We start from the raw sequence: 57,671 nt of genomic DNA, 5'->3' as shown, positions 1-57,671 counted from the left end.
GCCACGGTTCATTAAGAAGATGGCTTCTGGTTTGTCGTCACGCTGTTTTAATAGGGTGAAGAACGTTTCTAGAACCCCTTCACCAAGTTCTTGATCTCCTTTGCCGAGTTGGTCGGAACTTACCAGGATTACTTTGTTTTTCATTGTTTATTCTCCTTCAGGCGGGACGCGGGACCTGTCCCCATGTCCCGTTATATTTTGACTTCGTTATTGTCCCAGTATTGAGATCGCAGTTCAACTTTCAGGATTTTGCCGGAAGGGTTTCGCGGCAGCTCTTTTACAAAGTCGACTGATTTCGGCTTTTTGTAGCTGGCGATTTTTCCTTCACAGTAGTCAATGATATCTTGCTCGGTTAAAGTAGTTCCTTCCCGCGGAACGACGATGGCTTTAACAGATTCTCCCCAAGTAGGATCCGGGACTCCGATGACAGCTACATCCAGGATGCCTGGGTGGGAGTAGAGTGCTTCTTCAATTTCCCTTGGATAGATGTTCACGCCGCCGCTGATCAGCATATCCTTCTTGCGGTCAACGATGTAATAGTAGCCTTCGTCATCCTGCAAGGCCATATCCCCGACGGTAAAGTAGCCATCCTTGAAAGAAGCTTCGTTGGCTTCCGGGTTTTTATAGTATTCATCCAGCAAGTATGGAGCTTTGATATATAACTCCCCGATTTCACCTGTGTTCACAGGATTTTTTTCATCATCTAAAATCAGGCACTCAACCAGAGGGAAAGGCTGCCCAACGCAGCGTTCCTTTCTACGGATATCCTTTGGCTTGATATTAAGGGTGATTGCACTTTCGGTTGACCCGTAAAACTCGTGCAAATCAGCGTCTTTGAAAAATTCAAGGACATCAAGCTTTGTCTGAGTCGGCAGGGCAGACCCGGCGGAAATCAGGACCCTCATGGAACTGACGTCATATTTCTCCTTCGTATCCTCGTTCAGATTTACAAGGAAGTTGAACATCGTCGGCGCCATGAACGTGTTGGTCACCTGGTACTTTTCCACGTCCGCAAGGAATTGTTCCGGGTCGAAGGATTCCTGGATGACCAAGGTTCCGCCGGCGATCAGCTGCATCATCAGGAAGATCCACGGTGCAGCATGGTAGATCGGTCCCGGCACGATGTGAATATCCGATTCATCAATTTTATATTCATAGGCTGCAGCCATCCCTGTCAGCATACGGGAGCGGTGGGAGATGACGACACCTTTTGGCTTGCCAGTCGTGCCTGAAGTGTAGCCGAGGTAGAGTGTATCTTTTTCATCAATCCTCATCGCCGGCTCCGATTTTGCACCTCTCGCCATAAAAGACTCGTACTCTATCATGCTGTCAGATGTGGTCTCGCCTACAACGATCACATCTTCTAGATGGTCCAATTCAGGCAAGAGTTTTTCAATTTCATCCGCATATTCATCTGTCGTGATGAATCCTTGGCTCTCTGAATTAGTCACAATATATTCGATTTCTGAACCTACCAGACGGTAATTGATAGGGACGATGACAACGCCGATTTTAGAAAGGCCGGCAATGATTTCTATGTAAGCGGAATGATTCTTCATCATCACGGATACTTTATCACCTTTCTTATACCCCTTAGATAAGAAAGCGTTTGCAATTTGATTCGCGCGAGAATTCAGTTCACTGTACGACCATTCCCGCCCCTTAAAAATAACAGCAGGCTTATCCCTGAATTTCTCAGCATTCTGTTTCATAATCGATCCAAAAGTCAGCACACCAACACATCCTCTTCTACAAGTAATACCATAATTATACAAAATATTCAGACTTCAGACAAGGGATGGAGGGGGGCTGGTTGTTGCGTACTTTACCCCTTTAAAGCGGTGGGGGACTGTCCCCCACCGCTTTAAAGGGGTAAAGTTTAACAGTTCCTCTGGCCTGATAAAAAATATCTAGTTTACAGATAATGTCTATGTTTTAATAAGAATATCGACAAAATTTATAACTAGAGTAGGAGAATGAAAGTGAGAAAGTCGTTTAGTGTTTTTATGTTACTGATTCTATTAGTAAGTACAATTTTTTCGAATTCGGTTATGGCGGAAGCGGATGTTTCCAAGCCTGTGTTTGAAAGTATAAGTGTAGATACAAGTGAAGTCACTTTAGGGGATACCATAAAAGTGAGTGTGAGTGCTCATGATGATTATGGAATAAAAGATGTTAATGTCTATTACACTGCCCCTGTCACCAAGAAGTCTGTACGTGTCCCAATGAGTTATAACGATAATGCTGGTCTTTATGAGGGGACTCTTACGGTAGACTCGAGTCATGAGTCAGGAATTTACAAAATTGAATATGTTCAAGTAATCGATACATCCAATAATGATACAGCCCTTTTTCAACATAACAGTGCTGAAAAGTTGAAGAGCGGTGAATTTACTGTAACAGGAACAAATCCGGATGTTACGCCTCCTGTTTTTAAAAGTATTAATGTAACTCCTAAAGAAGGAACAGTCGGAGAAATCATTAATGTCAACGTAAAGGCTGAAGACGATCACGGGATAAAAAGTGTAAGTGTTTACTACACCACACCAACTACAGAAAAGTCAGTGCCGGTTTCCGTTTCTTATAACCCAGAAACAGATGCTTATGAGGGGAAGTTTCAAATCGACACCTCGGACGAATCTGGTGTATATAAACTAAATTATATTCATATCGTGGATACTTCCGATAACGCGACATCTCTTTTTCAACACAATAGTGCAGATGAATTGATGGCAGGGGAGTTTACAGTAAGTGGGACAAATCCTGATGTGACCAGTCCTGTCTTTGAAAGTATCAGTGTGGATGGACAAAGAGGTACCATAGGCGATACCATACAGGTAAGTGTCAAGGCCACTGATGATCAAGGGATAAAAGAAGTTTATGTGTATTACTCAGCACCCATTACGAAAAAATCCATTTATGTGCCAATGAAGTTTAATGAAGAAAATGGTACTTATGAAGGCGACATTTATATAAACGAAAATAGTGAACTGGGTTTCTATGAGATTAACTATGTTCACATCATCGATACATCGAATAATGCAAGAACTCTTTTTTTGAATAAGGAAGCAGAAAAATTGGCTCCTGCGGGATTCAAAGTCTTTAGAGAAACTAATGCTCCAATGTTTCACTCTGTAGCCGTCGACAGCTTAGAAGCCGAATCAGGGCAGTATGTCTTTATTAACGTAGAGGCAACTGATGATACGAACTTAAACGGGGGTAAGCTGATTTATACCTCCCCTATTACGGGAACCAAAGAAGAAGTACCGTTTATTTACTACAAGGAAAAGAATCTTCTTCAAGGGGAATTCTACATAACTGACCAAACGGAAGAAGGGCAGTGGATTCTGGATTCTATCGAAATAACTGACACCAACCAAAACAAGCTGCTAGTCAAGGCTAGCGAAACCAATTTAAGCAGCGGAGAGTTTACAGTACTGCCGCATGTAGAGACGCTTGATGCCCGAATCGTGACTTCAAACGAAACCTGGTCCTATAAAACGATCAATTCAGATGTCTACATAGCACCGGGGGCAGTACTGACGATAAACAGTAATGTAACCATTAATGGAAACATCTATGTCCTTGGAGGGCTGCGGAGTTATGGCGGCCTGAAGGTAACGGGAGAGCTGCGTGCCAGCTACATGACATTCGGCTATTACTACCCTTCCGATGGTCAGGCGATTTTATCAGGATCTAATTCCATTTCAAGTATCAATATCTCCTATCCGCTATTTAAGGACGTGCCAGTGGTTCTATACGATACGCCTATAATCAGCGATGCAGGAAAAGTTTCTATCACTGGCGCAACCCTGCCGTTTGTCAGTGCCAAAATAAATGGGCAATCAATCAATCTTAATGCAAACGGTACATTCAGGCTGAAAGATTTTACTCTGGGTGCCTATCAAAATCTTCAACTGGAGTTAGTTGATACACAGGGGTTCAAACACACTAAAACGTTCAATGTTTATGATTTGTACTTAAAAGAAATTGCAAAGGATACAACGTTGATCGAGGGTAAAACACTTGCGAACAAACGAGTGGTATTATCGGTGGATGGACAACAGATTGCGGAGACCAATGCTGATGAAGCAGGTAATTTCAATTTTACTGTTGAAAAGCAAAGTGAAAATTCAATACTTGTTTTTGACGTGCTGGATGCCGAGAATCAGGTTATCACCAGCAAGGAAGTGATGATCCCTGACGTCACGGCTCCAACTAAGCCGGTTGTTAATGAGGTGAGTGATAAGACCATAGAAGTAACGGGGACAGCAGAGCCGAATTCTGATGTTTATATAATAAACGGTTCTACTGAAATTGCGAATGGACATGTGAGTGCCACTGGAGAATTTGCCATTACAATTACAAAGCAAAAAGCAGGAACTGGCCTTGAAGTGTATGCTGTCGATAAGGCAGGTAATCAAGGGGAATCTGTGATGGTAAACGTAACAGATAAAACCGCACCAGCGAAGCCTGTTGTGAACAGTGTCAGCGACAAATCGACGGAAGTAACCGGGACGGCAGAACCAAATTCAACGGTTTATGTTAAAAAGGGAACTGCTGAACTTGGACATGCTGTTGCAGCCGAATCTAGAGAATTTACCGTTTCAATTTCGAAACAAACCTCCGGCTCTGAATTGAGTGTATACGCAGTTGATGAAGCAGGCAACCAAGGCAGTGCCGAGCTGGTAAAAGTAGAAGACAAAACAGGCCCGCAGCAACCTCAGGTGAACGAAGTCAGCGACCAGTCCACGGAGGTAACAGGCAAGACGGAAGCAGGCGCTACTGTCTTTGTTAAAGTGAATGAAACAGAGATAGGACAAGTAATTGCTGATGAAAATGGTGATTTCCTTGTTGCGATTACAAAGCAAAAAGCAGGAACAGACCTTGAAGTGTATGCCGTCGATAAGGCAGGTAACCAAGGGGAATCTGTGAAAATCCAGGTAATAGATAAAACAGGTCCAGAGAAACCTGTCGTGAACAGTGTGAGTGACAAATCCACGGAAGTAACTGGAACGGCAGAGCCGAATTCAACGGTTTATGTTAAAAAGGGAACAGTTGAACTTGGACATGCTGTCGCAACAGAAACTGGTGATTTTGCAGTTTCAATTTCGAAACAAACAGCCGGCACAGAATTGAGTGTGTATGCGGTTGATCAAGCTGGAAACCAAGGCAGTGCCGAGCTGGTAAAAGTAGAAGACAAAACTGGCCCTCAGCAACCTCTGGTGAACGAAGTCAGCGACCAGTCCACAGAGGTTACAGGCAAGACGGAAGCCGGAGCGACTGTATTTGTTAAAGCGAATGGAACCAAGCTGGGGCAAGCAATTGCTGATGAAAATGGTGATTTCCTGGTTTCGATTACAAAACAGAAAGCAGGAACTGAACTTACTGTTTATGCTGTCGATCAAGCGGAAAACCAAGGTGAACCTTCGCTTATCAAGGTGACAGATACAACGGCACCAGCGAAGCCTGTCGTAAACAGTTTTAGCAATAAGTCTGATAAAGTAACGGGTACGACTGAAGCAAATGCAACTGTTTATGTAAAAGCAGGATCAGCGGAGATTGCTAAAGGCAAAGCGGATAGCGCGGGAACATTTGAAATCTTAGTGGAGAAACAGCCTGCTGCCACAGAATTGACGATTTTTGCAGAAGATGAAGCAGGAAACCGAAGTGACAGCGTTGTTGTGGTAGTAGCTGATGAAATTGCTCCAAGCCAGCCTGAGGTTTTACCGGTTACTGACCAGGACCAAAAGGTACGGGGAACAGCTGAAGCAGGAGCATTGATTAAAGTCATGGTTAACAATAACGAAATTGGCACATCAAATGCTGATGATACAGGGGATTTTACTGTAGAGATTCCTAAGCAAAAAGCGGGTACCGAAATAGAAATAACAGCCGCTGACTTAGCGGGTAATACTAGTGAAGCAGCCAAACTGACAGTAAAAGATGTGAAGCCTGAACTTCAGCAGCTCATCGGACTAACCAGATACTCAACAGCCGTCGAAGTTTCTATGCAAGGCTGGGAAAAATCGGACACTGTCTTGTTAGTAAATGGAGGAGCAATAGCTGACGGACTAACCGCAACTCCTTTGGCATCTGCTTATGATGCCCCGATTTTATTAACGAAAAAAGACGAAATACCAGCTGAAACGCTGGAAGAGATTCAACGCCTCGGTGCAAGTAAGGTTGTGCTGATTGGTGGAACAACCGTCATCTTTGACAAGGTAGAAGAAAGCTTACGGACGAAGGGATACAGCGTATCGAGACTGGGCGGCTTGACCCGCTATGAAACATCTCTCATGATTGCGCAAGAACTCGACAAAGTGGTGGATGTTTCAGAAGCCTACCTCGCGTATGGTAAAGGAGAGCCGGACGCATTATCGATTGCAGCACAATCCGGGATCCAGAAGCAGCCGATCATTTTAGTAGAGAAAAAAGAAGTACCGAAATCTACGTATGATTGGTTGAAAGCTGAAAAGTTATCAACATCGTATTTTATTGGTGGGACCACTGTGCTTGAACAGGGGATCATCAGTGAAATGAACCGGATTACGGCAAGTGATGTTGGAGGAAACCGCATAAGCGGGATCAACCGTCATGAAACCAATGCGAAGGTTATCGAGAAGTTTTACACAAGCCAACAATACCCTACAATCATGATCGCCAAGTCAGAGACGGAAAAGCTCGTCGACGCTTTATCCGCAGGCCCTCTGGCTTCCAAATGGGGAGTGCCGGTTCTTCTCGCATCCCAAAAAGGACTGGATGACGCACAGGTGTCAATCCTGCAGACCAAAGAGGCTAAGCGGGTCCACCAAATTGGCGGCGGGATCAACAGTACGGTAATTGATCAAGTGTTAAACTATGTTAACGACTAAGGACACGGGGAAGCTTCTGTTGTCCAGCAAGCAAAAAGCACTAGCCAAAGCGGCTGGTGCTTTTTGCTTAGAAGGGAAATCGGGGGTACTTTAACGCATTAAAGCAATGGGGGACAGTCCCCCATCGCTTTAAAGTGTTAAAGTTTATCTATCTCTCATACTTATTCCACATATGATAGTTGTACCATAATTGAAGCAGATTCCCGACCAAGGCTATTATTGTGATGATTAAGGAAATGGTGAAATTCAAGTCTAATACATATCTTAATAGAATAAATACGACAGGGACTGGGTGGGTCATCCAGATGGTGCGAATCATTTTCCTTCGATAGCTGAGATTAAAATAACTCAGTTCAAAGCCTTTATCTACCTTTTTTGTATGGCCTGAAATGGTTTTAAACATGGCAGCCTCCTTGTTTACAGGGGTGTTGTATATTTCTTCCTTTTGGTATAACTAAATACCCATTTCTTATCACTTCAAACAAGAGCAGGCTGGACAAAGGACTCCCTGACCCACACTCCTATGATAAAATAGAGGGAAGAGAATGATAGAGAGGATTTTTGAAATGCCGAAACATCAAATCAACCCACGCTTTATCCATGCCCTCACCGGGGAGGGGCTGGACTCTATCCCTGTGTCCCCGATAAATTCAGCGGTCAAAGGGAACTATATAAAGACGATTCGAGATAACCGCAAATCCATCGGCGACTCTTCTGGTAATGAATTCATGCTGACCTGTAAGGCATGCGGGAGAAAGGGGAAGTACGATGTTGGTCTGGTCGTGGTGAATCCTGATTTTCAGAAGGAAGATGAGGTCTCAAGCTATCTTCAGTTGACTGGCTATTTTCGCTGCAAGCACTGCAATGCTGCCGGGGAATGGAAGGATTCCAATGATATCAAGATGCTGGCTTTAACGGCGATGATGGGGCCGGAAATGATGAGTGACCGGTGCCATGTCGGTCAGAATAGTTTATTTGATGGAACTTCGCATCAATATGCGACGGATGCAGAGGAGCATCTTTTAACGAAGATTCTTGCGCGGTCTGAAGATGCTTATTTGTGGAACAGGTTGGGAAATTTATACCGAACGGGAGGACGGCCGGAGTTAGCGATGGCTGCTTATGAAAAGTCTGTGGCTATCCATCAAGGCCAGATTGAGTCGCACTATTCAATCGCTCACCTTCTGGAACAGGCCGGAGATATCGAAAATGCAGCCTTTCATTATCACCAGCTCATGCTTTCAGCAGCTTCCTATCATGATGTGAGTGCAGACACGTTACGTACCCTCATAGCCCTTTCGCTGCGGGAAATGGTGATTATTAATCAGCTGACGAGTGGAAAGGTCCCCATTTTTCCATCCCGGGAACAGACAGAAGAAAGCGGGATGAGTTCCGATTCTGAAAAGATGATGAAGGAATTTAACCATGATGTCGACCTTGATAACCTGCCGTCCTTCTACCCATTAGCAGAGATGTTTATGGGAGAAAGGATAAAAGAAATTCCGCTGTGGGACCGCCAAACGAAGCCGGTTAAAGTCCAGAAAAAGAAGAAACCCCGTAAGAAGAAGCGGAAGAAGAAATAGTTCGATAAAGGAGACAAGCTTCAGCTTTAGTAATTCAATCTGAGATACAAAATGTTAAAATCCAATGTCTTTTTGCATGCGAATTTGAAATTATTCTTATGCTGTTTTTAATTGCTGATACGGCTTATCTTTTGCTTCGTATCTAAAATCGCATTTAGATTTTAAAAGTGAGGACCAAGAAAGCACCGGCACCATGAGCTTATACCATAAGGGAAGAAATTTCCCTTATGTAAGGAATGTCGGGGAAAATAGGTCAAATAGGGGGAAAATCTTCCGCTATTTACTTAAAAAACATGAAAAATGGGTTGCTGCGGATGCTTAACGGAAGATCCTTCCCTTATTTACCTCTCCACAGCTGAATTCTGCAGTTTAACGGAAAAATTTTCTCTTAATTAAGTATCCTTCTTCAATGAATAAAATTTATTCTTATTACGAATTCATAGAAAAAAGTAGTCCGTTTTAGACTGCTTTTTTCTAGTTTTTAAAGTGATTTAATAGTGGATATGAACCTGAACCGGGCACTTTCAGCTAGCTGGCGAAGTGCACATTCTTTCTCGATGTTTTATCAGGTTTGGAAGCATCAATCATCAGGAAAACAGCCGAGATGATATGCATGATCATGCCGATAAAAGGAATCCAGGCGATGCAGGAGGTGACGATTCCTAAAATGCTTCCCGTCTTCGCACCTTCATCTTTAGCGGTCAGAACCAGGGTTATGATATGTAAGACTAGCATAATGACAAGCGGAAACCACAAGAAACCAATTACAATGGCAGCTCCAAGGACGGGGATGCCAAGAACAGCTTCGAAGGCACCGGTAATCCATTTCAAGACTCTGGAGGGGGACAAGGTAAAGCCTCCTTTCTCTTTTGAAAACTTTTTATATTATACCATATTCTGGTTGTGGTGAGGGGGCGGGGGCAGGTCATGGGATGAGAAAAGCTTAGAGATACTTGCATCTCTAAGCTTTTTTGAAGGTGTATAGTTTTATGAAATTTTCGTGATTTGGTTTGTTACTTACTGTTCTGCACCTCAAAAGTGAACCCCTTAATCCCACGTGCTGGTGCTTCTTTTACGGCGAATTTTCAGAAACGGGACCTTTTTCTTCAGAGTTATTTCTTCTTCGGTTTTAAAATATCAAACACCATCGGCTTGTATTCCCAATTAGCATACATTTCCCTTTGGTCGTCGAAGTGTTTTGAGTAAGGGTTGCCGCTTTGACCAGGAGGAAGGATGTTGACGCTGGTAATGTCTTTCTTCGTAAATGAAGTGATCTGGTTATAGGTGCCCCTGTTCATGTAGAAAATAGGGTCAGCCTTGCCTGCACCTAGACTGCTAAAGTTGATTTTTCGCACAGGATAGGTGTAATCACCTTTTAGTTTCTCTACTGTTGCCACTAAGGAAGCGATTACAACTTGATTCAAATCCACTGCTTCTAAGAAACTATACTTAGTCTTTAAGGTGTCTTTGTCTGCAACTAAAATATTATACAGCAAGTCATTGGTGTCAGCTCCAGTTCCTGCGAATGGCTGCAGTACGGTTGATTTAACATTTTTAAACCAGTCTGTGAAAATTGCCTTTCCAGGATCGTCATAGGAGTCATTTTTATCTTCATCTTTATGATAGCTATCCCAGTCTTCTACATACTTAATAGCCTCAAGTATCTCGAGTGAAAGTCCTTCTCTATCAATTTTTTCAAGTAGGATGTCTTTGAAAAAGTAAGAATCAAGGTCAATCGTTCCAGCTTTTTTGTTGATTTCTTTCATATCTTCAAAGGAAATCGCATCGTCAGCTTCCAGTTGGTCAAGGATAAACTGAACGCGGTGAGTTTTTCCGAAGACCCATTCAGTATTTGTCCAATCTGGACTCGGCTTATTGTTCCAGTTCCCGACGTATCCTTGTTTTGGATTAATGGCGTGGGGAAGGGTGTCAGGTGAGACAATGCCTTTCCATTCTTCACTACCGTCCCCATTCATTGGCAGACGGCTGTCTGTTCCATCAGCGCGAATGGCGTTCCTGCCGGTGATCCAGAACCCGATATTCCCCTGCTTGTCATTATAGAGGAAGTTGTGGGATGTAGGGATTTGATGGACACCCTTCTCAAACTGCTGGATATTGTGCGCACGGTTGAATGTCCAGAAGCCTACCATGGCATTGACTTCCTGCCCCCAATGAGCACGTTTTTGGGCATATGCGACTCCTTTTTCCTTATCAATATTAATAACAGGGCCGTGCACGCTTCGGTATACTTGGAATTCAAAAGGTTCTTGTCCTGCTCGTTTGATGGTCTCTGTCCGTACTTCAAAATCAGTCCATTTTCCATTGAATAGATATTGACCTGGATTTTTCGGATTAAGTTTTAAGATAAAGGTATCAATCTGATCGCCGCCTCCGGTGGTGGTCGTCCAGGAATAATCATTGCCTCGGCCAATCAATGGAATCCCGGCTGCACCGGCAAAGGCCATCCCAACTGAGTCATAACCTGCCCCGTGTAGGCCAATTTCATGGGCAATCTGTGGAGCGGAAAAGCCCATCTGGGGACCACCTAATAAAAGGGTGCCTCCGGATTCACTTCGCGAAGGAGCGATGACCCACGCATTACTGCCGCCTTTATGAGGAAAGCCATATGCTTTTTCAATATCAATCTTCATCTGTTGTTCTTTTTCCATTTGTTCGGCAACCTTGTCACCATTCGGGAACTTTTGCACTTTTGGCTTTTTCGGTGAAGGTTTATTTGCCTGATTGTTTTCATCCGTCAGTGAGACAGGAGCATCAGGGTCATTTGCCCAGTAGACTGCTTCAAAAGCCTTTATTCCACCTTCTTGGCCAAGTTTATTTACGAGACCGTTTAGAAGTGCAGCAGTCTGCATTTCACCGCCGCCGCTCTCGCCGAAACGACGCACCATCAGCTGCTGGACTTTTAGAGAATCAACGATGGTCCATTTGGCTGGCTTTACTCCACCGAATTCCGGTGGAAGGGCTGCAGCAGGTGTTGTCTCAATATAATGGTTGATTCCATCGATGTAGGCATTCATCCCTTCTTGGATATGTTTTGGAAGAGCTTTGAACTGCTTCATGATTTCCTCATCGGTATATCCATCCCGGCGAATGACCTGATCTTGGGCGATATTTTTATTTTTCTCTCCTGGTCCAAACACTTCGCTCATCCTGCCGCTGGATACAATACGTGAAAGCTCTGCCTGCCAAAGCCTGTCCTCAGCCATGGCATAACCGGTTCCGAAAAATAGACTTGAAGCTTTTGCACTATATACGTGTGGTACACCGAAGCTGTCTCGAACAATCTTTATCTTGTTGCCTGCGTAGTTTAGAAGTTTAGAAGATTCGATGGTGACAGAGTGGGACGAAGGTGATTTGGCTGTTACCGTACTGTGTGCGGGGACAGTGATGAGACTGGTGAGTAATAATGCACTCGAAACAATGGAGACAAGTTCTTTCTTCAAATAGAATTCCTCCTTTTTATGTAGTACAAACTAATTATAGAGGGAGGGGGGAGAATATTTTGTAAGTTTATGGATTTTTTAAATGGTAGTTTTTTGGCTTTGTTCGACAAGACAAAAATAATTTCTCTTATTTTTCCTGCAAAAGGTTCCGGTAGTAGTGGTGCCTGCGGATTTTAAAGGGGGAGTTTACTGTGGATAGGAATACGCACCAAAGGGAAGGGATACCTGCAGAAAGTCTAAATCACATAATATACAAGGAGGTTTTCACTAAAAGCATGGTATCTTGTAAAAGGATATGAGGATTAGTTTTTAGGAGGTTAAGTATTCCCAGTTGTTATTTACAAAAAAGGCTTAGAGATTTCTTCATCTCTAAGCCTTTTTGATAGTTTATCCGATTTTAAGTTGGCCCCTACAATACCTTTCCAAGAAAAGCCTTCGTACGTTCATTTTGAGGATTCCCAAACAACTCACTTGGTACATTTTCCTCAACAATATAACCGCCATCCATAAAGATGACACGGTCCCCGACTTCGCGGGCAAACCCCATTTCGTGGGTAACGACGACCATCGTCATTCCTTCACGGGCAAGGTCTTTCATAACTTCTAATACCTCACCGATCATTTCTGGGTCAAGGGCAGAGGTTGGTTCGTCAAACAGCATGACTCTCGGTTCCATGGCAAGTGCCCTTGCGATGGCTACACGCTGTTTTTGACCGCCGGAAAGTTCGCCTGGATAGCTTTCGGCTTTCTCCTCAAGCCCGACTTTTCTTAGCAGCTCCAGTGCTTTTTTCTTGGCATCTTCCTTGTTGACACCTTTTGTCTTCATCGGAGCTAGCGTAATATTCTGAAGCACCGTTTTGTGAGGGAAGAGGTTAAAGTGCTGGAACACCATGCCTGTTTCCTGACGGATTTTATTAATATTGATTTTAGGGTCCGTAATATCGTTTCCGTTCACGATGACCTGGCCATCCGTGATTTCTTCGAGCTTGTTCAGGCACCTGAGGAATGTACTTTTCCCTGAGCCGGACGGTCCTACGACGCAGACCACTTCTTTTTCTTTTACATCTGTACTAATGTCTTTGAGGACTTCCAAATCCCCGAAAGATTTTTTGAGATTTTTGACTTGTATAACACTCATCGCAGCTCATATCTCCTTTCTACGAAGTCGCCGAGTTTTGTAAGCAGATAAATTAGGATGAAGTACATTAGTGCCACGACTCCCCAGATTTTAAAGGCTTCAAATGTTGCAGAAACGGCAGTCTGTCCTCTTTGTGTCAGCTCTGCAACCGAGATGACGGAAAGAAGGGAAGTATCTTTCAGACTGATGATTGCCTGGTTGACGAATGCCGGAAGCATTCTTCTTAGTGCCTGTGGCAGGATGATATATCGCATTGTCTGTCCGCTCGACAATCCCAATGTCCTTGCTGCCTCTGTCTGACCTTTATCAATGGACTGGATTCCGGCACGGACGATTTCGGCAATATAGGCCCCGGCGTTAATAGCAATCCCGATAATACCTGCGTTGATTGGTTGCAAAGAGATGAAATCTAATGAGTTCAACCCGAAATAAATAAAGAATAACTGAACCAGGAAGGGAGTTCCCCTAACGAAGTTAATGAACCATATGGCAATCCACTTTAAAGGTGCGATCGGTGATAAGCGTAATAGCGCTATAATCAACCCGAGGATGAATCCAAAAAACAGACCAACGGCGGTTATGTAAGCCGTGAGCTGTAATCCATCTAATAACATTGGAAGTATTTCTATTATGACATCCATGGCTTTTCTCCTTTCATGCTGTGAAATTTAAAAAAGACAGCGCGCCTGAGGAGCGCGCTGCAGAGTGTTTACTCTTCCAGATAAGTGTTCAGGATTTCATCATATTCTCCGCTGTCTCTAAGCTTTTGAAGGCCGCTGTTGATCTTATCAAGCAGTTCCTGGTTTTCCCCTTTTAGTACGGCGATTCCATATTGATCACCGTTCAGGCGGTCACCGACTGTTTTCAATCCAAGATCCTTTGTTTTGATTGCGTAGGCGATAACCGGATAGTCCTCGATTAGAACATCGGCGTTTCCGTTTGCAACTTCCTGGAACATGGACGGACTGTCATTGAACTGGCGGATTTCCTTGATGCCGACTTCATCTTTCAGCTCTTCCGCTTTGTCGGCGCCTGTTGTACCATTTTTAACGGCGACAATTTTACCTTCCAAATCGTCAACAGTGGTAATGTCGTTGTTATCTTCTGAAACAACAAGTGTTAAACCTGCGTCAAAATATGGATCGGAAAAGTCAACTTTTTCTTTACGCTCGTCGGTAATACTCATACCGGCAATTGCCACATCAAGCTGGTCAGCCTGCAGGGCAGGGATGATTCCGCCGAAATCCATTGGTTTCAATTCAATTTCGAAACCTTCTTCTTCAGCAATCGCATTGATCAAGTCGATATCGATTCCTTTATACTCGCCGTCCTCTTCAAATTCGAACGGAGGATAAGTTGTATCCGTACCCACAGTGTATGTAGTGCCGCCGCTGTCGCCGGAGCTGCCTTCATCACCACTGTCGTCATTTGCTGCATTATTCGTTCCGCACGCAGCAAGGACAAGCATCACTGCCATTAAAAAACTTATTAATTTTATTTTCTTCATGAAATCCCTCCAGTAAATTAATTAATAATTCAGTACTATTACAATGTTAGCAGAATCATACGAAGGAATTCAAAAGAAACGCATTTCCCTTTAGCACATTAACGCGATGGGGGACTGTCCCCCATCGCGTTAGTGCGCTGAAGGGAGCTCTTCTCTATTTCTACTCCAAGAAAGAAAGCCCAGGGCGCTAAGGCTCTGGGCTTTCTTAGTGTTATGATATGATTCTACGGCATTACGTCGGTGGAGATTGCAGCTTCTCCCCCTAGGATCCTGAAGCTTCCTAAGCTGCTTTGTTGGATGAAGGTGCTGATTTCATCCGGGATTCTGTCTTGGCGGACCAATAGGAGTGGTGCGTTTTGTTTGGCTGCAAGGACGGATCCTGTGAGGGCATCGGCAAAGCCGTACCCGTTCGCCAGCAGGGCCGTCTTACTATCCGCGTAATAGGCTGATGCAATAGCAGCTGAGGTGGCAAATCGATTTTCCCCGCTGATTCTTGCCGGTCTCGGTAACTGCCCTATTACTTTAGAACTGATGACACTTTCTCCGCCTACCACCAGTGTCTCAGAGATAGAGGCAAGTGCAGTCTCGGTCGGTGCAGGCAGTATGGAATCCTTGCCGGTTAACAGGATGGGATAACCATTCTGCGCAGCGTAAGAAGCCATGGAGAGGGCATCAGGGAAATTATAGCCATAAGCAATGACGGCTTTTTTAGATGACCCCAATCGCTTTGCGATTTTAGCCGCGGTTTCGAACCGGTTCTGGCCGCTGATTCTTTCCACTGTGAGCCCCATTCTGGAGATGGAGGCCTCTACTTCAGTAGAAACAGCCGCCGGTCCACCAAGGATGACCGCTTTTTTCGCACCTAACCTGCGTATCTCATCCTTTGTTTCAGCGGTTAAATCTTTTTTGCCTGCCAAAAGAATCGGTGCGTCATATTGATACGCTAATGGCGCACCTGCAAGCGCGTCCGGGAAATCATAGGCTGTTGCAATAAAGACGGTGTCTGCGCTCGCCCAGCCGTTCTCCGAGATGGCCTTTGCCGTCAGGAATCGATCGGCCCCGAAGATCCTTGAAACTTCTATCTTCGTTTTGACCTGCTTTGATAAAGGCACAGACTTGTTTCCTTCGGCGTCGGCCGCTTCAACCTTAAACGTGTAATTTGTGCCTGGGTTCAGCCCTGTTACGGTAAAATTCGTCTCTTTTCCAACTGAGCCGATGAGTGTTCCGTTCTGATAGATTTGGTACTCTGCGATGCCGACATTATCTGATCCGGGCGCCCACTTCAGAATCAGGCTGTTATGGGTGATCTGATCCGCTGTCATCGCAGCTTCAAGCCAAACAGGGACGGTTTTATCCGCTACTTCTACTGTTGCAGGATCACTGGTTTTACCATAAGAATTTTCAACGATGACTGTTAAAACGGTACCCGCGGCTTGTCTGGCAATTGGCAGCGCGAAGTATCCGCTGTCACTTGCTTTTCCGCTTGTTAATAGGTGTGTGTCTTTTTTTACGGTAATCGTTGCAAAGGGTTCAGCAGTTCCTGATAATTGTGTGTCCTGATCCGTTATCGGAAGAACCGCCGGAGCAGCGGGCACAGGAATGGTCACTGACACATCAATTGAAATCCCTGCGGATTCATTCCCGGTCTGATCCTCTGTTGTAAAAATATACCGATGAGTGCCTTCCGTGACATTCGTATCGGTAAAAAGAGATTCGGTGACTTCCTTGATTTTCTTCCCGCTTTTATACACGTTAACATGAGAAAAATCAATATCGTGTGGCTGAGCCCAGGTGAATTGGATCTCCTTATCCTTTTTTACAGAGGATAGAGACGCAACTTCACCAGGTGCCTGGAAATCTGTATTGGATGTTAATGTGAAAGGAGTTCCGTCTAGATTCTTTTTTTGCGCCGGTGTCAGCTGATTCCGCTCCACATCCAACCCCAGTTTGCTTTCGAGGTTAAGACCCCAAGCCAGCACGGTTCCATTTTTTCTAACTGCAAACGCATGGTGCCAGCCGGTCCCGATGGAAACGACACCAGCTAGATTCGTATTGTCTGTTAACATAATTGGCTCTGGAACAGTATTGGCAACCTCGATCTTCCCGTTCCCGAGCTGTCCAAGTTGATTGCGTCCCCAGGAGTATACATTCCCTTCTTCAGAAAGAGCAATGACAAAGGACCCGCCGATTGACAGACTTTTCGCATCTGTGAAATCAGTGCCGTCCGCATTTTTTACAGGGGCAGGAAAATGCCGGCTCACTTTTGACCCGTCGCCAAGCTGGCCGTATTCATTAAAACCCCATCCTAAGACCGTTTTATCTTCACTAATGGCAAAAGAGGCTTTGTCACCACCTGCGATATAGGTTATGCCGGAGAGAATTTCACCGGATTGATCATTCACCTTAATTGGAAAAGGACTATTCGTTTTTGTATTATTCCCTAGTTGGCCATGGTCATTTCCCCCCCATGTCCACACGTTGCCATCGGCAGTCAGGGCCATGGAATGCTGATCTCCTGCCGAGACGGAAATGATGTTTGTCAACGGAGTGCCGTTGTCATGCTTGACCTGCACAGCAGTTGAGCGATTTTCGAAGGTGCCATCGCCAAGCTGCCCTTTAAGATTAAATCCCCATGTCCAAACCGTTCCATCCGCTTTCAATGCGATCAAGTGAGTCATTCCTGCCGAAATCTGGACGACATCCTGCAGTGGAGCACCGGTTGCTGTCGGGATTTGCACAGGCTTCCAATACAATCCCCAGTCTGTCGTAAAACTTCCATAAATATTGAAGCTCCCCCATGTCCAGACGGTCCCGTCCTTGTGCAGGGCATACGTATGATTGTTGCCTTTCGAGGGCTGGATGGCTGTGAATCCGAAAATCACTTCTCCATCTTCTTTAAACGTCTGGATAGGCTGATTTTCAATTGAAGCTGTTGCAGCCCCAAGCTGTCCTTCCTTCCCGGATCCCCATCCCAGAATCGAACCATCACTCTTTAACGCAATGGAATGAGAGAATCCGCCTTCCACATTAGGTAAAACCGTTTCTGCCGCTTGAGACTGTGGCTGCGGGAAAAATTGAAACAACAACAAAAACATCAAGAAACAGGATAATATCTTAGATGACCTTTTCAAGCATTCTTACCCCTCTTTACATAGAATTTAATAGTGCTAGAAAAATCTTAGTTTACTTTCAATAATTTGTAAATCTATTATTTTTTGGGAATTCTTGACGCAGGAACGTCGGAATTGCTCCTGTGTTAAACTGAATATATAGAAAACGAAAAGGGGTCTGATTTTGTATTGTTCAAATTGTGGTGAGAAACAAACAGGGGAGGGGAAATACTGCCAGAATTGCGGTCATTCCTTAACTAGCGAAAGTATCGAAGAGAGAGAGGCTCCTTCCAAGGAGTCCAGCCTTAAAACTTTTGTAGGGAAGAATTCAGATTACTACTTAAAAAAATGGGACATTGGAGACAATGGTCCGAGGAAAAAAATCAGCTGGAACTGGGCTGCGTTCCTGACTGGCTACTTTTGGCTTGGTTATCGAAAGATGTATGGGTATATGGTAATCATTTTGCTCTTGTGGCTTGCAATCGATGCCGTCTCTTATTCTATTGATTGGCCTGCAGAGGCGTTGAATGCATCGTTTATGTGGGGAATAATGGCAGTTTTGGGCAATCATATTTATTATCTATATGCCGAGAAAAAAATCAAGAAGCTGGAAGACAAGGGGACTGCCTCTGAAGATAGGCTGACTAAAGCTGGCGGAACCAGTATTGCGGGTGTTTTTATAGCTATTGCCATGATGATTGGTTATGTTTTCCTGACTGTATTTGTGCTGGAGCCGGCTTTGACGACCGCACCTGTTCAATTCGGGCATGGGGAAGAAGAGGGAATAATAACCGAGGCTGCTGATTCCTTTGAAAAAGGAGAAAGTATGTTCTTTTCTTTCGATTTTCCGGATTACAAAGGCGGTGCCTATAAAGTAGTTGTAGAGAAGAGGGAAAACGGTACTGAACACATTTTCAATGAGTGGGAAGATGAAGTTCCTCCAGACTGGCCTGGAGTCATAACAGAAATCTACGCCCCAGAAGAAAATGGCGAATACATAATGAAAATCATCAAAAAAGACAAAGTCATCGCCAAAGGAGAATTCACGGTCGAATAGCGGGGAGGGGGTTGGTCCCGTTGGCTGCCAAAGAATAAATCCTTTACCACACTAACGCAATGGGGGACAGCACGGGTGTTGATTAACCATAATATGTAAAATAAACGGTATTATTAGACAAAAAAAGCCACTCTCTTTTAGAATAATTGTTACCGCTAACAACACTAAAAAGGAGAGTGGCTTCATTGACTAACTTTAACAAATTATCAGAGATGCTTCAAACGTTCATTACTGAAGAAGAGGTAGAAAACCTCTGTGAGAAATGGGGTTATCGCGACACCGCAAGAAAATTTTCCACCCGAGATATGGTACGTTTCTTTGTCATTTCGTCTGCGAAAGATTGGAAAAGCTTTCGAGATGCTGAAACCAAAATGCCCCAGGAAGAAAGTAATGTGCCTGTGTAACAAGTTCGATTTGGTCATAGTCGATGTAGACAATGGAAGATAAATCTGCCTTCAGTTGACCACTCAACCCTCGCTAAAAAAGCTCAAAACGTTCCTTATCAGATCCTTCAAGAATTGTTCTCTCGTTTAGTCAATCGCTTAGGGCGTGGAGTGCGCAGAGCACTGTTCAAGCCTTATAAACTATTCGCAATTGACTCCACAACCATTACTTTTCAACATCCAGATATGAGCTGGGCGGGTTACACCCGCACCCGCTATGCTATTCGTCTCCATACAAAATTCGATGTAGAGGAAGGACAACCTACCCAAGTCATTCCTACAACTGGACGGCATCACGATGTCATGATGGCGCCCAAGTTGTATGAAGACACGGAACCTCTTTCTATCATCACCGCAGATAGAGGATATGCGCGAACGAGAGACTTTGAGGATTTACAGGAAAACAATCAATTTTTTGTGATTAGAGTCGCTAGCTCATTCTCCCTCTCGGGAGAGAGGGAACACAGTGTACCTCTTAATGAAGAGGGCAATGTGAAGGAAGACCTGACAGCCTTTATTGGAAAAGGCACCCGCAAAACAAAGGTTCGATTCAGATTGGTTACCTTTACCGACAACGAAGGAAACAAAATAAGAGTAGCTTCGAACTTAATGATGATGTCCCCTGAGGACATTGCTTATATCTATAAACTTCGCTGGCAAATAGAGCTATTTTTCCGTTGGGTAAAAGGCAACCTGGATCTGTCCAATCTCTTTGGAAATTCTCCGAATTCTGTATATAGCCAGGTTTATGGCACTCTTATCAGTTACTTGCTTTTACGCTGGATTTACAATGAAACCAAGGAAGAATGGGCTACTTTACACTCTTTCACCTTCATAGAATTCACGCGTCGTTACGTGGCATACACCTTACCTGTTGAAGTAAGGTGTGCCGTTAAATCGCTTTTTGAACGAAGGGGGAGTCTGTGCCAATCACTTGGAAAAATATAGCTAATCAACACCCCTGTGGGGGACAGTCCCCCATTGCGTTAGTGTGGTAAAGCGCAGGAGGTTATTTTATGCTTATTCAATGTACGAAGAAGCTGCTGGATGAATTGAAGGTTTCTCCAGCTGGGCGGATTGAAGAGGATCATTTGTTTTCGTGGCATGCGAATATCGTCAAGTATGGCCGGAGGAAGGCGGTTGTGCTGGTCAATGATAAGACTTTTTATGCGATTGTGCTTTATAGCGTGAAAGCAAAGGATTTGAAGAACCTGGGAGAACTGGCGAAGCAGGCGATCCGTGAAGTGTTCAGAGCTGAGGGTATTCTGGATGAAATCATAGATGACTATATCCAGCGCACTGGCGAAGTGACTTTTACCAAGACCAAAGACAGGAAATCTGTCGGAAGGTTGAACCGAACCTGTGAGGATTCTCATTTTATGACCGATTTGATTGTTGAAGATTCGGTCATCCAGGTTGACATGAGCTTGAAGATCAGCGGCTTGTTAGCCGGTATCGGGAAAAGCAGCTACATAACGCCGAATGAGGAAATGTTTAAGAGCCTGGAGGAAATGGCCGGGAAGCCTGTGTTCCATTCGGAGGCAGCGGAGCTGAAAGTGACTTTGCTCCTGGAAAAGCATACAGTTTGGCGCAGGGTTGTGGTTCCGACAAATTACAATTTCGAACAATTGCACAGGGCACTGCAGATTGCTTTTAACTGGCAAAACAGCCACCTTCACGACTTTGAAATTTACGCAGGTTCTGGCGAAAAAGAGAGCCCGATTCTGAATCTTGTCTGTTACGAAGATGTAGTGAATCCCGACAGTGAAACTCCGATGAAAATGGAAATGGATGTCCAGCTGTCCGAGTGCCTGTCATCGTCCATAATCTATAACTATGATTTCGGCGACGGCTGGAAGCATCAGATTGAAGTTGAAAAAGTTGTGCAGGATTACAAAGTGAATTACCCGGTCTGCCTGCACGGCGAAGGGAGCACACCGCCGGAGGATGTCGGAGGGCAGGCAGGATATGAGGAATTCCTGAGGATTATAGGTGATGAAAACAACCCTGACCACGAAGCCATGCTGGAATGGGGCGAGATGCAGGGATATAAAGAGTATGATTTGAGGGAGATTAATTGGTCTTTTAAGGATATTTAAAAAAGGAATTCCCGGGGTGACTTGGTGATCCCTGGGAATTCCTTTTTTGGTGTACAGAGGTGGGACACGGGAACTGCCCTTGCCCTTATTTCGTCATTTCATCGATGACTTTGCCCTGCGGGTCATAGAGGACCGCTTTGTCTCCAGAGTTGTTCCAGATATAGGCACCAGTCCAGTACAGCTTGGAGGGAGGGCTGTCGACAGCGTTGCGTCCGGCTGTTACGGTGACGCTTGCTCCTGATTTTAAGACAAAGTAATCAGGGAACTCGTAGGTTTGATTTCCTTCAACGCTCAGCAGTTTCCAGCCTGCCATCAAGACATCGACGTTATCAACATTTTTGATGGTTACTGTTTCTTGATCAAGATCCAGCCCGGTGATATCCAGTTTACCGGTAGCAGGATAATCATCACCGGTAAAAGGAGCTTCATTAATGGTGTAAGGGAAGGCACCATTTGTATACGCCAGAATGTCACCCGATTTATTCGTGGAGTACATCGTCACTTTGTTCTCTTTAAGACGGTTTACGACCTCGTCGCTCAAGTCACTTTCATCGCCATGGGATAAAATGGCTGTGCTTGGTCTGACCGCATCCAGGAATGCTTGGGAAGTGGATTCATCGGACCCATGATTTCCTACTTTTAAAATAGAAGATTGAAGTTCACTTTTACTGAACGTTTTTAAAATATCTGCTTCAGTGCCTTTGGTCGCATCACTTGTTAACATGAAGCTTACATCTCCATATGTCAGCTGCAGCACAAGGGATCCGTCATTTGTGGCGCTTTTCTTTTCACCATTGTTCAATACTTTGATCGTCATCTCATCAAAGCTTAAAGTACTGCCTACAGCAGGGACTTCATAAGGGATGTTCTTTTGTTCGATAAGGTTCTTATATTCTGTGTACGCGCTCGAGGTATCGCTCGAACCGGAATCAAGGACTTTCGATACTTCGAATTCATTGATTACATCCGTTAACCCGCCGATATGTTCAGGAGCAGGGTTCGTTGAAATCAGGTAATCAATCTTGTCGACACCTTCATATTTAAGCTTGGTGAAGAGCTCTTCATTATCGGTCAGACCGCCGCCATCAATTAAGACCTCTTTGTTCTGACCCTGGATCAGAATGCTGTCTCCCTTGCCTGCATCAAAAAACTGAATGAAGCTCAGGCTTGGAATGTAGTTATATCCATAACCTTCCATGACATCATCCGTGATTGCGTTCAGCCCGCCAAGTACATACGTATCAAAGTTTTTATTGTTAATATACGAATCAGTGATTGTGTAATTCTTTGTTGGGTGGACCAATAGAATTTTCGCGTTGAGCTTGTTGGCCAGTCCGGAAGCGGCTACCGCGTCAGGATAGTCCTCTTTGCCTGTTTTTACAGATTCCCCGCGGACCATGATGATTTTTCCTGATTCCACGAAGTGCAGATTTGCGAGAATGCTGGTTTCATAGCGGTTTGCCCCGCCATAACGATTGACGGTGATGCCTTTGGATTTCAACTGTTTTTCTATGGTAGTCGAAATTGCAGCAGGCCCTCCGAAAATATCCACTTCCTTAATGTTGGATGGCAGGTTCACGCGCATCTTATCTTGCATAGTTAAATAGATAGGTATTTCATGGATGGATGAATAGGCGGAAGCGGATAATGCATCAGCAACCGTTTCGCCGTTTGCCAAAATGGCTTTCGTGTTGTTGGAAGTACCGGCTGTTTTGTTGATGTTAAAAGCGGTCTCGTACCGGTTTGCGCCTTCAATTCGCTGTACAGTGAAGTTGTGGGATTTCAGTGTGGTTTCTACGGTGTTGGAAATGGCGGATGTGCCGCCAAGCAGATAAACTTTCTTGGCTCCTAATCTTGTTAACTCAATCAGGACTGAGTCATCCAGCGACTTAGGATAGGTTAAAAGAATAGGAGAATCTTTCACTCCGGCAAGGCTCGCAGCAGCAAGGGCATCGGCAGGATCATCCGCTCTTGCCAGGACCACTGCCTTTTCGTCAGTCGTCAAGCCGTCCGGCCATCCCGTCTGGGAAACATTGATAGCCGTCCCAAGCCTAGTCTCACCGGAAATCCGGTTGAAATCAAACTTCGTCCGCGCCTCCGTCTCTAACGGTGAAAACATCAAGGAACTCAAGGACAAAAGAAAAACCAAAAGAACACTGCAAATCTTTTTCATTACATACCTCCGTAAATTTAGAATCACTCTCATAGTACCATATTTTGCTGGAAAATATTACTTATAAGGCAACTCTGTGCTTTACCCCTTTAAAGCGGTGGGGGACAGTCCCCCACCGCTTTAAAGGGGTAAAGTGTACGACCTTCTCCGTGGTCCCTTTCTAGTCGTCTAGCAAGATAGTATAATAAATTGAATAAGAAGATACTTTTTTGAAGGGGTGTCCTGCACTTGGAAACTACTACAACAGCAATTCTGTCTGAGCGGTTTGAAGCTGCTTTTAATCAAATACATGAACAATTAAAGAAGCTAGTGTCAGCCAGGACTGACCGTTTCACTTCCCTGGTACGTTTTGGAATGAGGCACAAGGCTGTAGAAACTTTTGAGGATGAATTGATCCAGTTCGCCAAACTGAGAAATGCCATTGTTCATGAGAAGATTTCGCCTGGCTACTATATTGCCGAACCTCATCAAGAGGTAGTGGAAAGGATTGAAAAAATAGCTGGAATCCTGCTGAAACCCAACTATGCCATGAGTATTGCAACTAAAAATGTCATATGGTTTGATGGTGAGGACAGCCTTGAAGGTGTCATACATGAGATGAAACAGTGTACTTACTCTCAATTTCCTGTTTATAAGGATGGACTTTGTGTGGGACTATTAACGACCAGGGGAATTGTCAATTGGATGGCTGAACATATTGCAGGGAGTGTTGTAAACCTGCATAATTTCCAGGTGAAGGATATTCTTGACTATGAAAAAACTCGTCCGATATCTCACGTTCCTAAGAGCATCAACATATTTGAAGTTGAGGAGATCTTTGAAGAACATCATCAGAAAAAGCTCGAGCTTGAAGCCGTGATTATCACAGAAAACGGGTTGCCTCATGAGACACCGCTAGGGATTGTGACGGCTTGGGACTTGATAGAGATAGATTATACTGTAGATTGAGAGAGGACATGAGGATGATACCTTCTACACTTTAGTGCATTAACGCAGCGGGGGACTGTCCCCCGCCGCGTTGTCCCCCGCCGCGTTAATGCGATAAAGTGCCAATCCCGCCGTCCCGGGTTATTTTAGCAGCTCCAATACCTGCTGGGGCTGTTGAACTCCCTGTTTCAGCATAGATTGGGATGCTTGTGAAAGTACATTTGATTTGGTTAGTTCCATCATACTTTTTGCCATGTCTGTGTCACGGATTCTTGATTCAGCAGCTGTCAGGTTGATTTCATAGTTAGAAACATTATTTAAGGAGTGTTCCAACCTGTTTTGATATGCGCCGAATCTTCCGCGGTCAGTAGAAACTTTTTGCGTGGCATAATCTATTCTTAGGAGAGCAGCCTCGGCACCTTGTCTTGTCGACATATTAATAGTATCTATTCCAAGAGCTGTCGTTCTGGCATCTGCTAGTTCAAGAGGAAAGTTCTCATCAGAATTTGCTCCTGTTTGTAAATAGATTCTGTCATCTGAATCATTATTGATGATCCCGTCATTGTTCCCGGGGGTTACGACAATATTTCCCTGATGCTGGTTGCCGGTCCCGAAACCAGAATAATTGCTTACATCAAAGGTCATGCCGTTGTATTCGAAAGTGTCAGCTGGATGGTTGAGTACGACTACATATCCCTGCATGTTATAGACGTCCAGCCCTACAGCTTGACCATCCACTATATCTGCATATAACTGCAACTCGGTATACATCCGGTTATCGGGATCTTCAACAACTTCTTCTCCCGGGTTCAATTTCACTCTCGCTCCGCCGGGGCCAACATTTATCCACCCCTCCGTAACAAAATGGCCGCTAACGGAACCCGTAGCTCCAATTGTAGATTGCGGGGTATCTGCATTATAGTTGAGCAGGGCTGTTCCGTCCAAAAGCCCTCTTCCATTGAATTGTGTATTGGTGGCAATATTATTTATTCCCTGCTTAATCTGCTCGACTTCTTTCTGGATTTGCTCTCTATCATCATTCGTTAACGTATCATTAGCAGCTTGAACAGCCAATTCCCTAAGTCTGAGCAGGTTTGGTTCTTGAATGCTCGAGAGGCCGCCCTCAGCTGTTTGTAAAAGGGAGATGCCATCCTGGATATTTCTTTGAGATTGCTGCAACCCTCTTATTTGGGCTCTCATTTTCTCACTGATCGCTAAACCCGCCGCATCATCACTTGCCTTGTTGATTCTTAATCCTGATGACAGCTTTTCCATGGAAGATTCAGATGTTTTATTGTTATTCTTTAACTGATTGACTGTATTTAAAGATGAAATATTGTGATAGATTCTCATTTGGTTGCTCCTGTAGAAGAATATATTCATATATATATCGGTTGGATTTGGAAATGTTTTAACAGGGGAGAGGAAAAGGATCATCCAAAATCGAAAAATCCCATTAAGCTGCAGACCTGACGTAATTAATCAAACGTTTGTTTAAGAAATGAATAGGTCCTGTTGCCGCGACCTTTAGCACATTAACGCAGTGGGGGACTGTCCCCCACTGCGTTAATGTGCTAAAGTGCCTTCTATCAGAAAAACCCCCGCGAAGCCGACAGGCTTGGCGGGGGTTCTTTGTCTCATTAATGTTTAATGTTCCAATGTTTCCTCGACATTTTCAGGTACTGCTGCTGGACCGCCGAGGATGGTGAAGTCCATGTATTCTTTTTTGTGAATGAAGTTCTTTGTTTCTTCTCTGATTTTTTCATCGTCAACTAGGAGCAGTGGTGTTTTTTGCTGAGCAGCCAGGATGGATCCTGTCAGGGCGTCGGCAAATTCGTTTCCTGTTGCGATGAATGCTTCGTCTGCTGTGACCTCAGAGTATTTGGCGATTTCAACTGCTGTTCCATAGCGGTTGTCGCCGCTTATTCGAACAGGGTTGTTGAATTGCTCATAGGTTTCAGCAGTAATGACACGTTCTCCTCCGACGACGACAGTTTCGTCAGCTAATCCGGCATATTCCAGGGTTGCTGCTGTGGTTTCATCTTTTTCGGTCAGAAGGATCGGAGTCACTTGGCGTGCAGCATATGGTGCTGCTGTTAAGGCATCCGGGAAGTTCCGTCCATTGGCAATGATGACTTTTTCCGGATTGCTTGAGATTCGCTTGGCGATTAGTGCGGCGGTTTCAAATCGGGTTTCACCGCTGATTCGGTCGACTGCCAGTCCCATGCCTTCAAGGGTTTGGCTGACATTCTCATGGATAGCGTTTGTACCGCCGAGAACGATGACTTTTTCCGCTCCCAATCTTGCAATCTCTTCCTTCGTGACTTCCGATAGTTCATCTGTCTTTGTTAAAAGAATCGGTGCTTCTGCCTGGTGTGCCAGTGGTGTTCCCGCTAGTGCATCAGGGAACTTATCTCCGCGCGCAATGACGACAGTTTCCGCCTCATCATATGCTTCTTTAGAGATTTCCACGGCTGTTTCGTAACGATTGATTCCAGCAACGCGTTCGACGTCTACAGCTTCTGTTTCAACTGTGACGGTCAGAGGCTTGGATTCATTACCGGCAGCATCAACTGCGATAACAGATGCTTGGTAGTTAGCCCCAGGTTCAAGGTCGCTGACTTTTGTCTGGTTATGGTTTGCATCGACTTCTTTTGCCAATTCGTCATTGACCACAATTTTATACGTGCTCAACTCTTCATTGTCGTTCGCTTCCGGCCATTGCAGTGTCACATCAGGGTCATAGCCTTCCGTTGCTGATGCCTGCAATTCTGCGTTTTCTGGCCAAACCGGTGCGTCTTTGTCCGTTGTGGAAGCAACGGTTACGGTTGCTTCTTCACTTACATTTCCTGCCTGGTCGGCTGCTGTAATAGTCAATACAGTTCCGGCCGGTTGTGCATCGATGGAGATAGCAAACTCGCCGTTTTCTCCAGCATTAACTTCACCGATTTGCTCAGCTTCATTCGTAACTTTTACAGTGGAACCTGCTTCAGCTGTTCCTGTTACCGTCGTGCTCTGATCGTTAACAGGATTAACTTCCGGTTTCGCAGGAGCCGTTACATCTTTATCAAATTCTGTACCATCCAGAATGATTGCCGCCTCTTCAGGGTTCCATCCATTCAGGATACGAGGGACGGTCAACGCATTGGCTTCCTCAGCTGTCAACTGTTTGGACCAAGCAACGCGTGCTTCCGGGTTTGCCCCTGGGCCGGCACTGTTGAATTCGGTATAGTTTGCGACTTTATGGTTATCGGTTCCCGACCACTGTTTCCAACCATCAGGGACGATGTGGGAATCCATCCATGTGTTGATGAATGTAGTATCCGCAAAGTCTTTCCATGGTCTGCCGAGATAAACTTCTTCAACAGAGTCATCTTTCGTCAGGCGGGAGTTCAGGAATACAAAGCCTGGATTTTCTTTTTCCGGCTGAGCTCCTGCTGTGATATAACCAGCGCCTACACTGTGGATTTCACTGTTTTCAAATACGACAGCAGGTGCTTCACCAAAGATGAAGTCGACTTCACCTTCGATATAAGAATCGCGGTAATACTGTCTTCCTTCACCAGTGTAAAGGGTATCCTGCAGTCCAAGTGCCTTGATGTCAGTAAATACTGCTTGGTCACTCAAGACAGACAAGGCAACGGCTGTACCGTATTGATCACGCGGTGCGCGGCTGTTCAAGAACGTGATGTGGGCTGCTGTAAAATGGTCACCTGTCACTTTGACGGTCTGGCTCTTGAATGTGCTGCCGACGTTACCGGATTGTCCGTCTGTGCCGCCGTAGTCATCCCATTCAATGATGGTGTTGTCTGCACTTTCACCGACAAAGCTGACATATGGCTGTGTCACATGGACTTTTTCTTTATAGGTTCCATTTTTGATATAGATCACTTTGCGTGCATCGTTGTCAGATGGAATGGAATCAACAGCTGCCTGGATTGTTTCAAAATCACCTGAGCCATCTTTTGCCACCACAATTTTTTCTGCCGGCACGACATTAAGCTCATTTGAAAGTCCGCTGTTTCCATTTTCATTGGACGCGGTCACTACATAATAGTAGGAAGTACCGTTTGTGACATCAGAATCTGTGTAAAGTGTTGTATTAACATTTTCGGCGATCGTTGTGTAAGGTCCGCTGATTTCCGTGCTTCTTTTTACTGTATAAGTGTCAGCATCGGCTGTTTCGTTCCAGCTCAGTGCTGCTTCTCCTTCATGGGCTTTCGCATCAAAGCCGTCCGGAATTGCCGGTGCTCCTTCTGTAACTTGGTACGGTGTTGCTTTTACCTCAACGGAATTCATGCTTTCGGTTTCGTTGTTATGCGCTGAAACGACGTAGTAATAGTCCGTTCCATTGCTGGCTGTGTCATCTGTAAAAGTTGCACCCTGGATGTCGTCCGTAATGACTTCATAAGGTCCGCCATTCTCGGTGCTTCTTTTTACAGTATAAGAACTTGCGCCTTCAACAGCATTCCATTGAAGTTCCACTTTATTGTTTCCTTCAATAGCTGTCAGTTTCGCCGGGCGGTCCAATGGTTCTGATGGCTGTACGCTGATAGCATCGGAACTTGGACCGTCACCGCCGACACCGCTTGCTTGAACTGTGTAATAGTAAGTGGTGCCGTTTGTCAGGCTGTTATCAAGATAAGACGTTTCAGACCAATCGTCTGCGATGACTTCATAATTTCTGTCTTTGGAAGTGCTGCGTCTGATTGTATATCTGTCGGCGTCTGCGACATCATTCCAAGAAATCGTGGCAGAAGCACTTCGTTCTGTCACGTCAACCTCCGGAGCGGCAGGCAGTGGAATGTCTGCAGATGGAGTCACGCTGACAGAATCGGAATTTGCGCCTTCACCGATATTATTGACTCCGCTCACCACATAGTAATAAGTCGTGCCATTTGTAAGCTCGGTATCATGGTATTGAAGTTCGGTCAAATTTTCCGCGATGGTTGTGAATGGACCTTCTGCGGATGTGCTTCGCTTGACGTTATAAGAAGTGGCGCCGCTTGCCTGGTCCCAGGTCAGCTTGATTTGGGCGTTCCCTTGTTTTGCCTCGACTCCGGCTGGAGCTGTCGGCACAACAGAAGGCTCGTACACATCAACTTCATCTACATAAAAAGTAGAAGTGGAGCTGTTTCCTGTATTGATGTCCAGTCGGCCGAAGTTTTCGGACAGCTGATAGAATGGCTGTGCAAGCATCTCAGCATCAGCACCGCCGCTCACTTCGATATCGTATTTCTGCAAAACCATGTCTGCTGTAATCTTGATATGGTACCAAGTGTTGCTTTGGATTCCTTCGATTAGATTGACAGTAGAGTCATCCGCTCTTCGCAGAACCAGGTTTTCACCAGTGGATTCCACGGATACCATCGTACTGTCGCCACCTTCATTCACAAGGCGGAAACGGCTTCCGGAGCCGATGCTTTCTGCTAAAAAGTCGAATTCCGCTACAACGGTAGTGTCATTCGGCACTGCCGGGAATTCTTTGTTGTATACACGGGTGGAGCCGCCTTCATTGGTTGAGCCATCCTGTGCATCATGAAGCTTCATCACTTTGTTACTCGCAAATAATGGATCTTCTGTGATTTGAGCATAGTTTTCTGCAGGGTCAAAGTTCCAGCCCTGCCCTTGGTTGGTTGTGATTTCAACAATATAGTCGTTGATTGTTGTTGCGTTTTCTGTTGTCGGTTCAGTCGGCCAGCCATCTCCATCAAAGTCATCATGGATTATGTAGTCCTCAGGTGTCTCAGGCAGATGACGATCAGCTGCTGGTGTCACTTCAACAATTTCCGAATTCAGGCCTTCACCGACTTGGTTTACGGAACTGATGACATAATAGTAAGCCGTTCCGTTTGTCAGGCCAGTATCTGTGTAGTGGAAATCTGTCACATTCTCAGCGATGGTTTCATAAGGGCCGTCTGTGGATGTTCTTCTTTTTATGTTATAAGAATCAGCGTCTGATACAGTTCCCCATGACAGTTTCGCTTTTTGATCGCCTGCTTCTGCGGTTACAGCTGTAGGTGCTGCAGGCGGAATTTCAGGATTATAGATTTGTACGTTGTCTAAGAAGATTGTAGATGTTGAGCTGTTCCCGGTATTGATATCCAGTCTGCCGAACTCATCCGCCGGCTGATAGAAATCAAGATTGCTAACTTCGGAATTCCCGGCACCGCTCACGGTCACATCGTATTTCTTCGTTCTGAGGTCAATTGTGGCTTTTACATGGTACCAGCTGTCAGTCTGCAGGTTATCGATTAATGGTTCCCTGCCTGCGGCTGTTCGGTAAAAAAGGCTGCCATCAGATGTTTCCAAGGATGCGATCACTGTGTCGCCGCCCTTGTTCATCAAACGGTAGCGGATACCTGAACCAAATTCTTTCCCCATAAAATCAAATTCAATGACTGCAATTTGGTCGCTTCCTTGAGAGGTGAAGGTGTTATTGATCAGGCGTGTTGCTCCGCCTTGGCCAGTTGTTCCATCCTGGTCATCGACCATTTTTACAACTTTATTATTCTCACGGATTGGATCCGCTGCAATTTGTGTGTAATTCTGCTGGGGATTGAATTCCCAAGCGTCCCCCTGGTTGGTATAAACTTGTGCAATATAAGAAGGACCGAACGATTCACTTGTGGTTGTCGTCGGCTCTGTCGGCCATTCTGATCCTTCAAAGTTGTTATTCACTATGTAATCGGTCTCTGTTTCTGCTTGAACCGCTGCAGGCAGCGCTCCCAGAAAGGTGGAGACGACTAAAATGAAAGATAAAAAGGTTTGTAGAAACTTATTCATTTAGAAAAGACCCTCCTGTTTTCTTTTAATACTCATCCCTTGCAAGTGGAATTTGTTTTTTTAGTATAATTTTCGCCGGCCTTATCGTTCGTTCCCGACTCATGGTTCGCTAAAACATCTTTTGTTGAACTTTTTGCAGAATCAAACCTGGTAATTGGTGGAATTATGCGGTGGGAATGGTGGCTTAGACTGGGTGAAGCGGGAGTCAAGGGGGCTGGAAAAAGGGAGGGGAAGGGGTATGAAGAAAGGTTTCATGCTCCAGAAAAGGAAGGGCTGGTTGTTTTTTAGAATTAGGTATCTTTTTTTTCATTGAATATAGATTTCTTTAGTTTGGAAATCTCCTTTTCGTATTTCTCCATTTCTTTATCAAATGCTTTATCCTGTTTCTCTATCGATTTAGAAAGGCTCTTCTTTTTAGGCATGCTGATCCTCCTTTTAAGTAAATCGTATTTAATTGTATGCTGTTTTAAGTCTTCAGTTACCTTATGGGCAGGAAATAGGTTTGATCCCACTAAGGGAAGTGCCGGGGGAGTTAATAGAGGTGTTCGATAGTCAGCAGGGTATACTCTGCTTCAAACATATGGTAAACACTGGTATAATGGTCACCGGAAAGGAGGGTGGATATGTTATACAATTTGGTCTTATTTTTACATATTATTGGTACAGTTATTATGTTTATAGCAGTTGGTATGACGCTTACAGCGATGGTGGCCATGTTACATACAAAGAACAATGAATCCCTGCGGGAGTGGTCCTCCTTGGCTGTTAAACTGGATGGCCTGTTGCCTTTCAGTGTCATTTTAGTATTGTTCCCAGGTCTTTATCTCGTGTTTTCAACTTGGGGCTGGGAGAAGGCATGGGTTAATTTCTCACTTGCAGCTCTCATTTTAATGACGGTGATGGGACCAATCATCAATCTGCCGCGGTTGAAATTGATTCTGAAAACAGTAAATGAAGAGAGAGGCAGTATTCCTTCTGCGGAGATAAGGGCCAAAGTCATGGATCGCACGCTTTGGAATTCGGTCCTCATTATGACGATGCTGCTGGTTGGGATCTTGTTCCTTATGACGGTTAAAACAGGCATGATTGGGTCTGTTGTAACTCTCGCAGCAACTGCGTTTCTTGGAATCTTCGCTGCAAACCTTTTGTTAAAAAGAGCTGTAGCTATAGGCTCTAAGAAAACGGCTGCTTAAAACTAAAAAAGGTGACACCCATAATTGATTGGGTGCCACCTTTTTTAGTTGGTCATCGGTAAGCCTTTCCGTCCCTAAAGTGTCTTGAGAAGGATTCTAAAGGACATTAGCTTGGTTTTTCTAATCCGAAAGTGTCTTGCGAGCGATTCTATAAGACATCAACACTCTAATTCTGGCTCAAAAGTGTCTTTAGGCCAGTTCTAAAGGACATCAGCTGGCCTTTTCCAGCCGGAAAGTGTCTTGAGAAGGATTCTAAAGGACATCAGCTGGCCTATTCCAGTCCGAAAGTGCCTTTAGAGCGATTCTATAAGACAACAACTCTCCAAATCCATCAAAAGTGTCTTTAGAACTGTTCTAAAGGACATCAGCTAACCTTTTCCAGCCGGAAAGTGTCTTGAGAAGGATTCTAAAGGACATTAGCTTGGTTTTTCTAATCCGAAAGTGTCTTGCGAGCGATTTTAAAGGACATCAACTCTCTAATTCCGGCTCAAAAGTGTCTTTAGAACTGTTCTAAAGGACATCAGCTGGCCTTTTCCAGCCGGAAAGTGTCTTGAGAAGGATTCTAAAGGACATCAGCTGGCCTATTCCAGTCCGAAAGTGCCTTTAGAGCGATTCTATAAGACAACAACTCTCCAAATCCATCAAAAGTGTCTTTAGAACTTTTCAAAGGCACTCCGATCTTCTCAACTCAACCCGCGTCCCGCACCGAGTGTCCCGATCTAACCCTTTACTCATTAATGCCGACTTTATCAAAACCGCCAGCTGCTGCTGCAACTTCAGTGCTGCCTTCACCATAGATATCCGTTGCTGACTGGATGATAGCTTCTCGGGCATCACTGAAGTCAGAGGTAGGTGTTAGATAGACAGTAAGCGCACGGTAATAGATTTTACCAAGTTTCTCACGGCCGATATCCTGTGCAGTCAAGTAAGCTGCATGGTTGATGATGGAGGAGTTAATGTGAACTCCGCCGTTGTCCAATTTAAGAGGCAGGTCATAGAATTCATCCATATGGGATGGGTACATGCCATCGCCGTTTCCATACGGGACATAATCTGCGCCAACAGGGTATTTACTAGGGTTGATTAAGCTTCGAAGTGATTCTCTCCCATCCGCTTTTGCAGCCGGAGCCATGATGTCTTCTCCGATTTCCCAATCAGAATCATCAATTAAAGCCCCGAAAATATCTGAGAAGGCTTCATTTAATGCGCCTGATTGGTTTCGGTACTTAAGGTTGGCAGAATTGGTAGTCACTCCATGAGTCATCTCATGAGCAGCTACATCCAAGCCGGCTGATAGAGGAATAAAGAATTCACCATCCCCATCGCCGTAAACCATGTAAGTGCCGTTCCAGAAAGCATTATTATAATTTTCTCCAAAATGGACTACCGACCGGATTGGCATTCCGTTGTCATCAAGAGAGTTCCGCCCATGTTCATTTAAGTAATAGTCATATACTTTTTCAGAATTGAAATGGGCATCTACCGCAGGTTTATCGTATTCATCCTTAAAGGACGCGTCTTTACCGGAGAATACACTTAAATAGCCGGTACTATTATCGTAATCATACGTAATAATCCGATCCAACCCTTCATGGCTGAAATCAACTAAATTAAATACAGTGCCCGAATGAGCATCCTTCGTACGGGTCACATGCAACTCCCGGAGGTCTCCCAGCACCCCTGTACCGACACCTTTTTGCGTCTTCAGTTCATCTGCATGCATTATGGCATTGTACTGGTCGATCACTTCACCCGACTCTGCGTCAACGAATACGAACCAGTTACCAGGGGAGTCTCCAAGGAAGTTTACATTTACCTTGTATGCCAGCTGGTTCTCGCCATTGAATGGGTAGATGACAAGATCGGCTGTTGGCATCTGATCGAGAATATCTGGGGAATCGACGGACGATTTAGCTGTTGCCAAGGCTTCTTTGACCGAAACAGAAGGGGTGGTATCGATAGTACTTTCTTCGACTTGCTTATTGTGAGCTCCATTTACTGCGGTGATTTCATTATTTTTGTTGTAGTGTACGATGACTTCTGTCCCTTCGACCGGCACGCCATTTTTTGTTTGATTAAAACGGACATGGGTCATGCCAAGTTCATCTTTTTGAACCTTTTTAAGTTGAAGTTCGGCCTTTGGATTCTTGATCTTCACTTTTGATTTGTTTTCTTGAAGAAAGTTGAGGGCGTCACTGGTAGTCGCGGAACTGCGTTTGGCAGCTTGTCTTTCTTTTACAAACAGCGGCACATTGGCTTTTTCATTCCACTGCTTTACTGTTTGCTGAGATGCTTGTTTATCCGGTTGTACCGCCAAAACGCTGCTGTAGGGAAGAGATGCAGAAAGTAATGTAGTGGTGATGACTAGTGGGGCAATAAACTTCTTTTTCAAAATAGAATTCCTCCTTTATGTAAGTTATTTACCATTATAGAGGGCAGCAAGTCCTATTTCATGATTATTTAGAATTATCTTACAATTAAGGGTGAACGGTGTTAATATTCCTATTAATCCATTAATTTAATAAATTTCGGCATCCGAAGTAGTTAATAGTAACTAATTTATGGAAAAGTTTAACTCTAACTCTTGAAAAGTACTTTAGGCGAAAAGACCTAATTGGGTCTTTCGGCTTAAAGATATGATTGGTCTTATCAGAGAAATAAAATCTCGAATATTAACTTAATTGATTAAGTGACCAAGGATATTTAAAATAAGGGAAGAACTTTCCGTTAAACTGTAGAATATAGCTGGGGAGGGGGAAATAAGGGAAGGTTTTTCCGTTAAGCATAGTTAAGTAGTCCAATTTTCATCTTTTTTAAGTCAATAGCAGAAAAATTTTCCTTTATTTAACCTATTTTCCCCGACATTTCTTCTATAAGGGAAATTTCTTCCCTTATAGTGTAATCTCATCCGGCTGGTCCCTTTTTATGGTGTAGTGGGACATGAAGCAGGAATCGATTATTTAACAAGCTGGATGCGTCAGTTGCAGAACAAGTGATTATAAAAACGCAGAGGATTAAAACCTCTGCGTTGTTGTCTAAGAGAATGTGATTTACCTTGGTACGATTCTGCTCTTCTACTTCAAAAACGAACTACTTACATAATAGTGACGCTCTCTTTTAGACAACTGACCTGTCCAAGTTTCTACACGAGGACAGCTTCTTTCTCGCTTGCCAGTTTGTCAGCATAGTTGTCTTCAATCATCTTGATGAAGGGTTCAACATATTCCGGATCGAATTGGTGGCCAGCGCAATTTCGAAGTTCCTGGATTCCTTCTGAGAAGGTTTTGGTTTTCTGGTAAGGCCTTTCGGTGGTCATCGCATCGAAGGAATCAATGATACAAAGGATCCTTGCCAGTTTTGGGATGTTTCTTTCTTTTAACCCGTATGGATAGCCTTTGCCGTCGTACCGTTCATGGTGAAGCTCAATCAAAGGGAGCAGTTCATCGTATTTTTTAATAGAGGAGATGATCTCTTTTCCGTAGATGACGTGCTTCTTCATCATGTCCCATTCATGGGCGTCCAGTCTGCCTTTTTTGTTAATGACATCGCGGGGGATTTCAAGTTTCCCGATGTCATGAATCAAGGCACCCAGGATCAGTGACCGCCGTTCTTCACTGCTGAGCTGCAGCTTCTCGCTTATACCCATGGCATATGAGAATACCCGTTTGCTGTGCTGATAGGTGTAAATATCCTTAGATAAAAAGATTTGCAGCTGCTGTTCGAGGGCATCGATTTCTTGCGCATATTCCATTCCCTGAGGATAGATATTATCTTCCTTATAAACCTGGATAGCGTTTTTTCCTTGTGCTTTTGCATGGTATAGCGCCTTATCTGCTTTGGATAGAAGTTCGGATGAGCTGTATGTGCCTTTTTCGTATTCTACGATTCCGCCGGAGAATGAAATGCAGCCCAATGGCGACGTTTCTATACCAGGAAAGTACGTATCATTGATTTCTTTTCTGATTTTATTCAAAAACGTGAAGGCTTCGCGTTTGTCCAGACCAGGCAGAATCAGTCCGAACTCTTCTCCACCGTATCGTGCTGCAATATAAGACTCGTCTCTTGTTTTTTCACACATGAACTTTCCGAAAAATTTCAGCAGCTCATCTCCCTGAATATGTCCATTCGCGTCATTGAATTTCTTGAAATCATCCAAGTCAATCAAGGCAACACAGAAGGGATCTCCTTGGTTATCTGACAGCATTTCATCTAATCGCAGTTTGAAGTGCCCGTGGTTGTAAAGCCCGGTAAGAAAATCCATCTTGGCTTTTGCTTCTTCTTCTTTATATAAGTTAAAGAAATTTTTGAACGCAAAAGATAGCATGATCGAAAGAGCCAGGAATAAGAAGATACCGAAAATAGGCTGCTGGCTGATCAGTATTGTCAGCACAAGCGACAAGACCAGAGTACTAAGGTAGCTGGTAAAGGCTTCTTGCAGAATCTGCTTTTGTGTAGCCGTCCTGATAATGGTTTTGAGCGAAGGCTTCTGGGCCAGGTAAAAATAGAACCACATAATCCCGACATTCAATGAGAAGTAGACGGTCAATGCAATGGAATAAGGCATGATGTTGGAAATTTCCGTTTCTCCTACCGAGCCTCCGGTAAAGATGAAAACATAGTATGTTGCAATCAACATGACGGAATAGTTGGCAAAGTTAAATAAGTGTTTCCACCATTCAAGCTTAAATCGTATCAACAGAAACACTAAACTGCTGAGGCCAAGGGCAATTAGAGGGAGTTTAAGCCCAAACAAAAAAAGCCCTGCTAAGTATATTGAGGAGTCCATTGAAAGGGTATTACCCGAAAGAGGGATGATAATATTGAAGTGATTTAATAGCAATACTGCTCCAACAAGTGTATAAATGAACACCCAATTCGATAATTCGTTTACTTGCGGATTAAGGTGATAAAGATAAAGAACAGTACCCGCCAGGCAAACAAACGCAATATAGACATTTTGAATTTTAAATTTCATCTTGATCACTCTCACGAAAAAATAATAAGGGCCGATCCTCATAGGAGAAGATCGGCCTGTGTGCTTTTTACCAGAACTTCCATCCAGAAGTTAGGGCAACAACAGCTGAACCGACAATGATAAGGTTAATGATAGCATTCTTTGTTCTGTTTTTCATTATAAATTCACCTCCTTTTAAGCAGCGTTTGTGGTAAGTTTATCTTTCTTTCCAACCATTATGGATTGGATGAACAGGAAGGCGCCTATGTTCATTACAACGTCACCGATGCTGATGGCCTGCTCGCGCGGATAAGGCGCAGATAGAGGAATGATGTCCCCTAAGTAAGGCAGCAGCGTGGACTCCGTCACAAGTGTGTGTTTTGCGTACAGGGCATTCTTGGTCGCTTCCATGTAGGCTGGATCAATGACAGAAGCAGCATCCATGGAAACCGGCATTCTTCCGCCATTCAAAGCCATCACGACAAAATTCAACAGGACGCCGATGAAAATGATGGTGAAATGGGGGTGGTCCCGATTCAGCCAAAGAAAAACCAATCCAACGACATACACGGCCATAAATGAGAGATTACTATACTGACCAATTAACTCTACCTTATTTTGAAAGTAGAAAATGCCCACTTGAATAAGCAGCAGCAAGGGGAAAATCCACCCCATCTTAAACCTCAGATCGCCAAATCTCTTGAAATTGCCTCCGCGAATGAACCCGACAATGACTGCAAATAATATCCCATCAAAAACCATATATGTTCCTCCGAGTTGTACGTTAAAATTTAACGCTGATACAATAGTTCATACGAAATAGTGTAAATCTATTATAACGAAATTACATTGGAAGAGTTTAGTATTTTTGGATAATTATAATAAAATGGTTAAATATACCTATGAACAAAAAAGGTGAATTAAAACGTACAGGGGGGAAAGGTGATGATTCAATGGTTCAAAAAGATAACAAAAGGGTCCAAATGTGCTATTTGTAATAAGAATCCCAAAAATGCAGCTTACTACTATACTGATAAAGGAAAAAGAGTGAAGGTTTGTTACAAATGTGTTCCTTATGCAGAGAGGCGGGCGTACAGGAAGGTATAGAAGGGAATGGACCAATTTATCGTTGAAGAAATATAAAAATGGACTATTTAAGCAGGGAATGGACCAAAGTTTAGAGGGTGAAGCAAAGATTTGGTTTGTTCTTTAGAGAAATAGACCAAAATTCATTGGGTGAAGCAAAGAATTGGTCTATTCTCTGAGGAAATAAACCAATTTTTAGCTGCTGATTTCAAAACATGGTCTATTCCAGGAGGAACTGAACCAATATTTTTTTCTAAGAAGTAAGAATTGGTCTATTTAATAAGTTGGCAACTGCAGGTAACCGACCCTAGTATCGCAGCGGCAGTAAAACAAAAAAGGCACCCTACTGAAGCAGAGCTCCTTCACGATAGACTTCAAGGCCGTTCACGATACCTTTCACCAACTCCATTTGGTATGAGGGATCAGATAGGTTTTCATCCTCTTCAGGGTTAGTCATGAAACCAAGCTCTATGAGGGTTACAGGAACTTCTGACCAGTTAAATCCGGAAATGTCCTCCCGAAAAGTAATGCCTCTCGCGTCAGCCTCGGGAACGAATTTTACCTCATTAAAGATAGAGTTGGAAAGCTTTACGCTGTCTTCAAAGATTGCTTTTGTATAAGGGCTGTTCTTGGAAGGGGTCAGAATATGAAACCCTCGAACACTTGGATCATTTGCGCCGTCCGCATGCATTCGGATGAAAACATCTGCCTCATTTTCGCTGGCCAGTTGGGCTCGCTCCCGGTTGCTTAAGTTGACGTCATGGCTCTGCCGGGTGAGGATTACCTCGAACCCCTCCTGTTCAAGCTGACTTTTCAGTAGATTAGAGATTTCCATAACCAGTACATACTCCGGTTTGCCAGTTGAGACGCCCGTTGTTCCTCCGCTCACTTTGATTTTAGTTTCTGCTGCCCCCGGCCCTATGGGTTCATGTTCAAGGTTTGCCTTTTCTTGATGGCCGGGATCAATACAAACGAGAAACTTTTTATCAGAGTAAGAGGGGAGGGCCGGAACTTCTTTTCTGGGCGTAAGTTTTTTTGTTTCTTCTATTATATCGAATTCTTCAACTGCCTCTGTTTTGTTTGCTGGTAAAACCTCTGCTTCATCCGGCTGTTTTGATGGCTGCTTCTCGATGCTGGAATGGTAATACAAAACACTGGCCATAAATAATAGAACTACATATCCTGTTTTTTTCAAATCAGCGTTCCTCTAATCTCTTTATTAAAGCCACGTTATGCTTTTCTACATCACTCAGCGTCCCGTCAAAAGCAGGATCTGGTGAATACCAGGCCTTCGTTGAGAAATACTCTTGTAAGTCTGCGGATTTAAACATATATCCGTGGCGAGCGAAGATTTCATTCCTTGCTAACCGGAGTCTTGCTTTATCATCTGCGAAAGGGATGTCAGCCTCAGCCAGCGGATATCTACTGCTGTCTGGTAAAATAATGTCTTTCTCTTCATTTGCACCAAACACTCTTTCATTTAAAATCAGTGTGTAATTTGCTTTATTGAAGCCTCCTAAAACAGGAATGGAGTATCCACAGGAACCTGAAAAGTTCATCAAATCCTCCGAAGGAAGTGTTTTAGGATGGGCGCCCACACATTGATCACCAACATAAACACTCCATTCTTTACCTGATCTCGTTCCGGCATCATCTACTATTTCGTAAACTTTTTTTGCCCAGGTTTTGAGTACGTCGATCTTTCCTTGATCATAAAGGTCGAACAATCCCTGTAGGTCTTCCGCCGGTATATCCACCGCCATAAATCCTAAGCCGTCTTCTTCGCTGTGTCCTTGCCATGTCAATGAGATATCTCGGCTTGAAGTAGGGATTTTGATCTCATTTAATTTGGTTATTGCATCAGTTAGATCATCCGCAGGGTGAGCCGAATTAACTGCTGTTGTCGCTGCTGTTGCTTCGTAAGTTTCTTCCTCTTCTGATTGTATATCGGCTGTGATGGTGGTCTGGGTATCGGTGTCTGTAGGTTCTTCTTCTTCTTTTTCAACGGGCGGTGGAGGGGGTTCATCAGGCGGCTGGGTTTCTTCCGGTTCAGTTTTTTCTGCTTGGACCTGACTTGGCGGGCTGGCCGCCTTTTCTGCTTCAGGTTTGGCTCCCATGAAATATTTTCCGGCAAAAAATGCACCGATAATGAATATGGAACAAATAAGGACAATCTTAAAGTTTAATGATGAACTCGCGGGCTTTTGGTACCGGGTTTTCTGTTCAATCTCTTGGCTTTTTGGTGTGGGGGAATGAGCTGTTTGTCTGCCGCATCCATTACAGAATAGCTGGTTCTCTTTTAATTTCTTTCCGCACTCCTTGCAAAAAAGCATAAAAGGCAAACCTCCTCCTCAAGTCACAGGTCTTTTGATCTATTCATTATATGGAAGGAATTTCAAATTATTCGCCTTATAACAGCAAAGGGACGGTCATCTGTTTCATTTTAATTGAAACAAATAACTGTCCCTTTCGGCATCATCCCAGCGGATCTTCTCCAAACCTATTCCACAACTGCGGAAACATCTCTTCTAAATCTTCTTCTTCCCAGTCTAATTCTATATCATCTGCAGGCTTCAGGCCTTTGCTGTCAAGCGCTTCTAAAAATTCGTCGTACAATTCATCGTTCCACTCTGTATCGCCGGTCTTGTTCAACGTGTAAGCATCAAAGCCGGAGGAAAGGATATACTCATTTTGGGGAAATCCTTCTTCGTCCAGATTGTCTTCATCGATATATTGAGCAAGGAATTCCGGGTTATCCATCACCCTTTGATAGACTTCTTCACCTTGTCCAATGAGCCAACCCCTGAAATAATCAAAAGCATCATCGGAGCATCCACCCATTAAAATGTAGGCTGCTGCCCATAAAGAAGACTGGTAGCTATTATTCATAAGTGTCTGGAAATGAAGTTCGAAGTCCAGGATCTCACTGAGTTCTCTCTCGCCAAGTACCTCCGTCAGCCATTCTGCTTGCTCCTCGTGATCTTTTGATTCTTCTATTAAACTCCAAAATTGTTTGTTATCCATGTTGGTTCCTCCGTTTTGTGTTTTTGTATTGGATTTGAATGAACTATTCCATAAGCTGAAGTGGAAATCCTGCTTTTTGAAAAATTTACATTGCCTTTATTTATGAAGTCTCAATATAGAAAGGCAGTATTCTATTGGAAAGCTATTTTATGTGACGTATTCTAACTCACGCATACAATTGGATATGATTTCAGTTGGAAAGGAGGGAGTATTCAAACACTAGACCACTATTCGAGCTGATTTCAGTTGGAAAAAGCGAGTATTCAAACACTGAAGCACTACTGAATAGGATTTCAGTTAGAAAAGAGCGAGTATTCAAACACTAAAGCATTATTGGATGTGATTTCAGTAGGAATAGAGGAGTATTCTAACACTACAGCACGATTGAAGATGATTTCAGATAGAAAAGAGGATGTATTCCAACAGGAAACAATTCCTTGCCCACTATTTCAGTTAGAAGAAACTACGTTGCTAGCTCTATCTCACTATTCCTTACCAATTTTATTACAAGGAAAAGTCTTTTCTCCTTCACTCAAGCGAAGGGAGAAGAATAGTCTTTCACCCTGGGGAAAAACAGGCTATGGTCCAAAAATACTATCTTTCCAAAAAATGTTGATTAGTCAAAAAATTCATAGTAACTTATTATATAAGTAGTATGATAGCGTTTGCATAAGAGGAAAGTCCCGTGTAGTTGAGGTGGAGAAGATGTTTTGTGCAATTTTGCGCAAACGGTTTCACAACTGCACTTGTTTTTGTGTATTTGTGCAAACGGTTTCACACACTGACAATCAAACAAAGGGAGGAAATAGGTATGCAGAGGAACAAGTCTCAAAGAGTTATGGCCATCTTTTTATCTTTAATTCTTGTCGTTTCCATGTTCGCGGGGTACATACCGGCAGCAAAAGCGCAGACTGGAGACCGTTCTGTCAGCTTGTCATATGAGCGGGCTGATAAGGACTATGAAGGCTGGAACCTGTGGGTTTGGGGAACAGGGGTCCAGGATGACCAGATTGATTATACAGAAGTAAAAGACGGAAAGGCGATTTTCAATATCGCGGTAAGTCCTGATGTGGATCAAATCGGTTTCGTGCTTAGAAAAGGTACGGACTGGTCGCAGAAGGATGTTAATGCTGACCGTTTTATTACGTTAAATAAAAACGATCCTATCACAAAGGTTCATGTTAAGAGCGGGGTCATGGAATTCAAGACAGTTCCCGACGGCTCTGGTCCGGTAGTTGAGGATGGAAATGCAACATTCTTTTTCCGTGACAAAGATTTATACAAACAAGACGCCATGGGTACAGTGGAAAAAGTCGAGCTTGAAATTCTTGGCCAGCGCCATGAAATGCAATTCCAACCGGAAAATGAACATTTCAGTTACACGGTTAACGACCTTCCAGAAGGTGAACATACTTATACTTACTTTGTAACAGTGGACGGGGTTACGAGTGAAGTCACCGACCCTTACAATACGGTTGACGGAAAGTCCACAGTCACATACCAAGTGGCAGACTTCCAGGTGACAGGAACAACCAAGCCGGCAGCAGTCAGCTACAATGAAAATGCTGTCGTGACGGTAGATCTTGGAACGGACGCCGAGGTTGCTGTCCGTGAAATGTATATGGATCTGACTGCCATCGGGGGAAAAGAAAAAGCTGCTGTTGATCCTGAGCTAAAAGAATTGGCAGTGGCGGTTGACCAAAACATCACCACTGGTGTGAAAACACTGCCACTTACAGTTGTAGACCAATACGGAAACAGCCATCAGGGAGAAGCATCCCTTGAGGTGAAGGCCCGCACGTTTACGGGTGAGGAAGCGGACTTTGATTGGGATGAATCGATCATCTACTTCATGCTGACCGACCGTTTCTTTGACGGCGACAGCTCCAATAATGATCCTTATGGAATCGGCTATGATACTTCCAAAATGGGAACCTATCAAGGCGGGGATTTTAAAGGAATCACAGAAAAGCTGGACTATCTTGATGAGTTGGGCATCAACACGCTTTGGATCAGCCCGATCGTTGACAACATCAATTACGATGTAAGAAATAGTACTCCAGATACACCATACTATGCTTACCATGGATATTGGGCGGACAACTTCGGCCAACTGAATCCTCATTTTGGTTCAATGGAAGATTTCCATAGGCTGATTGACGAGGCGCATAACCGCGGTATCAAAATCATGGTGGACGTTGTGTTGAACCATACGGGTTATGGGTTGAAAGAAAGTGATGCGGGAACAACGGGCATCCCTAACTTCCCAACGGATGAAGACCGGGCCCGGTTTGACGGTATGCTTCGTCCTGGCGGGGATGATACAATCCGTGGGGAAGTTGCAGATCTTCCGGACTTCCTTACAGAAGAATCCGCCGTTCGTGACCAGATTGTCCAATGGCAGACAGACTGGATTGAAAAGTCCAAAACAGCAAACGGAAATACGATAGACTACTTCCGTGTCGATACGGTAAAACATGTTGAAGATACAACATGGATGAAATTCAAGAATGAGTTAACGAAAGTCAAGCCTGATCATAAAATGATCGGTGAATATTGGGGAGCAAGTGTTGATGATGACGGCGGCTACCTGAATTCAGGCATGATGGATTCATTGCTGGATTTTGATTTTAAAAATTTGGCGAGTGATTTCGCCAATGGAAGCTTGAATGCGGTCGAGTCTGAGTTAGAAAGCCGCAACCAAGAAATTTCCAATGATGCTACCCTTGGACAGTTCCTGGGAAGCCACGATGAAGACCGATTCCTGGAAGCAGTGGAAGGCGACCTTGGGAAATATCAGGTGGCGGCATCGCTTCAACTGACGGCTAAAGGACAGCCGGTCATCTATTATGGAGAAGAGCTAGGCCTTCCTGGTAAAAACAATTATCCATATTATGATAACCGTCAGAATATGCCATGGGATGATGTAGAAGGAAACAAAGTGCTATCACACTATCAAAAAGTACTGAATTTCCGAAATGCCTACACAGACATTTTTGCCAAAGGAGAGCGCAGCAAAATCGCGGGCTCTGACAGCGAGCAGTATCTTGTTTTCCAACGAAGCTATAATGAAGAAAATGCTTACGTTGCGTTGAACACAGGAGCTGCAGCGAAAGAAGCATCAGTCAATTTCGGTTTAGCTGACGCAGTGGTGACGGATCATTATTCTGATAAAACGTACACGACATCTTCCGACGGAAAAGCAAGCCTCACCATTCCTTCAATGGAAGACGGCGGGACAGCGCTATTAACGGTGGAAGGCGGAGTCCCTGTCGAGGAACCTGGCGATGCTGGTGAAATCGGCGAAGATACACTGCGCATCCATTATCAGCGAACTGATAACAGCTACGAGAACCTTGGCGTTTGGTTGTGGGGAGACGTTGCGGCACCTTCTGAAAACTGGCCGGCAGGCGGAACGCTGTTTGACGGTGTGACAGAGTACGGTGCGTATGTCGATGTCAAAATCAATTCTGATTCAAAAAATATCGGTTTCCTTGTTTTAAATAGAACAAACGGTGAAAAAGACGGCGGAGATAAAACGATCGAATTATCTTCACCTGACATGAATGAAATCTGGGTTGAGCAAGGATCTGACGAAGTGTTTTTATATGAACCAGCAGACCTTCCTGAAGATACAATCCGCATTTACTATGAGCGTGAAAACGGAGACTACGACGGATGGGGGCTTTGGAACTGGGACGATGTCGCGGCACCATCTGACGGCTGGCCGAACGGAGCAGCCGACAAAGCGGGAGCAGGCAAGTTCGGTGCGTATTACGACATCAAGCTGAAAGAGAATGCTTCTAAAATCAGCTTCCTGTTTGTGAACAAAAACACCGGTGCCCAGACCAAAGACATGTCATTTGAAATGCTTGACCAATATAACACGGTATTTGTAAAAGAAGGCGAGGATAAGGTGTACACGAACCCTTATGGAACAGTAAAACGTGCGCTTCTTTCAGGCGAGGCCCTTTCCGACGAATTAATCAGCTTAACTTTTACCAAAACGGAAGGGTTAACAGTCGAGGAACTGAAAGAGAAGATTTCTGTGAAAGACAAAGATGGCAGTGATGTCGCGGTTACAGACATCTCACTGGAAGGTCCTGAGAAAATCAACCTTCACGGCACATTCGATATTGAAAAGCTTCCATATACAGTCACGTACGCTGACCGCTCCATAACCGTCAATTCCGGCTGGAAGCTGATCGATGAAATATACGGCTATGACGGAGAACTTGGCGCAGAGCTTCATAAAAATGGTTCAGCGACGCTAAGGGTTTGGTCTCCAAAAGCGGATGATGTTTCCGTTGTCCTCTATGATAAAAAAGACCAGCATAAAGTGGTCAAAACAGTGAAGATGGAAAAAGGCGACCGCGGTGTTTGGTCCGTGACTCTTTCTAAGAAAAATACGGGTGTCCAAAATCACAGAGGTTACTACTATCATTACCAAGTCACTCATGGCGAGGAAACGAAATTGGTATTGGACCCTTACGCTCAGTCCATGGCAGCTTGGAGCAGCGAGTCCGGCGATCCTGTCGGAAAAGCGGCTATTGTCGATGTTTCAAGGGTGGCACCGAAGCTTGATTTTGCCGACATTCCAGGCTATGAAAAGCGTGAAGATACCATCATCTATGAAGCTCATGTTCGCGATTTCACATCCGATCCGAACATCGCAGATGAACTCCAGCACGAGTTCGGTACCTTTGCCGCATTCGTCGAAAAACTGGATTACATTAAAGAACTGGGTGTCACGCACATCCAGCTGCTTCCGGTGATGAGCTACTATTTCACCAATGAGTTTGAAAAAGATGAAAGAATGCTTGAGTATGCCTCTACAGAAACGAACTATAACTGGGGCTACGACCCGCAGAGCTATTTCTCTTTAACAGGCATGTACTCAGAAAAACCTGAGGATCCGGAAAAGAGAATCAAAGAGTTCAAGAAGCTGATCAAAGAGATTCATAAGCGTGACATGGGTGTCGTCCTTGATGTCGTCTACAACCACACGGCACAGGTTTCCATTTTTGAAGACCTTGTACCAAACTATTACCACTTCATGGATGCAGACGGCACGCCAAGATCCAGCTTCGGCGGCGGACGTTTGGGCACGACTCATAAAATGTCCAGAAGAATCCTTGAAGATTCAATTATGCACTGGGTCAACGAATACAAAGTCGACGGCTTCCGCTTTGATATGATGGGGGACCATGACGCGGAAAGCATTCAAAGAGCATTTGATAAAGCGAAAAAGGTCAACCCGAATCTTGTCATGATCGGAGAAGGCTGGAGAACGTATGCAGGAGATGAAGGCGAGCCGGTAAAAGCGGCTGACCAGGACTGGATGAAGGACACAGAAGCGGTCGGAAGTTTCTCCGATGAGTTCCGTAATGAACTGAAATCAGGTTTCGGAAGCGAAGGGCAGCCGAGATTCTTGACGGGTGGAGCAAGAGACATTGGGCAGATCTTTGACAATATCAAAGCCCAGCCGCATAACTTTACTGCCGACCAGCCTGGCGATGTCGTTCAATACATTGCGGCTCACGATAACCTGACGCTGTATGATGTTATCGCACAATCAATCAAAAAAGATCCGGATGTTCCGGAAAACAACATGGAGATTCATAAGCGGATCAGGATTGGTAACGCCATGGTACTGACTTCTCAAGGTACGGCATTCATCCACTCCGGACAGGAATACGGGCGGACGAAACAGTGGAGAACGGAAGCGGAAACGGCTCCATACAAGTCTACTCATATGACAGACGAAAATGGAAAGCCGTTCAAATATCCGTACTTCATCCACGACTCATACGATTCGTCCGATATTATCAACCGATTCGATTGGGAAAAAGCAACGAACGAAGAGCTGTACCCAATTAACAATGTAACAAGAGAGTACACTTCAGGATTGATCAAGCTGCGCCGTTCAACGGATGCGTTCCGGTTAGGCTCAAAAGAATTAGTCGATGCGAACGTCACGTTGCTTGACGCACCTGAAATCAAGGACCAGGATTTACTGATTGCCTATCAGGCCAAAGCAACTAATGGCGATGTGTACCACGTGTTCATTAACGCAGATTCTAAGTCGAGAAATTTAACGCTGAACGAAGACCTGACTGGTGCGGAAGTGCTGGTGGATCAGGATGAGGCGGGCGTGAAGGAAGTTTCCAAGCGAAATGGATTCAGCTTGACCGCCGGCGGAATTTCCATCGAGCCTTTGACTACTGTGGTGGTGAAAGTGGGAGAGAGCAGCGGGAAGAAGCATCCTGGTAAAGGGAAAAAGAACTAGTTAGTCAAAGGGTCACCTCTATTCTGAGGTGGCCATTTTGATTGTGGATTTTTGCCGGTTTTTGTCTGTTCGCCGAAAAACATTGGGGAATCGCCGATAAAAGATGAAAATCGCTGATAAAGCATCCGGAAACGCCGATAAATTCCGAAAATCGCCGATAAAACAAACTAAACCGCCGATAAATCCCAAGGAACGACCGCACACTGGAAACAACCCTTCGACACAACGAGTCAAAATTCTTTATAATGAACAAATAATGTATTATAATGAATGATATTGAACGCTGATTCTTCGAAGGAGTTGAGAGAGATTGAGGAAACGATTGGTGTTAATTCAATTATCGAGGGCCCTCGTCCCGGTTATGGTCATGTTGTTTCATGTTTCGGTGAATATGAATGGTTATTGGAATTATAATTTACTGGGCTTATCTTCACTGCCGATTTCAGGAGGGGTAAATTATTTCTTTGCACTGTCGGGATTTATGTTGTTTTATATTTATCAAAAGAAACTAGGGCAGCCGCGCCATCTAAAGGGATTTATGCAAAGCCGGTTTGTCCGGATTTATCCTGTTTACTTTGTTCTGACGCTCATTGCCATTCCGGTACTCATTTTCTTTCCGTACCTCGGTGTCGGGTATGAAATCAACTACAATACGATTGTTCATTCTTTCCTGCTCATACCAGAGGTGGATGGAGTAAAGCCTGTCTTGGATGTTGCGTGGTCTCTGGTTTATACGGTCTATTTTTATTTCATCTTCATGATCATGTTTTCTTCAAAGAAGATCTTATCTACTATCTTTTTGACTGTATGGGCCATGGTGTCAATCGGTTTCGCATTTAATGTTATATGGTCTGAACATTTCATTCCATATTTTTTCTTCTATCAGTATAATCTTATCTTTCTTGGAGGAATGCTCTGCGCCTATGCAGTGACATGGTTCCGCCCGTCCATGATCGTGTCAGCTGCGATGGTCATCATAGGACTCGCCGGTTTTCCGCTTACGTGGCTTAACTACCTGCACCCTGTTTTGAATAATAACTATTATGATTTATATACAGGGCTATCATCCCTGTTCATTATCTATGGTTTAGCGTCGATTGATATGAAAAAGGAAATAAAGATTCCAAAGGCCCTCAACTATCTGGGGAATGCTTCATTATCAATCTATCTGGCCCATAATCTTGTCCTTAATACATTTTCAGAGATTTTCAGCAGACTGAATGTTTTTTATACAGCAGGACCAGTCGTGACAAGTATAAGCCTTTTGGTGATCATCACGTTCTTTGGCTGCCTCGTTCATTCCTTTATTGAAAAGCCATTAACGGGTAAACTCAAAAACTTAATCATCAAAGATAAGCCATCTGTTCCAGAAGGCAGCCAGCTCCTTCCAGGAAGCAAAGCTACTCAAGCTGTATAAGGGGGGAATTTGAATCCGCAACCAACCGTCCCGCAAAAAAAGCCAGTTTCTCTATTGAGGAGAGAAACTGGCTTTTGGTAATTAGTCACTCACAATCCAAATACGCGCTGAACCAGCCAGAATGCTCCGACAATGGCAACGAGCAGGGATGTAGAATAAATGAATTTGGTGTTGAACTTCTGCTTTTGCAGGTAGATGATAATCGGTAATACAACAGCAACAAGTGCCAGCTGCATAACTTCGATTCCCAGATTGAAACCGAGTAGTGAAGCAGCGAACTCTCCCTTTGGAATATCCACTTCCTGAAGCAGTCCTGCAAAACCCAGCCCATGGATCAGGCCAAAACCGCCGGCAAGTATCCATCTGTGAGATACTTCTTTTTTAAAGATATTTTCAATTGCGACGTATACGATGGACAATGCAATGATACTTTCTACCAATTGAGATGGAAGGTTAATGATATCCAAAAGTCCAAGAGCGATCGTGATACTGTGTCCAACCGTAAAGGCTGTTACAACGCCAATAATATTTTTAACCGTTTGTTTTCGTAATAACAAGACGAGTAAGAACAATAAATGGTCATATCCCGTCAAAATGTGGTGGATCCCAAAGCTGAAAAAGGATCCAAAGGTCGACTCCCCTTTTAGTTCCTGACCTGCAGCCTGTCCTTCACCACTTGGGGCAGCATCTTCCTGAGCTATATAGTTTCCAGTTACGAGAGTAGCCCATTCCCGGTTATCAGCTTGCAGGACAAGCTGGCTGACATCTTTTCCATGTCGTACAGTCAGGAAGTTAGCGTAACGGGTGTTGTTATCTTCAATATAAAATTGGTCATTAAGTGACAAAGAGTCACCTTCTGATACACCAGGGTAAGAGAGGGTCATTGTAACGAATTCCTTATGATCTTCTTTCTCTTCCATATGCCAATTTTGCAAACTTCCTTCTATTACTTCTCCATTTGCTTTTAGAACCAAGTTGGATTGCACCCATTCCACGATGGAATCCATTTTGCTTTCCAACTCTTCCTTTTCAATATGAGGCTCATCAGACTCAATGAATTCAATGATAGAAAGTGTGTCGATGGAAAATTGCACTTTTGTCTCATCCGATGCAGGTGTAATGGTTGTGAAGCTTGCGCTGTATGGATGGGCAAATGCTGTATTTGAGCCTAAGGGCAATACCATCAGGACTAAGGTCATCACTAATACAAAGTTAATAGATAATTTCTTCATTTTTGCACCCCTTCTATTTAACTCACAAATACTAATCTACTACATTCCGTAAAGTATGTCTCTGTAATTTTTTTGGTTAAAAGTACCACTAAAGAGCAAGAATTAGCACCAGCACTGTTATGAAAGGGTTTTCAAGAGAGAACGGTAAAGTTTCTGTAATGGATTTGTAAATCTTTGAAAAATTTTGTAGAAAACAGTCGGGCAGTAAGGTATTATCTAATTGTTGTGCAATTTTACAGATTTATAGAAAAAAGGGGGAATAACGTTTTGGTGAAAAAGTCACACAAAAAACGTTTCAAGCAGGTCACGAATACCGCATTAGCCGGTTTAGTGGTAGCGGGTGCTGTACTGCCGGGCAGTTTGCTTCCTGGCAAAGCAAAGGCTTCCACAACTGGTGATAATGTGGTCATCAGTGAAGTATATGGCGGCGGCGGAAACAGCGGCGCAGAGTATAAGAACGATTTTATCGAGCTCTATAATCCTACGAATGCTGCTATCAGTCTTGATGGCTGGTCGGTTCAGTATGCTTCTAAGTCAGGAACCTCATGGTCTCCGACTTCATTGGCAGGAACGATACCAGCAAAAGGATATTACCTAATTCAACAAGCTGCTGGGAACGGGGGAACATTAGACCTTCCTACTCCAGATGCGACAGGAAATACTTCCATGAGTGCTTCTAGTGCTAAAGTCGCATTGGCAAGCAATAAAGATGCAATTACGGATAAGAACGATAGTGATATCGTAGATTTTGTCGGTTACGGTGATGCCAACGAATACGAAGGAAGCGGTGCAACTCCATCTCTTTCTGCTGAAAAAAGTGCCCAGCGGAATGATGTGAATGTTGATACTGACAATAATTCGACGGATTTTTCAGCTATTAGCCCTGTTACACCGAAAAACTCCCGCGATACAGACGGCGGAACAACACCTCCTCCAGCAGACGGAGAGGTAAAAGAAGTTACAATCGACCAAATTCGCGCAAACGATGCTGAAGGAACACCTTCATTAATCGGCAGTCACGTTAAATTCACTGCCACTGTCACTGCAGCTTTTGGTTCAAAAGAATATTATGTACAAGATGCTACTGGGGGCGTGAACCTGTACGATGGTGTAATCGCTGAGGGTACATACAGCATCGGCGACACAATTGAAGTCACAGGTGAAGTCATTTTCTATAATGGGTTAACAGAAATTTCACCTTCTGCCATTACAAAAACAGGTACAGCAGAAGTGCCGGCTCCAAAAGATGCAACCATTGCAGGTCTAAATGACTATGCAACAGCTGAAGCACTTGAAGGTAGCCTTGTGACCATCGTTGGGAAAGCATCTGATGTTCAATCAGGAACTGGCGATCTTAACGTGACTCTTCAAGATGAGAACGGCAAGCTGGTCACAGCGCGTGTCAAGTCAGCAACGAAAATCAATGTGGCTTCCACATTCATACAAGGGAAAACCTATCAGCTGACAGGGGTTGTTGGTCAGTATGATAGTTCATCACCATATGAATCCGGTTATCAAGTGATGCCGCGTTCTGCTGATGATGTAGTGGAAGTACAGCCGTTCACATTGACTCATCAAGCGATCACAGATGTGTACAGTGGAAATGATGTTACTTTTACAGCAATGGCAGAAGGTGCTGAAACCGTAACACTTTACTACCGTGCAACAGGAAGTGAAAATTATAGCGCGATAGTAATGGAGAGTCAAGAGGAAAACATTTACTCTGCTACTCTATCAGCAAGTGAGGTTCCTGCTGCAGGATTCGATTATTATATTGAATCTGTAAAGGGTGAAGAAACGAAACATGTCGGTTCAGCAGCTGAACCAATGACTGTAACTGTTTCTGAAGATACAGAAGGACCGGCTGTCAGCAGGGAAACACCTATGAACCTTTCTATGGTAGAAAACAAACAGCCTGCTATCACCGCGGCAATCGAAGATCCAAGCGGTGTGGATGAATCTTCTATCACTGTAACCGTAGATGGTACTGACGTAACTGGACAAGCGACATTCGCTGGAGGAATTGTTTCCTATACTCCTGCTACAGAATTGGCAGTGGGTCAGCATACAGTTGTCGTAACTGTTCAAGATACAAAAGGCAACTCTTCAGAACATACATGGACGTTTGAAGTGGTAAAAGCATTCGCTGGTGGTAATCATTATCGCGGATCAACTCATAACCACACAAACATTTCTCATGATGGATCCGGTACACCGGAAGAAGCTCTGATTGCAGCAAAGAAATATCAGTATGACTGGTTTGCTTTCTCTGACCACTCCCATGATATCGATCCAGAGTTGATCGACAAAGATACTGTTGATAACAACGGTATGCCTGAGCGTACAGGCGGCAAAGAGTGGCAGGATACAAAAGCCTTGGCTGAACAATATACAAATGACGAATTTGCTGTATTCCCTGCATTTGAAATGACATCCACTACTTGGGGTCACTCAAATGTATTTGGAACAGACAACTTCATCGACCGTAAACAAAACGGTGGAAAGTACCAAAACCTGAATGAGTACTATGCGTGGATCCTTCAATATGATGACATCGCAGCGCAGTTTAACCATCCTGGCTGGCCTGAAGGAGCATTCAATGGTTTCATGCCATATGATGCGGGTGTCGATCAATTATTTACAATGATTGAAGTAGGAAATGGTTCTGGTCATTATTCTTATGACAACCAAGAGGATATTTTCTTCAATGCCCTTGATTTAGGATGGCACGTTGCTCCTACTTATGGGGAAGATAACCATGATGCTACATGGGGAGAAACAAATGTCAGAACAGTAATCGTTTCAAACGATCTTTCTGAACCCTCTCTTTTAAATTCAATGAGAAACCTTCGCCTTTATATGTCCGAGGACCCTAATGCGACTCTTGATTTTAAAGCGAACGGTCTTTATATGGGTGCAACAGTAGAAGGAGAAACTCTTAATTTCGAAATCTCCGGAAACGACCTGGTTGCCGAAGACAGAAGTATGCCTGAATATGACTATCTTGAAGCTGACTATAAGTCAGATGATACCGTTACAAAAGTTGAGCTTTTAACAAACGGACAAGAAGTTGTTGATACACTGACACCAAATACAAAGGAATTCACTTGGACTCCAACGGCTAAAGTATCCGGCCAGCAATGGTTCGTTGTACGTGTGACACAGGCAGATGGAGAGAGAATCTACTCTGCACCAATCTGGTCGCAAGAAGTACCATATGATGTGAAAATCAGCGGTATCGGTGTAGTCGGGGAAACGATCATCAGCGGAACTCCTGTAAAATTGGAAGCTGGTATCACGAATCTGGGGACAGAACAAATCGACTCTTTAGATGTCAAATTCTATTATGATGATGTTACAGAAGCGAATTATATTGGCACAAAAACAATTACAGGTTTAGCTCCAAAAACAGTTCAGACAGCTGCTGTAGAGTGGTCATCTCCTGTAGGCGGAGAGCACAAAATCATTGCGGTATTCGATGCTCCTGGAACAGATGTTGCAGCGGATAACCGTTATGAAAAAACAGTTGTTGTCAAAGAACCTCTTGGTATCACAGTATTAGTGGATGCAAGTCATAACAATGACAACACATCTACAGATCCAGGAAAATATGCAAACAACCTTGGGACATTTAAAACAGACCTTCGCAATGAAGGATATGAAGTGATTGAAAACACGGAGGCATTGACTCCTGAATTACTATCTACTGTGGATGTGCTTGTCATGACTCAGCCGAATGGCAAAGACCTGACTGCCGATGAAAATGCAGCAGTTAGCGCATTTGTTCAAAATGGTGGATCTGCATTTTTCACAGGTAAGAGTAACCACAATAATAAAGACATTGAGATTAATAATGATCTCCTGAAACAAATGGGATCAGAAATTCAGATTAGTAATGATGGGATTTTTGATGTAAGTGAGCATGGGAACTTCTGGAGTAACCCAAGTCAATCGCCTTTTGCGGTACGACTATATCCAGACCCAGTAAACAACTATATCACTGATAAAGTATCATTCGTTGATTACTACAGCGGGGCGTCTCTCTATAAAGTAGGTAACGAACCACTAACAAACAGTGATACGGTAACAGTTCTTGCACATGGTAATGAAACAACATATCAAAACTATGTGAGCGGCGGATACACATACGACAAAGTATCTGACGAGACAGGCGGATCTGCTATTCCAGCTATCGCTTCTGAAACGATTGGCGACGGAAAAATTGTTGTTTCCGGTATGAACATCTTCAATGATAAGCAATTAGATGAAGGATACGAGCCAAAAGGTAACGATGAAATGGCGCTTAACTCCATCAACTGGTTGGCTGACCGTGAAGTTACAGTTGAAAATATTGGCGATGCACGCGATCTTCCAAACGGGACATCCGTAGTCGTTGAAGGAACAGTAACAAGTGATACAGCTACATTCTTCGATGCATTCTACATTGAGGACGAAACAGGCGGTATCTTTGCTTATAAAGAAATTCCGGATGAAAATGCGTTGAAACTTGGAGACAAGGTACGCGTATACGGAAAAATCAAAATGTTTGAAGGCGACCTTGAGCTTGAATTCGGCAGCTTTGAACAAGATGTCATTAAAATCGGTGAAGGCGAGCCAGTGGCACCTGCTGAGATGACAACTAGTGAAGCAGCTCTTGAAGAGAACCAGGGCGAGCTTGTAAAAGTAACAGGTAAAGTGGTAAGCAAATATGACGAAAAGTCATACGTCATCAATGATGGCAGCGGCGATATCCTTGTATTCACTGATGGATATATCGTAGAAAAAACAGGAGCAGTTCCAGCACTTGAAGTTGGTGAAACTCTTGAAGCAATCGGGATAACAAGCACTTTCAGTGACGGAAAGCGTATCCGTGTACGTGATACACGTGAACTTTCTAAAGTAATCACGAAGGAAACAATCTCGATTTCAGAGGCACGTGGAAAAACAGGTGAAACGGTAACAATCGAAGGTACTGTAACTGGAGCGAATGCTTGGGGCAAGAAGTCCTTCTACATGCAGGATTCCACAGGAGGAACATTCGTTTTCCAAAATGAATTCGATGTCCAAATCGGTGATCATATTGTACTGACAGGTACAGCTGCGGAATATAATGCAGAATTCCAAGTCAGCAACCTGACTTTCATTGAGAAAACAGGTGTTGATACAGTGCCGGCAGCACTTGAAGTAACACCGGCCGGAGTAAATGAAGAAACAGAAGGCCAGCTAGTATCAGTGAAGGAAGCAACGATTAAAGAAATCGGAACTCCAGATCAATACAAATCTTTTACATTCTCAATTGAGAAAGGTGAAGAAACAGTTGATGTTCGTGTAGACAATCGAAGTGGACTTTCATCTGATAACTTTGGTTTTGCTGTAGGAGATAAAGTGAATGTAACAGGTATTGCATCCGACTACAACGGAACTTACCAGGTAAAAGTACGTCAAGTTGAAGACGTTGCAGCAGTTGAAGCGACTCCTGAACCTGAGCCGGAACCAGAAGTTGAGCAAGTATCCATTTCTGAAGCGCGAGCTAAAGAACTTGGTGCGGAAGTGAAAATCGAAGGTGTTGTTACATCTACACCAGGAGTATGGGGCTCAAAAGCATTCTACGTACAGGATAACAGCGGCGGAACTTATGTATACCAAGGTTCGAACAGCGACGTGAAGCTTGGAGACCACGTAACGGTTACAGGTATTACAGCTGAGTACAATGGTGAATTCCAGCTATCCAACATTTCAGCAATTGAAATTCTCGGAGACGGGACTTTGCCTGAGTATCAAGTACTGACTCCTGCTGAGATCAATGAAGACGCAGAAGGTGAACTTGTTATGATTCAGGGTGCAACCATCTCTGAATTAACACAAACAAACGACTATGGAACATTTGAATTTACAGCCACAAAAGATGGACAATCTATCGTTGTGCGTGTAGATAACCGTTCAGGCTTGAAATTTGCAGACTTTGCTTTTGCCAATGGAGATAAAGTGGATGTAAGAGGTATTGTTGGTGAATTCAACGGTACTTACCAATTAAAACCTCGCGGAGCAGATGATTTTGCTTCAGCTGGAGATAGTCCTGAAAAAGAAATCGCAACACGTGTAAATGGTGAAAACCGTTATGAAACATCCGCTTTGATTTCTAAAAAAGGTTGGACTGAAGGTGCTGACACAGTAGTATTGGTCCGTGGTGATGCATTCCCGGATGCTCTTGTGGGGACTCCACTGGCGAAGAGATTCGATGCTCCGATTCTTTTAACGAAGTCAGCAGCAATCGATCCTGCTACTATGGCGGAAATTGAACGCCTGGGTGCCAGCAAAGTGATTATCCTTGGTGGAAAGTCAGCAGTTTCAGCAGCAGCAGCTACGACACTGGCAGACAAAGGTATCACTGTTGAGCGTATTGCAGGAGATAATCGCTATGCTACAGCAGCAAAAGTAGGCAAGCAGCTATTTGCTCCTAAGAAAGCATTTGTTGTGGATGGGAAAAACTTCCCCGATGCATTAGCAATCGCTTCTTATGCAGCAGAAAATGGCTATCCAATCTTCCTGACAGAAAACAATAAATTGCCAGAAGAAACCCTTAATGCACTACAAGGAATTCCACAGGTAATTGTTGTCGGCGGAACAGCGGCAGTATCAAATGACGTGTTTACAAAACTGCCGAATAAATTCAAGACTCGAATCAGTGGTGCAAACCGCTATGAAACAGCAGCGAACTTTGTTGAGTATTTCAATATCGAGCCTGCTAAATTAGTAGTGGCTACTGGTGAAGAATTTGCAGATGCCCTTTCCGGTTCTGCATATGCAGCGAAAACGGGAAGCACGATGGTGTTGACCCGCAAAGACAAACTCCCTGCAGAAACAGCAGCCATCATGGAAAATGCGGCAATCCAGTCAACAGAAATCCTTGGCGGTGAAAACGCAATTTCAGCAGCAGTGAAAGCACAGATTGAAGAGTTAGTAAAATAATAGATTCACAAACCCCGCTCTCGTTGAGAGCGGGGTTTTTTTGCTGGTCCCTCGCTCGGGAAATGGGGTACATCAAAAGCTAAAAAAAAGAAAAAGATGTCTCTCGCTCAGGGGGCGGGGTACATCAAAAGCTGAAAAAGAGGAAATGATGTCTCTCGCTCAGGGAGCGGGGTACACCAAAAGCAGAAAAAGAGAAAATGATGTCTCTCGCTCGGGAAGTGGGGTACATCAAAAGCTGAAAAAGACAAAATGATGTCTCTTGCTCGAGGAGCAAGGTACACAAAAAGCAGAAAAAGAGAAAATGATGTCGCCAAAGAGGGTCTATACCGTCATCAAAAGACGAGCGGG

General features: G+C 44.0%; 30 protein-coding genes and 1 pseudogene (1 of these 31 running past the window's edge). 11 read left to right on the top strand and 20 right to left on the bottom strand.

Going from position 1 to position 57,671, the window contains the following annotated elements:
* Together ACOJQI_RS20805 and ACOJQI_RS20800 are read right to left on the bottom strand one after the other, a co-directional pair.
* Positions 1-144, bottom strand: partial view of a DsrE family protein gene (locus tag ACOJQI_RS20805; protein ID WP_421381698.1) — the 5' portion only. The gene continues 195 nt to the left of window position 1, outside the view; 144 of the gene's 339 nt are visible here — the first part of the coding sequence; the start codon lies at positions 142-144; its stop codon lies off the left edge, out of view.
* A 47-nt stretch (positions 145-191) separates the two neighbouring features.
* Positions 192-1,733: a class I adenylate-forming enzyme family protein gene (locus ACOJQI_RS20800; protein ID WP_421381696.1), complete on the bottom strand. Its 1,542-nt coding sequence runs from the start codon at positions 1,731-1,733 to the stop codon at positions 192-194.
* A gap of 249 nt (positions 1,734-1,982) precedes the next feature.
* On the opposite strand from ACOJQI_RS20800, the gene ACOJQI_RS20795 reads away from it, so the two are divergent.
* Entirely contained in the window at positions 1,983-6,875 is a 4,893-nt protein-coding gene (locus tag ACOJQI_RS20795; RefSeq protein WP_421381694.1) for an Ig-like domain-containing protein, read from the top strand.
* Between the two features lie 148 nt (positions 6,876-7,023).
* On the opposite strand, the gene ACOJQI_RS20790 is transcribed toward ACOJQI_RS20795, so the two are convergent.
* A complete protein-coding gene (locus ACOJQI_RS20790) occupies positions 7,024-7,278 on the bottom strand; it encodes a hypothetical protein (RefSeq protein WP_421381692.1) in 255 nt (84 codons plus the stop codon).
* A gap of 163 nt (positions 7,279-7,441) precedes the next feature.
* Here ACOJQI_RS20790 and ACOJQI_RS20785 point away from each other — a divergent pair, with 163 nt between their 5' ends.
* The gene (locus ACOJQI_RS20785; RefSeq protein ID WP_421381690.1) at positions 7,442-8,458 is read left to right on the top strand and encodes a tetratricopeptide repeat protein; all 1,017 of its coding nucleotides are present in this window, start codon (positions 7,442-7,444) and stop codon (positions 8,456-8,458) included.
* Between the two features lie 528 nt (positions 8,459-8,986).
* Here the strand turns inward: ACOJQI_RS20785 and ACOJQI_RS20780 are convergent.
* The 6 genes from ACOJQI_RS20780 to ACOJQI_RS20755 all read right to left on the bottom strand — a co-directional run bounded on the left by ACOJQI_RS20780 (position 8,987) and on the right by ACOJQI_RS20755 (position 17,695).
* Entirely contained in the window at positions 8,987-9,307 is a 321-nt protein-coding gene (locus ACOJQI_RS20780; RefSeq protein ID WP_421381688.1) for a hypothetical protein, read from the bottom strand.
* A 263-nt stretch (positions 9,308-9,570) separates the two neighbouring features.
* The gene (locus tag ACOJQI_RS20775) at positions 9,571-11,919 is read right to left on the bottom strand and encodes a penicillin acylase family protein (protein WP_421381686.1); all 2,349 of its coding nucleotides are present in this window, start codon (positions 11,917-11,919) and stop codon (positions 9,571-9,573) included.
* 409 nt (positions 11,920-12,328) lie between these two features.
* A complete protein-coding gene (locus ACOJQI_RS20770; RefSeq protein ID WP_421381684.1) occupies positions 12,329-13,057 on the bottom strand; it encodes an amino acid ABC transporter ATP-binding protein in 729 nt (242 codons plus the stop codon).
* The gene (locus tag ACOJQI_RS20765) at positions 13,054-13,698 is read right to left on the bottom strand and encodes an amino acid ABC transporter permease (protein WP_421381682.1); all 645 of its coding nucleotides are present in this window, start codon (positions 13,696-13,698) and stop codon (positions 13,054-13,056) included. Before ACOJQI_RS20765 ends, ACOJQI_RS20770 begins: the two co-directional genes overlap by 4 nt.
* 68 nt (positions 13,699-13,766) lie before the next feature.
* On the bottom strand, positions 13,767-14,564 hold the full coding sequence (locus ACOJQI_RS20760; RefSeq protein ID WP_421381680.1) for a transporter substrate-binding domain-containing protein: 798 nt from the start codon (positions 14,562-14,564) through the stop codon (positions 13,767-13,769).
* 224 nt (positions 14,565-14,788) lie between these two features.
* Entirely contained in the window at positions 14,789-17,695 is a 2,907-nt protein-coding gene (locus ACOJQI_RS20755; RefSeq protein WP_421381678.1) for a cell wall-binding repeat-containing protein, read from the bottom strand.
* A gap of 163 nt (positions 17,696-17,858) precedes the next feature.
* Between ACOJQI_RS20755 and ACOJQI_RS20750 the strand changes: the two genes are divergently transcribed.
* The 4 genes and pseudogenes from ACOJQI_RS20750 to ACOJQI_RS20735 all read left to right on the top strand — a co-directional run bounded on the left by ACOJQI_RS20750 (position 17,859) and on the right by ACOJQI_RS20735 (position 21,273).
* A complete protein-coding gene (locus ACOJQI_RS20750; protein WP_421381676.1) occupies positions 17,859-18,731 on the top strand; it encodes a DUF2628 domain-containing protein in 873 nt (290 codons plus the stop codon).
* Between the two features lie 185 nt (positions 18,732-18,916).
* Complete coding sequence (locus ACOJQI_RS20745; protein WP_421381674.1) at positions 18,917-19,135, top strand: hypothetical protein; 219 nt, start codon at positions 18,917-18,919, stop codon at positions 19,133-19,135.
* Positions 19,136-19,171: 36 nt separating this feature from the next.
* A pseudogene (locus tag ACOJQI_RS20740) lies at positions 19,172-20,122 on the top strand (IS4 family transposase); the annotation flags it as partial.
* A gap of 68 nt (positions 20,123-20,190) precedes the next feature.
* Positions 20,191-21,273, top strand: a complete 1,083-nt coding sequence (locus ACOJQI_RS20735) for a plasmid pRiA4b ORF-3 family protein (protein ID WP_421381672.1) — start codon at positions 20,191-20,193, stop codon at positions 21,271-21,273.
* An 85-nt stretch (positions 21,274-21,358) separates the two neighbouring features.
* Here the strand turns inward: ACOJQI_RS20735 and ACOJQI_RS20730 are convergent, their stop codons facing one another.
* Positions 21,359-23,446: a cell wall-binding repeat-containing protein gene (locus ACOJQI_RS20730; protein ID WP_421381670.1), complete on the bottom strand. Its 2,088-nt coding sequence runs from the start codon at positions 23,444-23,446 to the stop codon at positions 21,359-21,361.
* A gap of 228 nt (positions 23,447-23,674) precedes the next feature.
* On the opposite strand from ACOJQI_RS20730, the gene ACOJQI_RS20725 reads away from it, so the two are divergent.
* Positions 23,675-24,394, top strand: coding sequence for a CBS domain-containing protein (locus ACOJQI_RS20725; protein WP_421381668.1), 720 nt, complete (start codon positions 23,675-23,677; stop codon positions 24,392-24,394).
* 120 nt (positions 24,395-24,514) lie between these two features.
* Here ACOJQI_RS20725 and ACOJQI_RS20720 read toward each other — a convergent pair whose 3' ends face one another.
* The 3 genes from ACOJQI_RS20720 to ACOJQI_RS20710 form a co-directional block, all read right to left on the bottom strand.
* Positions 24,515-25,726 (bottom strand): flagellin, encoded by a 1,212-nt coding sequence (locus ACOJQI_RS20720; RefSeq protein ID WP_421381666.1) that lies wholly within the window; start codon positions 25,724-25,726, stop codon positions 24,515-24,517.
* Between the two features lie 294 nt (positions 25,727-26,020).
* Entirely contained in the window at positions 26,021-31,159 is a 5,139-nt protein-coding gene (locus tag ACOJQI_RS20715; RefSeq protein WP_421381664.1) for a pectinesterase family protein, read from the bottom strand.
* A 290-nt stretch (positions 31,160-31,449) separates the two neighbouring features.
* A complete protein-coding gene (locus ACOJQI_RS20710) occupies positions 31,450-31,581 on the bottom strand; it encodes a hypothetical protein (protein WP_421381662.1) in 132 nt (43 codons plus the stop codon).
* Positions 31,582-31,782: 201 nt separating this feature from the next.
* On the opposite strand from ACOJQI_RS20710, the gene ACOJQI_RS20705 reads away from it, so the two are divergent.
* The gene (locus ACOJQI_RS20705) at positions 31,783-32,352 is read left to right on the top strand and encodes a hypothetical protein (protein WP_421381661.1); all 570 of its coding nucleotides are present in this window, start codon (positions 31,783-31,785) and stop codon (positions 32,350-32,352) included.
* Positions 32,353-33,079: 727 nt separating this feature from the next.
* On the opposite strand, the gene ACOJQI_RS20700 is transcribed toward ACOJQI_RS20705, so the two are convergent.
* The 6 genes from ACOJQI_RS20700 to ACOJQI_RS20675 all read right to left on the bottom strand — a co-directional run bounded on the left by ACOJQI_RS20700 (position 33,080) and on the right by ACOJQI_RS20675 (position 41,416).
* Positions 33,080-34,744: a M4 family metallopeptidase gene (locus tag ACOJQI_RS20700; protein WP_421381659.1), complete on the bottom strand. Its 1,665-nt coding sequence runs from the start codon at positions 34,742-34,744 to the stop codon at positions 33,080-33,082.
* A gap of 750 nt (positions 34,745-35,494) precedes the next feature.
* A complete protein-coding gene (locus ACOJQI_RS20695) occupies positions 35,495-37,327 on the bottom strand; it encodes a diguanylate cyclase (protein ID WP_421381657.1) in 1,833 nt (610 codons plus the stop codon).
* 174 nt (positions 37,328-37,501) lie between these two features.
* The gene (locus tag ACOJQI_RS20690; protein ID WP_421381655.1) at positions 37,502-38,068 is read right to left on the bottom strand and encodes a DUF5317 domain-containing protein; all 567 of its coding nucleotides are present in this window, start codon (positions 38,066-38,068) and stop codon (positions 37,502-37,504) included.
* A gap of 667 nt (positions 38,069-38,735) precedes the next feature.
* Complete coding sequence (locus tag ACOJQI_RS20685) at positions 38,736-39,587, bottom strand: N-acetylmuramoyl-L-alanine amidase family protein (protein WP_421381653.1); 852 nt, start codon at positions 39,585-39,587, stop codon at positions 38,736-38,738.
* 1 nt (position 39,588) lies between these two features.
* Positions 39,589-40,725, bottom strand: a complete 1,137-nt coding sequence (locus ACOJQI_RS20680) for a YARHG domain-containing protein (protein WP_421381651.1) — start codon at positions 40,723-40,725, stop codon at positions 39,589-39,591.
* Between the two features lie 142 nt (positions 40,726-40,867).
* On the bottom strand, positions 40,868-41,416 hold the full coding sequence (locus ACOJQI_RS20675; RefSeq protein ID WP_421381649.1) for a DUF4240 domain-containing protein: 549 nt from the start codon (positions 41,414-41,416) through the stop codon (positions 40,868-40,870).
* A gap of 811 nt (positions 41,417-42,227) precedes the next feature.
* Between ACOJQI_RS20675 and ACOJQI_RS20670 the strand changes: the two genes are divergently transcribed.
* The gene (locus ACOJQI_RS20670) at positions 42,228-47,705 is read left to right on the top strand and encodes a pullulanase (protein ID WP_421381647.1); all 5,478 of its coding nucleotides are present in this window, start codon (positions 42,228-42,230) and stop codon (positions 47,703-47,705) included.
* Between the two features lie 310 nt (positions 47,706-48,015).
* Positions 48,016-49,122: an acyltransferase family protein gene (locus ACOJQI_RS20665; protein ID WP_421381645.1), complete on the top strand. Its 1,107-nt coding sequence runs from the start codon at positions 48,016-48,018 to the stop codon at positions 49,120-49,122.
* An 89-nt stretch (positions 49,123-49,211) separates the two neighbouring features.
* Here ACOJQI_RS20665 and ACOJQI_RS20660 read toward each other — a convergent pair whose 3' ends face one another.
* Positions 49,212-50,354, bottom strand: a complete 1,143-nt coding sequence (locus tag ACOJQI_RS20660; protein WP_421381643.1) for a HupE/UreJ family protein — start codon at positions 50,352-50,354, stop codon at positions 49,212-49,214.
* A gap of 270 nt (positions 50,355-50,624) precedes the next feature.
* Here ACOJQI_RS20660 and ACOJQI_RS20655 point away from each other — a divergent pair, with 270 nt between their 5' ends.
* Positions 50,625-57,323, top strand: a complete 6,699-nt coding sequence (locus ACOJQI_RS20655) for a cell wall-binding repeat-containing protein (RefSeq protein ID WP_421385528.1) — start codon at positions 50,625-50,627, stop codon at positions 57,321-57,323.
* The last annotated feature ends 348 nt before the right edge of the window (positions 57,324-57,671 follow it).

The sequence above is a fragment of the Bacillus salacetis genome (genome assembly GCF_049177075.1).
Classification (GTDB): Bacteria; Bacillota; Bacilli; order Bacillales; family Bacillaceae_B; genus Rossellomorea; species Rossellomorea salacetis_A.
Note: the sequence above shows the minus strand (reverse complement) of the source record. Positions and strands in the feature narration are given on the sequence as shown.

Bases quoted from the DNA above. Each gene is read 5' to 3' on its own strand.
- ACOJQI_RS20690 (WP_421381655.1), bottom strand. From the start codon at position 38,068: ATGGTTTTTGATGGGATATTATTTGCAGTCATTGTCGGGTTCATTCGC.
- ACOJQI_RS20735 (WP_421381672.1), top strand. From the start codon at position 20,191: ATGCTTATTCAATGTACGAAGAAGCTGCTGGATGAATTGAAGGTTTCT.
- ACOJQI_RS20715 (WP_421381664.1), bottom strand. From the start codon at position 31,159: ATGAATAAGTTTCTACAAACCTTTTTATCTTTCATTTTAGTCGTCTCC.
- ACOJQI_RS20660 (WP_421381643.1), bottom strand. From the start codon at position 50,354: ATGAAGAAATTATCTATTAACTTTGTATTAGTGATGACCTTAGTCCTG.
- ACOJQI_RS20790 (WP_421381692.1), bottom strand. From the start codon at position 7,278: ATGTTTAAAACCATTTCAGGCCATACAAAAAAGGTAGATAAAGGCTTT.
- ACOJQI_RS20680 (WP_421381651.1), bottom strand. From the start codon at position 40,725: ATGCTTTTTTGCAAGGAGTGCGGAAAGAAATTAAAAGAGAACCAGCTA.
- ACOJQI_RS20765 (WP_421381682.1), bottom strand. From the start codon at position 13,698: ATGGATGTCATAATAGAAATACTTCCAATGTTATTAGATGGATTACAG.
- ACOJQI_RS20785 (WP_421381690.1), top strand. From the start codon at position 7,442: ATGCCGAAACATCAAATCAACCCACGCTTTATCCATGCCCTCACCGGG.
- ACOJQI_RS20770 (WP_421381684.1), bottom strand. From the start codon at position 13,057: ATGAGTGTTATACAAGTCAAAAATCTCAAAAAATCTTTCGGGGATTTG.
- ACOJQI_RS20705 (WP_421381661.1), top strand. From the start codon at position 31,783: ATGTTATACAATTTGGTCTTATTTTTACATATTATTGGTACAGTTATT.
- ACOJQI_RS20730 (WP_421381670.1), bottom strand. From the start codon at position 23,446: ATGAAAAAGATTTGCAGTGTTCTTTTGGTTTTTCTTTTGTCCTTGAGT.
- ACOJQI_RS20670 (WP_421381647.1), top strand. From the start codon at position 42,228: ATGCAGAGGAACAAGTCTCAAAGAGTTATGGCCATCTTTTTATCTTTA.
- ACOJQI_RS20720 (WP_421381666.1), bottom strand. From the start codon at position 25,726: ATGAGAATCTATCACAATATTTCATCTTTAAATACAGTCAATCAGTTA.
- ACOJQI_RS20695 (WP_421381657.1), bottom strand. From the start codon at position 37,327: ATGAAATTTAAAATTCAAAATGTCTATATTGCGTTTGTTTGCCTGGCG.
- ACOJQI_RS20710 (WP_421381662.1), bottom strand. From the start codon at position 31,581: ATGCCTAAAAAGAAGAGCCTTTCTAAATCGATAGAGAAACAGGATAAA.
- ACOJQI_RS20675 (WP_421381649.1), bottom strand. From the start codon at position 41,416: ATGGATAACAAACAATTTTGGAGTTTAATAGAAGAATCAAAAGATCAC.
- ACOJQI_RS20760 (WP_421381680.1), bottom strand. From the start codon at position 14,564: ATGAAGAAAATAAAATTAATAAGTTTTTTAATGGCAGTGATGCTTGTC.